This window comes from Ruegeria sp. HKCCD6604, assembly GCF_013110635.1.
Taxonomy (GTDB): domain Bacteria; phylum Pseudomonadota; class Alphaproteobacteria; order Rhodobacterales; family Rhodobacteraceae; genus Ruegeria.
On record NZ_WVQW01000016.1, the window covers coordinates 1 to 43668 of the forward strand.

At 56.2% G+C, this 43668-nt stretch carries 42 protein-coding genes, 1 tRNA gene and 1 pseudogene; 30 read left to right on the forward strand and 14 right to left on the reverse strand.

What is annotated here, in order from left to right; translation table 11 throughout:
* Window positions 1–144 precede the first annotated feature (144 nt).
* Window positions 145–348 carry a hypothetical protein gene (locus GS614_RS21130; protein ID WP_171120730.1) on the forward strand — a complete coding sequence of 68 codons (204 nt, stop codon included), beginning with the start codon at window positions 145–147 and terminating at the stop codon, window positions 346–348.
* Window positions 349–1240: 892 nt separating this feature from the next.
* Here the strand turns inward: GS614_RS21130 and GS614_RS21135 are convergent.
* The 3 genes from GS614_RS21135 to GS614_RS21145 form a co-directional block, all read right to left on the reverse strand.
* Window positions 1241–2302, reverse strand: coding sequence for a YeeE/YedE family protein (locus GS614_RS21135; RefSeq protein ID WP_171727257.1), 1062 nt, complete (start codon window positions 2300–2302; stop codon window positions 1241–1243).
* A 41-nt stretch (window positions 2303–2343) separates the two neighbouring features.
* Complete coding sequence (locus tag GS614_RS21140) at window positions 2344–2652, reverse strand: metalloregulator ArsR/SmtB family transcription factor (protein ID WP_152459831.1); 309 nt, start codon at window positions 2650–2652, stop codon at window positions 2344–2346.
* 100 nt (window positions 2653–2752) lie between these two features.
* Window positions 2753–3127 (reverse strand): hypothetical protein, encoded by a 375-nt coding sequence (locus tag GS614_RS21145; protein ID WP_171172629.1) that lies wholly within the window; start codon window positions 3125–3127, stop codon window positions 2753–2755.
* 80 nt (window positions 3128–3207) lie between these two features.
* On the opposite strand from GS614_RS21145, the gene GS614_RS21150 reads away from it, so the two are divergent.
* The 14 genes from GS614_RS21150 (at window position 3208) to GS614_RS21215 (ending at window position 16131) form a co-directional block, all read left to right on the forward strand.
* Window positions 3208–3948, forward strand: coding sequence for a cytochrome c biogenesis CcdA family protein (locus GS614_RS21150; protein ID WP_171207063.1), 741 nt, complete (start codon window positions 3208–3210; stop codon window positions 3946–3948).
* A 14-nt stretch (window positions 3949–3962) separates the two neighbouring features.
* On the forward strand, window positions 3963–4541 hold the full coding sequence (locus tag GS614_RS21155) for a thioredoxin family protein (protein WP_171207064.1): 579 nt from the start codon (window positions 3963–3965) through the stop codon (window positions 4539–4541).
* A 131-nt stretch (window positions 4542–4672) separates the two neighbouring features.
* The gene (gene soxX, locus GS614_RS21160; RefSeq protein ID WP_171172632.1) at window positions 4673–5149 is read left to right on the forward strand and encodes a sulfur oxidation c-type cytochrome SoxX; all 477 of its coding nucleotides are present in this window, start codon (window positions 4673–4675) and stop codon (window positions 5147–5149) included.
* Between the two features lie 47 nt (window positions 5150–5196).
* Window positions 5197–5613 carry a thiosulfate oxidation carrier protein SoxY gene (soxY, locus tag GS614_RS21165; RefSeq protein ID WP_152457370.1) on the forward strand — a complete coding sequence of 139 codons (417 nt, stop codon included), beginning with the start codon at window positions 5197–5199 and terminating at the stop codon, window positions 5611–5613.
* Window positions 5614–5649: 36 nt separating this feature from the next.
* Window positions 5650–5979, forward strand: coding sequence for a thiosulfate oxidation carrier complex protein SoxZ (gene soxZ / locus GS614_RS21170; protein WP_171727258.1), 330 nt, complete (start codon window positions 5650–5652; stop codon window positions 5977–5979).
* Between the two features lie 70 nt (window positions 5980–6049).
* Entirely contained in the window at window positions 6050–6895 is an 846-nt protein-coding gene (gene soxA, locus GS614_RS21175) for a sulfur oxidation c-type cytochrome SoxA (protein WP_171172635.1), read from the forward strand.
* An 87-nt stretch (window positions 6896–6982) separates the two neighbouring features.
* The gene (gene soxB, locus GS614_RS21180; RefSeq protein WP_171727259.1) at window positions 6983–8680 is read left to right on the forward strand and encodes a thiosulfohydrolase SoxB; all 1698 of its coding nucleotides are present in this window, start codon (window positions 6983–6985) and stop codon (window positions 8678–8680) included.
* A gap of 24 nt (window positions 8681–8704) precedes the next feature.
* Entirely contained in the window at window positions 8705–9967 is a 1263-nt protein-coding gene (gene soxC, locus GS614_RS21185) for a sulfite dehydrogenase (protein ID WP_152457374.1), read from the forward strand.
* Window positions 9951–11276 (forward strand): c-type cytochrome, encoded by a 1326-nt coding sequence (locus GS614_RS21190; protein ID WP_171727260.1) that lies wholly within the window; start codon window positions 9951–9953, stop codon window positions 11274–11276. The genes soxC and GS614_RS21190 overlap by 17 nt, the downstream gene beginning before the upstream one ends.
* A gap of 2 nt (window positions 11277–11278) precedes the next feature.
* A complete protein-coding gene (locus GS614_RS21195; protein WP_371809427.1) occupies window positions 11279–11986 on the forward strand; it encodes a c-type cytochrome in 708 nt (235 codons plus the stop codon).
* A gap of 24 nt (window positions 11987–12010) precedes the next feature.
* Window positions 12011–13273, forward strand: a complete 1263-nt coding sequence (locus tag GS614_RS21200; RefSeq protein ID WP_171172640.1) for an NAD(P)/FAD-dependent oxidoreductase — start codon at window positions 12011–12013, stop codon at window positions 13271–13273.
* A gap of 81 nt (window positions 13274–13354) precedes the next feature.
* Window positions 13355–13789, forward strand: a complete 435-nt coding sequence (locus GS614_RS21205; RefSeq protein WP_152457377.1) for a DUF302 domain-containing protein — start codon at window positions 13355–13357, stop codon at window positions 13787–13789.
* Between the two features lies 1 nt (window position 13790).
* On the forward strand, window positions 13791–15014 hold the full coding sequence (hemA, locus tag GS614_RS21210) for a 5-aminolevulinate synthase (RefSeq protein ID WP_171727261.1): 1224 nt from the start codon (window positions 13791–13793) through the stop codon (window positions 15012–15014).
* A gap of 58 nt (window positions 15015–15072) precedes the next feature.
* Entirely contained in the window at window positions 15073–16131 is a 1059-nt protein-coding gene (locus tag GS614_RS21215; RefSeq protein WP_171727262.1) for a YeeE/YedE family protein, read from the forward strand.
* A gap of 1 nt (window position 16132) precedes the next feature.
* Here the strand turns inward: GS614_RS21215 and GS614_RS21220 are convergent, their stop codons facing one another.
* Window positions 16133–17077, reverse strand: a complete 945-nt coding sequence (locus GS614_RS21220) for an MBL fold metallo-hydrolase (RefSeq protein WP_171727263.1) — start codon at window positions 17075–17077, stop codon at window positions 16133–16135.
* Window positions 17074–18000, reverse strand: a complete 927-nt coding sequence (locus tag GS614_RS21225; protein ID WP_171727264.1) for an MBL fold metallo-hydrolase — start codon at window positions 17998–18000, stop codon at window positions 17074–17076. Before GS614_RS21225 ends, GS614_RS21220 begins: the two co-directional genes overlap by 4 nt.
* Before the next feature lie 386 nt (window positions 18001–18386).
* Here GS614_RS21225 and GS614_RS21230 point away from each other — a divergent pair.
* A tRNA-Leu gene (locus GS614_RS21230) sits at window positions 18387–18472 on the forward strand.
* A 350-nt stretch (window positions 18473–18822) separates the two neighbouring features.
* Window positions 18823–19641: an inositol monophosphatase family protein gene (locus GS614_RS21235; RefSeq protein WP_171727265.1), complete on the forward strand. Its 819-nt coding sequence runs from the start codon at window positions 18823–18825 to the stop codon at window positions 19639–19641.
* Here the strand turns inward: GS614_RS21235 and GS614_RS21240 are convergent.
* Genes GS614_RS21240 through GS614_RS21260 form a run of 5 tightly spaced genes read right to left on the reverse strand, consistent with a single transcriptional unit; the run spans window position 19618 to window position 25017 of the window.
* Window positions 19618–20184: a histidine phosphatase family protein gene (locus GS614_RS21240; protein WP_171727266.1), complete on the reverse strand. Its 567-nt coding sequence runs from the start codon at window positions 20182–20184 to the stop codon at window positions 19618–19620. The two genes, GS614_RS21235 and GS614_RS21240, sit on opposite strands and share 24 nt — an antisense overlap.
* Window positions 20185–21255: an ABC transporter ATP-binding protein gene (locus tag GS614_RS21245; RefSeq protein ID WP_171616178.1), complete on the reverse strand. Its 1071-nt coding sequence runs from the start codon at window positions 21253–21255 to the stop codon at window positions 20185–20187.
* On the reverse strand, window positions 21252–23468 hold the full coding sequence (locus GS614_RS21250) for an iron ABC transporter permease (protein WP_171727267.1): 2217 nt from the start codon (window positions 23466–23468) through the stop codon (window positions 21252–21254). The genes GS614_RS21245 and GS614_RS21250 overlap by 4 nt, the downstream gene beginning before the upstream one ends.
* Window positions 23469–24494, reverse strand: a complete 1026-nt coding sequence (locus GS614_RS21255) for an ABC transporter substrate-binding protein (RefSeq protein WP_171727268.1) — start codon at window positions 24492–24494, stop codon at window positions 23469–23471. It lies immediately after the preceding gene.
* Window positions 24495–24552: 58 nt separating this feature from the next.
* Window positions 24553–25017 (reverse strand): NUDIX hydrolase, encoded by a 465-nt coding sequence (locus GS614_RS21260; RefSeq protein ID WP_171120775.1) that lies wholly within the window; start codon window positions 25015–25017, stop codon window positions 24553–24555.
* A 244-nt stretch (window positions 25018–25261) separates the two neighbouring features.
* Between GS614_RS21260 and GS614_RS21265 the strand changes: the two genes are divergently transcribed.
* From GS614_RS21265 to GS614_RS21290, 6 genes are read left to right on the forward strand one after another with little or no spacing between them, the layout of a single operon-like run.
* Window positions 25262–26071 carry a DeoR/GlpR family DNA-binding transcription regulator gene (locus tag GS614_RS21265; protein WP_171727269.1) on the forward strand — a complete coding sequence of 270 codons (810 nt, stop codon included), beginning with the start codon at window positions 25262–25264 and terminating at the stop codon, window positions 26069–26071.
* Window positions 26072–26129: 58 nt separating this feature from the next.
* Window positions 26130–27104, forward strand: a complete 975-nt coding sequence (gene phnD, locus GS614_RS21270) for a phosphate/phosphite/phosphonate ABC transporter substrate-binding protein (protein ID WP_171172652.1) — start codon at window positions 26130–26132, stop codon at window positions 27102–27104.
* A 60-nt stretch (window positions 27105–27164) separates the two neighbouring features.
* Complete coding sequence (gene phnC, locus GS614_RS21275; RefSeq protein WP_171172653.1) at window positions 27165–27959, forward strand: phosphonate ABC transporter ATP-binding protein; 795 nt, start codon at window positions 27165–27167, stop codon at window positions 27957–27959.
* Window positions 27956–28771, forward strand: coding sequence for a phosphonate ABC transporter, permease protein PhnE (gene phnE / locus GS614_RS21280; protein ID WP_171120782.1), 816 nt, complete (start codon window positions 27956–27958; stop codon window positions 28769–28771). The genes phnC and phnE (GS614_RS21280) overlap by 4 nt, the downstream gene beginning before the upstream one ends.
* On the forward strand, window positions 28771–29586 hold the full coding sequence (gene phnE / locus GS614_RS21285) for a phosphonate ABC transporter, permease protein PhnE (protein WP_171120783.1): 816 nt from the start codon (window positions 28771–28773) through the stop codon (window positions 29584–29586). Before phnE (GS614_RS21280) ends, phnE (GS614_RS21285) begins: the two co-directional genes overlap by 1 nt.
* Window positions 29550–30488, forward strand: a complete 939-nt coding sequence (locus GS614_RS21290; protein ID WP_171172654.1) for an HAD family hydrolase — start codon at window positions 29550–29552, stop codon at window positions 30486–30488. Before phnE (GS614_RS21285) ends, GS614_RS21290 begins: the two co-directional genes overlap by 37 nt.
* 973 nt (window positions 30489–31461) lie before the next feature.
* On the opposite strand, the gene GS614_RS21295 is transcribed toward GS614_RS21290, so the two are convergent.
* Together GS614_RS21295 and GS614_RS21300 are read right to left on the reverse strand one after the other, a co-directional pair.
* Entirely contained in the window at window positions 31462–31959 is a 498-nt protein-coding gene (locus tag GS614_RS21295; protein WP_152457395.1) for a hypothetical protein, read from the reverse strand.
* Window positions 31952–32704 (reverse strand): response regulator transcription factor, encoded by a 753-nt coding sequence (locus GS614_RS21300; RefSeq protein WP_171727270.1) that lies wholly within the window; start codon window positions 32702–32704, stop codon window positions 31952–31954. The genes GS614_RS21295 and GS614_RS21300 overlap by 8 nt, the downstream gene beginning before the upstream one ends.
* A gap of 601 nt (window positions 32705–33305) precedes the next feature.
* On the opposite strand from GS614_RS21300, the gene GS614_RS21305 reads away from it, so the two are divergent.
* The 6 genes from GS614_RS21305 (at window position 33306) to GS614_RS21330 (ending at window position 42006) form a co-directional block, all read left to right on the forward strand.
* A complete protein-coding gene (locus GS614_RS21305) occupies window positions 33306–35588 on the forward strand; it encodes a hypothetical protein (RefSeq protein WP_171120791.1) in 2283 nt (760 codons plus the stop codon).
* A 131-nt stretch (window positions 35589–35719) separates the two neighbouring features.
* On the forward strand, window positions 35720–37660 hold the full coding sequence (locus GS614_RS21310) for a type I secretion protein (RefSeq protein WP_171727271.1): 1941 nt from the start codon (window positions 35720–35722) through the stop codon (window positions 37658–37660).
* Between the two features lie 191 nt (window positions 37661–37851).
* The gene (locus GS614_RS21315; RefSeq protein ID WP_371807933.1) at window positions 37852–39915 is read left to right on the forward strand and encodes a type I secretion system permease/ATPase; all 2064 of its coding nucleotides are present in this window, start codon (window positions 37852–37854) and stop codon (window positions 39913–39915) included.
* A 2-nt stretch (window positions 39916–39917) separates the two neighbouring features.
* Complete coding sequence (locus GS614_RS21320) at window positions 39918–41270, forward strand: HlyD family type I secretion periplasmic adaptor subunit (RefSeq protein WP_171232495.1); 1353 nt, start codon at window positions 39918–39920, stop codon at window positions 41268–41270.
* A 79-nt stretch (window positions 41271–41349) separates the two neighbouring features.
* On the forward strand, window positions 41350–41727 hold the full coding sequence (locus GS614_RS21325; protein WP_171363817.1) for a rhodanese-like domain-containing protein: 378 nt from the start codon (window positions 41350–41352) through the stop codon (window positions 41725–41727).
* A 93-nt stretch (window positions 41728–41820) separates the two neighbouring features.
* Window positions 41821–42006: a hypothetical protein gene (locus GS614_RS21330; RefSeq protein ID WP_152457401.1), complete on the forward strand. Its 186-nt coding sequence runs from the start codon at window positions 41821–41823 to the stop codon at window positions 42004–42006.
* Here GS614_RS21330 and GS614_RS21335 read toward each other — a convergent pair whose 3' ends face one another.
* Window positions 42007–42765, reverse strand: coding sequence for an alpha/beta fold hydrolase (locus GS614_RS21335; protein WP_171727272.1), 759 nt, complete (start codon window positions 42763–42765; stop codon window positions 42007–42009).
* 91 nt (window positions 42766–42856) lie between these two features.
* Between GS614_RS21335 and GS614_RS21340 the strand changes: the two genes are divergently transcribed.
* Window positions 42857–43231: a hypothetical protein gene (locus GS614_RS21340; RefSeq protein ID WP_171172661.1), complete on the forward strand. Its 375-nt coding sequence runs from the start codon at window positions 42857–42859 to the stop codon at window positions 43229–43231.
* Between the two features lie 273 nt (window positions 43232–43504).
* Here the strand turns inward: GS614_RS21340 and glyA are convergent.
* Window positions 43505–43668 (reverse strand): annotated as a pseudogene (gene glyA / locus GS614_RS22310) (serine hydroxymethyltransferase); the annotation flags it as partial.

Sequence of the window (43668 nt, forward strand, 5' to 3'; positions counted from 1 at the left end):
ATCAGTGGACGACTTTTGCTCCGCCCCATGGCAGGTTTTTACGCCGCCGTTGACACTCTGCATTGGGGAAAAGCCGCAATTTCTACACCTGAGATTAATTTTTGGCGTGCGATAGTTAACCGATATTCAACATGAGGATTTAGCATGAAAAAACTTGCAACCATCGACCTGCCAAGAACAAATACTAACGCCCTTGAAGTGCTAGCATGCTGCCAGGCCGCAGCCGAGAGAGCCGGAGCCGAGCAAGCCAAAATTCAGACCTTTTTGGAGGATGCCGTACAGGGTGACTTTGAGCACTTGTTGCGTGTGGTGAACACCCACTTTGAGATCTCTATCGCAGGGTCTTGATTGGAGAGGACCTGGCATGCCGCCACGAGACCATGAACCAGCAATTGAACGGCGCATTTAGTCGTCTTTTATTTCGGATGCGCAGGTAAATAATACGAGGCCTCAGACAACAGCGATGCCAGATCACTCAGTTTTACCAGTACACCAGGTGTCCTGGCGTCATCTTACCTTCCATTTGCGCACCATGTGTCTCAAGTCTGCAAGTCAGCTATGATGCGGTCGCGAACCGATTCAAAGCTGGCGCAAGTAATGGAAATAGCTACGACTCGGATTGTTAGCCAACATAATAAGGAAGCCTTGGGCATGAACTAAGGCAGGTTCTTGGCCAAGCGCCAATTCAGTCAAGCTGACGAGAGCTTTGCGAAGAAAAGCGTGTCACTGGCCAAGGCTGCAACATGTACAGCCAGACAGGGCGGAGATTTCAAAAATCGCAGACTTGGCTGGCTGTCCGGTGATTGCTTTTTTGCCTCGGTGGCCTTGTGGGATTGCAGGGTCCTTGCTGACGACCAAATCTCGTTTTCGCTGGCAGGTCTTCAATGTGTCAGAAAGCCGAAACTGCGGTTGCTGAAGTCCTTGTTGCCTTTTTTGATAGTTTATCCGAGGCAAGACCTGCCTTGTGATTGCCTGAAGGCTTGCGGCTCAAAGGCTGGGTTCTTTTGGCATTGAAGATCGTTGAAGATTCCTGTTCCGCCTTTTGCGGAGTGACGCATGCGATTGGGCTGTGCAGAATTCTCGACCGACCCTGGGACATTGCGGGTGCGAGCGCCGCAAACCATTCTTTAGATCAACCAAAAGACCGGTCATGTACCAACCAACAAAGCCTGACCACTCAAGTGGGGCTACTCGGCGCGACCGACACCTTTTTGGCATAAGGCATGGTGGTGTTAAGAACTCAGCGCTCGGTAATGAAGGACAGCCCGGACACTAGTTGTCTCAGTCCAAGCGCCGCGCCTGCAAAGATCGCGGCGAATGTCACAGGCGCGCTGTAGGCCAGAAGTGAGAAGGCAGATATGCCTTGTCCGACGCTGCAACCGACTGCGATGATCGCTCCGGGGCCCATGATCGCCGCGCCCAGCATCTGCCGTTTCAATTCGCGCGGATCTTCGCAGGCTTCCCAGCGAAAATGACCCTTTGACCAAGACCCCAAAAACGCGCCGATCAGAACGCCCGAGACTGATCCGACGGCAAAAGACAAAGTGTTTCCGGACGCTGTCATCAAGTAGAATATCGTGTCACCCAAGGGTGCCGCGAAGGTATGCGTTTGCACCGGCTCACCGTCAAAGCCGTGGGTTGCTACCCAATTCGTGCCAAGCCAGCCCGAAACGATCGCCAGTCCAACCACAGATCCCCAGAACACCTGCGCTGGCGTGCGGCGGAACTGCTGGTTCGCCAAAGCGAAGACCACCAAAACGACACCGACGGCAGAACCGACGAACCACGCCGGAACAGAGGTCAACCGTTCAGCTAGAAAGCTGACGCTTTGGGGCGCGCTGATATCCATTTCTACTGGAAACAGCCAAACCCGCAGATATGCCAGGGGGCCGGACATTACCACATACGCCGAAAGGCCCATGATCAGGACGATGACGAAGGATCGAAGGTCGCCACCTCCCAGCCTTGCCAGCGCCCCATAGCCGCAGTTCCCGCTGATGGCCATTCCATAACCGAACATGAGGCCGCCCACGATCGAACCGATCGGGTTCCAGGTCTGGGCAAGGTAGCGTGTTCCTACAGGGTCAAGCCACCCGAACGCCATGGCGGCATGGCTTCCAACAATCGCGACGCCAATCGCAACCGCCCACATGCGAAGTCGCCGATCATCGCCTGCGTAAAGGAAGTCTTCGATTGCACCCAACGTGCAAAAGCGACCGATGCGCGCAGCCAGCCCCAAAGCGATGCCCCCAATCAAACCGATCAGAGCAACGGCATTTGCGTCTCCCAATGCTTCGAACATTGCCAGTCTCCTCCCAAAGCTGGCGGCGTCTTGACCGGCTTCTACGTCTCCCGGCAGAAAAGATCGTAAACGACTTCCAGTATTTGCGTCGAACGATCATCAGCCAATCTGTAATAAATTGTCTTACCCTCGCGCCGTGTTTTGACCAAGCCTTCAAAGCGCAGTCGGGATAATTGTTGGGATACGGCGGCCTGTCTCGCCGACAGCATCTCTTCCATTTGGGTGACGGACTTTTCACCCGATGACAGATAGCACAAGATCATCAGACGCCCCTCGTGGCTGATGGCCTTCAGGAAGTTTGATGCCGTCTGGGCATTCTCCATCATTCGGTCCAGATCTTCCGCACACATGTCCTTTGTGAACACCGGCAGTTTCGATGGTTTGTCCAAAAGGATCGCCTCGCTTTCTCAGCTTCACGCATTCAAAACAGTTTATGTAATTTGCCGCCGATTAGCCAGAGGTCTCAACCTGTACCCCTGCGTCACGCAGCATCACGCCCAACAACCCCCAGAAAAAGTCTTCGCCGGGGTAGCCTTCGATCCGGCCGACTTCGTGGCCGTTGTCCAGCAAAACAAAGGTCGGAGTGTAGTAGAGAGGTCGTTTTAGGGTGATCCCATCCGGCAGGGTTTCATGGATGTCGACACGCCGAAGCGGGGCGGCATTTCCTTCCTGTGTTTTCGGGTAGATTCCCGAGATTTCGGAATCCCATCGGGCACACCACATGCACCCATCTTCTTCGGCCATCAGAAGCGCCATTTCCGCCCGTAAAGCCAGAGGCGAAATAAGCAACGTGACCGCAAGCACAAGCAGGAAAAGGTGGCGCATCTCAAGCTCCGATTGACCGCAGCGTCATATCTTTATTACTTTGAATGTATGAATGATAGCGTGCCAGGACGGGTTTGACCATGCTCGACATTACATTTGCAGGGGCTTTGGTCGCAGGGCTGTTGTCATTTCTGTCCCCGTGCATCCTGCCGATTGTCCCGTTTTACCTCAGTTACCTGGCGGGTGTCGGGATGGAGCAGATTTCTGCCAGTTCAGTCATTTCCGGCAACGTTCGCCGCAGGGCAACGCTTTCTGCAATCGCTTTTGCAGCAGGGATCATAACGATATTTATGGCCCTTGGGGCCACGGCTTCGATATTCGGTCAAATGATCCGCGAATACTTCGATATTCTTCGTTGGATTGCCGCGGCCATCATCATGGCGATGGGCTTGCATTTCCTGGGGCTGATTCGCATCGGATTCCTGTATCGCCAGTTTCGGGCAGATGTCGGTGAAACATCAAACCCGAGCCTGATTGGTGCGTATGTTCTGGGACTGGCATTTGCTTTTGGCTGGACGCCCTGTGTCGGGCCCGTGCTTGCTGCAATCCTGTTTACGGCGGCCGGAACCGAGACGGCTTGGCGCGGTGCGATGCTTCTATTCGTTTACGGGGTGGGAATGACCGCCCCCTTTGTTCTGGCGGCCTTTTTGGTGCGCCCCTTCATGCAGTGGATGGCGCGGTTCAGAAAGCATTTGCCTCTGATCGAGAAGGCCATGGGCTGTCTGTTGATTCTGTTCGGCGCTCTGATCGCAACCAACTCGATCAATCGCGTGGCTCAATGGATGCTGGACCATATGCCCTGGCTTGCGGCCATCGGATAATACGGGAGGAAAACATGAAGCGAACATTGTCAGTTTTGATGGCGTGCTTAGTGGGCGTGGCGGTTTCAGCCGCCGAGCTTGGCGACGACGGGTTGCACAAAACACTATGGATGCGCGACACGTTCAAAGACCTTCGCGAGGATCTTGAAGAAGCGTCAGATGAAGGCAAACGCCTGGTTTTGTTTATCGAGCAACAGGGCTGCATCTATTGCAAGAAAATGCACGAAGAGGTTTTCCCCCAGCCCGACCTGGCGGCGTACATCGAAGAGAACTTCTTTGTCGTCCAACTGGATCTGCACGGAAGCACCACGGCCACCGACTTTGACGGGGAAGAGAGCGAGCAAAGAGCGCTGATGCGCAAATGGGGGATTCTGTTTACGCCGACCCTTGTATTTCTGCCGGAAGAGGTTCCCGAGGACGCCACCGCCATTGATGCAGCGGTTGCAGTCATGCCGGGGGCGTTTTCGAAAGGAACAACCTTGGATCTGTTCACCTGGGTCTTTGAAAAGCGCTACGAACTTGAAAATGGTGAAGATTTTCAGCGCTACCACGCACGGCGCATTCAGGAGCGAAACAATATTTCGCAAGACTGAGGTCGGGGGATATAAATAAAAAAATTCATTGTAATGAATTTAATGTTGCGACAGGCCACCCTCGTCGACTACGGTACACAAATGCTTTGGGTCGCAAAGCGCCGTCGGCGTGTTAGCAAATGGGAGGGATCATGAAGCTGAGACTCTTAACATTGGTCTGCGCAATGACAGGGGGTGCCGCGTTTGCCGCGGATACCGACCCGAAAAACGTAACCTATGGTGAATATGGTGCCGTAGAGGTCTCGTTGACCGGCGCGGCTGGTGACGCGGCAAATGGCGCGCTGATCGTTGGCGACAAGTCAAAAGGCAATTGCGTGGCGTGCCATGCGGTCTCGGCTTTGGCCGATATTCCGTTCCATGGCGAGGTTGGCCCGGCGCTGGATGGTGCCGGTGATCGTTGGTCCGAGGCCGAGCTTCGCGGATTGGTTGCAAACGCGAAAATGACGTTCGAAGGCACGGTGATGCCGGCATTCTACAAGGATGACGGCTATATCCGCCCGGGCGACGCCTATACCGGCAAAGCCCCGACCGAGCCTCTGACTTCGATCCTGACAGCGCAGGAAATCGAAGACGTGGTCGCGTTTCTTGCAACCCTGAAAGAGGAATAGTCACGCTTGTCCAGCGTGATTTTTCGAAGATTCAAAGGAGATTGAAAATGGAACTTTCTCGCCGCGAAACTCTGGCCCTTGGGCTGGGCGCCGCGTTCCTGACAATGATGCCGTTTCGTGCAAATGCGGCCGCTGAGGATGCGATTGCCGCGTTTACCGGTGGGGCGGATGTGGCTGACGGCGGTGTTACACTGACGGCACCTGAAATCGCCGAAAACGGAAACACCGTACCGATCGAAGTAAGCGCCCCGGGTGCGGCGTCGATTCTGATCGTTGCAGCAGGCAACCCCGAACCGGGCGTCGCAACGTTCAACTTCGGCCCACTGGCTGCTGAACAGGCTGCTTCAACCCGTATCCGCCTTGCCGGAACGCAGGATGTCATTGCCGTGGCGAAGATGGCAGATGGCAGCTTTGCCAAGGCATCCGCGACCGTAAAAGTGACAATCGGCGGCTGCGGCGGCTGATAGCCACGCGCGCCTCGAAGAACAGGAGACTAACCAATGGCAACCGGTGTGAAACCCCGCGTCAAGGTTCCCAAGAAAGCCGCAGCTGGCGAAACCGTCACGATCAAGACATTGATCAGCCACAAGATGGAAAGCGGACAGCGCAAGGACAAAGAAGGCAACGTCATACCTCGGTCGATCATCAACCGTTTCACCTGTGAATTTAACGGTGAAATGGTGGTCGATGTGACGATGGAGCCGGCAATCTCAACCAACCCGTATTTCCAGTTTGAGGCAACCGTGCCCGAGGCAGGTGAGTTCGTGTTCACCTGGTACGATGACGACGGCTCTGTCTACGACGAGAAGAAATCGATCGAGATCGCCTGACGGCTCGACCACTAAGGCAGATCAGCGCCGGACATGACGTTTGGCGCTGGTCCACCAAGGGAGGAACGTAATGAATACAAAGGCATTAACGGCGATCGCGGCAGTTCTGGTTTTCCCAGTGTCAGCAATGGCCGGACCTGACGAAGACAATCTTGTGATCAATGACGAGCTGGACATGACCTCGGTCACCGAAGCGCCGGCGCATCTGGAAAACCTGGACACGATCTATTCCGGTTGGCATTTCCGTACGGATGAAACCCAGGCCCTTCAGATTGATGATTTCGACAATCCGGCGATGATCTTCGTCGATCAGGCTGCCGACCTTTTTGAGACAGTCGATGGGGCTGCCGGCAAAAGCTGTGCCTCGTGCCACGACGGGGTGGAAAGCTTCAAGGGATTGCAGGCTTCCATGCCGAAGGTTGATGCCGAAACCGGCAAGCTGGTGGTCATGGAAGATCTGATCAACGCGTGCCGGACCGAGCACATGGAGGCCGATGCCTGGAAATGGTCCGGCGGCGATATGCAGGGCATGGTCGCTTTGATCGGACTACAGTCACGCGGGATGCCCATGAACGTTGCCATCGACGGTGATGCCGCCCCGTATTGGGAACAGGGCAAGGAAATGTACTATACTCGCTATGGCCAGTTGGAGCTGAGCTGTGCCAACTGTCATGAAGACAATTGGGGCAACATGATCCGGGCAGATCACCTGAGCCAGGGAATGATCAACGGGTTCCCGACGTATCGCTTGAAACAGGCCAAGCTGATTTCGCGACACAATCGTTTCCGCGGTTGTATTCGTGATACGCGGGCGGAAACCTTTGCCGAAGGTTCAGACGAATTCCGTGCGCTGGAGCTTTACGTTGCCTCGCGTGGCAACGGGCTTTCAGTCGAAACCCCGGCTGTGCGCCAATAACGAACGACCCGCGTGGGCGATGTCCGGCGCGGGTTTTTCAAGAATGCAACATTCACACATTTATATGTGTAACAGGAAAGCCGAAAGATGATTTCTCGACGTGACTTCTTGCAGGTTTCAATGGCGGTATCGGCTCTGTACGGAGCATCCGGGTTTGGCAATTGGGCCAGGCTTTCCGCGCAGCAAAGTCTGACGCAGGATCAACTGCTGGAGTTTGAGACCTTTGGCAATATCAGCCTGATCCATGTCACTGACATCCACGCGCAACTCAAACCGATTTACTTCCGTGAACCCGAGATAAACCTGGGTATCGGCGAGGCGAAAGGGCAGATGCCGCACGTCACGGGGGCCGCATTCCGCAAGGCCTACGGGATCGAGGATGGCAGCCCGTCCGCCTATGCGCTGACATACGACGACTTTGCGGCCCTGGCAAAGACCTACGGTCGGGTCGGTGGTTTGGACCGGGTCTCGACGGTGATCAATGCCATCCGTGCGGACCGGCCCGATGCCCTGCTTTTGGATGGCGGCGATACCTGGCACGGGTCTTACACCTGTTTTCAGACGGCCGGTCAGGACATGGTCAATGTCATGAACGCGCTGAAACCTGATGCAATGACCTTTCATTGGGAGTTCACGCTGGGCAGCGACAGAGTCAACGAAATCGTCGAAGGGCTGCCCTTTGCCGCCTTGGGTCAGAACATTTTTGATGCCGAGTGGGATGAACCAGCGGAATTGTTCAAGCCCTACAAGTTCTTTGACCGGGGCGGTGCAAAGGTTGCCGTGATCGGGCAGGCGTTCCCTTACATGCCAATTGCGAACCCGGGTTGGATGTTCCCTGAATACTCTTTCGGCATTCGGGATGAGAACATGCAGGCAATGATCGACGAGGTTCGCGATGCCGGTGCCGATGTCGTCGTCGTCCTCAGCCATAACGGCTTTGACGTGGACAAGAAAATGGCCGGTCGGGTGCAGGGGATCGACGTGATCCTCAGTGGCCACACCCATGATGCGCTGCCCGAGCCGATTCTGGTGGGCAAAACGCATATCATCGCGTCAGGCTCGAACGGCAAGTTCGTCAGCCGCGTGGATCTGGATGTGCGGGATGGGCAGTTGATGGGGTTGAAGCACAAGCTGATCCCGATCTTCTCTGATGTTATCGCTCCGGATCCTGCGATCACCGCCCTGATAGATGAGCAGCGCGCGCCCTATGAGGCGACGCTTAGCGAAGTGATCGGCAGAACGGACTCGTTGCTCTATCGTCGCGGCAATTTCAACGGAACCTGGGATGACCTGATCTGTGATGCCCTGCTCAAAGAGCGGGAGGCAGACATTGCCATGTCCCCCGGTGTTCGTTGGGGGCCGTCGATCCTGCCGGGGCAGGAGATCACGCGCGAGGACATCTGGAACGTCACTTCGATGTCATATCCGAATGCCTATCGCACGGAAATGACGGGTGAGTTCATCCATGTGATCCTCGAGGATGTTGGCGACAACCTGTTCAACCCTGATCCCTACTACCAGCAGGGCGGCGACATGGTCCGTGTCGGTGGGCTGGGCTACCGCATCGACGTGACCAAGCCGCAAGGGCAGCGGATCAGCGAGATGACCCTGCTCAAGACAGGTGAAGCGATTGATCCGTCGAAAACCTATGTCGTGGCCGGCTGGGCCAGCGTCAACGAAGGCACCGAAGGTCCGCCGATCTGGGATGTCGTCGAAAACCACATTCGCAACCTTGGAACCGTAACGGTGCAAGAGAACACCAGCGTCGATGTCGTCGGCGCCTAAGAAACAGATGGAGACCTAAGAGATATGGATGACGCGTTCAAACCGTCCCGCCGGGCCTTCCTGAAAGGCAGTGCCGCGGTCGCCGCGGGGTCAGTTGCAGGTGCGGCAGTGGCAGAAACGCCCGACCCCCTGATAACAGAGCTTCAGGATTGGGCATCGTACACGGGCGCAGGCGTTGACGAGACACCTTATGGCATGCCCATCAGCTATGAATCCCATGTCGTGCGCCGCAATGTGGAATGGCTGACCGCCTCTCCGATTTCGTCGATCAACTTCACGCCGATCCACGCGCTTGATGGTACCATCACACCCCAGGGCTGCGCCTTTGAACGGCACCACTCGGGCGCGATTGAACTGCGCAAGGAAGACTATCGGCTGATGATCAACGGGCTGGTCGATCGCCCGCTTGTCTTTACGTATGACGACATCGAACGTTTCCCGCGCGAAAACCACGTGTACTTCTGCGAATGCGCGGCGAACACCGGGATGGAGTGGGCGGGTGCGCAGCTCAACGGCGTGCAATTCACCCATGGTATGATCCACAACATGGAATACACCGGTGTTCCGCTGCGCACGCTGTTGCAAGAGGCCGGCGCCGATATCTCGCCCGACAAATGGGTCTATGTCGAGGGCGCGGACGCGTCGTCCAATGGCCGCTCCATTCCGATGGAAAAAGCGCTGGATGATGTGTTGGTGGCCTTCAAGGCAAATGGCGAGGCCCTGCGGATGGAACATGGCTATCCTGTGCGCCTGGTCGTGCCAGGCTGGGAAGGCAACATGTGGGTCAAATGGCTGCGCCGGATCGAGGTTGTCGACAGGGCGGTCGAAAGCCGTGAAGAAACTTCGAAATACACCGATGTCTATGCCGATGGCACGGCCCAGAAATGGACTTGGGTGATGGATGCGAAATCCGTCATAACCTCGCCCAGCCCGCAAATGCCGATCAAACATGGGCCCGGGCCGCTGGTGATTTCAGGGCTTGCATGGTCAGGCCACGGACAGATTACCCGTGTCGATGTGTCCAAGGACGGCGGCATCACGTGGGAGACGGCACGCCTTGGCAAGCAGGGCGACACCAAGGCTTTGACACGTTTCTATCTCGACACGAATTGGGACGGGGCGCCCATGCTCCTACAGGCCCGAGCAATGGATGAGACCGGCTATGTACAGCCAACCAAAGACCAGCTGCGCGAAAAGCGCGGCGAGAACTCGGTCTATCACAATAACTGTATCCAGACGTGGTACGTAAGCGCAGAGGGGATCGCCGAGAATGTCGAAGTCTCTTAGTCATGTTTTCCTGCCCGTATTTGGCGGCACGGCGTTGGTGCTTGCGGGGGCGTTGGTGTTCGCCAACCGAAACTTCGGCCAATCGAAGATCGAAATTTTGGAAACCCGGATTGGTCAGGTTGAGGCCCACGCAGCAGCCGCACAGGAAAAAGCGAAGACAGAAGCCGAACGAGCAGCCCAGCTTGAGCTCAAAGTCCAGGAAATTCAGGCCGCCGCAGCGGAACGGGTTGCGAATGGCGCGAACCTGACCGCACCTGCGCCCCGCCACGAGGGCACCTATGGGCTTGGACGGCCTGCGCTGGAGGAAGAGATCGCGGCCTGGGACGTTGACGTTTTGCCGGACGGGCGGGGCTTGCCTGTCGGATCGGGCGACGTTTGGACCGGGGAAGAAGTGTTTGCCGACCGCTGCGCCTCATGTCACGGAGAGTTTGCCGAAGGTGTGGACAACTGGCCCGTTCTTGCCGGTGGGTTCGATACGCTTGCAAACGAAGATCCCGTGAAGACCGTGGGGTCATACTGGCCGCATTTGTCTACTGCCTGGGATTACATTTCCCGATCCATGCCATTTGGCGAGGCGGGCACTTTGACCGCAGATGAGACCTATGCGATTGTTGCCTACATCCTGTATTCAAATGATTTGGTGGATGACGATTTCGAACTGAGCAACGAAAACTTCGCCGAATTCGAGATGTACAACAAGGACGGTTTTGTCGTCGATACGCGACCCGAGACCGAGTATGCTGAATGGCGCAAGGAGCCTTGCATGGAAAACTGCAAAGCAGAGTCCGCTGTCACGATGCGTTCCGTTTTTCTGGTCGAGACGCCGCCCGAAGGTGGGTCGAACTCGGTGATGAATGATGCCACCGTTGAGGGGTTGCCGACATTCACTGCGGACGGCCCGTCGTTCATTCCGGCAGCGGCACCCAAGCCCGAGGAAGAAGCCGCTGCGGAGCCAGCCGTTCAAGCGGCCGAAGAGACCGACGAAGCAACGGAACTGGTTGCCGCCGGAGCGAAAGTCTTCACGAAGTGCAAAGCCTGCCATCAGGTAGGTGAAGGTGCAAAGCACGGCACCGGGCCGGCGTTGAACGGAATAGTCGGGGCCAATGCAGGATCGGTCGAGGGGTTCAAATACTCCAAGGCGATGAAAGCCGCATCCGAAGCCGGCCTTGTTTGGACGGATGAGGAAATGGCGGCCTTCCTGACGAAACCCAAGGATTACATGAAGGGCACGCGAATGTCTTTTGCAGGGCTCCGGAAGCCAGACGACGTTGAGGCCGTGATTGTCTACCTCAAATCGTTCGGAAGCTGATCGTGCGGTGGTCGGACATAGTGGCGTGTGCGGCGGTTGTGGCGGCTTTCGCCACATCGACCTACGCAACCGAAGACCTTGGTGATGTCGAGGCCGGGAAAACAGTGTTCGCCAAATGCAAAGGCTGCCATCAGGTTGGCGAAGGCGCGGAAAACAAAATCGGTCCGCATCTGAATGGTGTTTTTGGGCGCAAGGCCGCAGGTCTCGATGATTTCAATTATTCCAAAAGCCTTATGCGCGCGGGAAATTCGGGTTTGGAATGGCACGCTGACACCTTGTCAGCCTATATCGAAAATCCCCGTGCATTCGCCTCGGGCACAAGGATGAGCTTTCGCGGTCTGAAAGACCCGGAAGACCGGGCCAATGTGATTGCCTATTTGCGAGGGTTTTCAGACAACCCTCGGGATATTCCCGAAGCGGACCCAACCGCGAAAGGCACGGACCATTCCGTCGATCCAGCGATCCTGGCGATTCAGGGAGATCCCGAATACGGCGCATATCTCAGCAGCGAATGCACGACGTGCCATCAGATCGAGGGAAGTGACGAGGGTATCCCGTCGATCGTGTATTGGCCCGACGAGGATTTTGTCGTCGCCATGCACGCATACAAGGACAAAAAGCGGCCACACCCGGTTATGCAAATGATCGCCGGAAGGCTGAGCAATGACGAGATTGCGGCGTTGGCCGCATATTTCAATAACCCAGAGTGATTGTGCCTAAGGGGAGGAAACGCGATGACACTCAATAGACGTACATTTCTAGGAGCCGCCGGGGTGGCGGCAGCCGGATTATCTGCACCGATGGTTCTGGCTCAGGGCAGGCCCCGGGTCGTTGTTGTCGGCGGCGGTGCAGGCGGCGCTACGGCTGCCCGTTATATTGCGAAGGACAGCAAAGGTGAAATCGACGTGACGCTGATCGAGCCGTCGCGGACCTACTACACCTGCTTCTTCTCGAACCTGTATCTTGGAGGGTTCCAGGAACTTTCGGATATCGCGCACAGCTATGGAACGCTTGCTGCCGACTATGGGATAAACGTGGTCCACGATTGGGCCATCGGTGTCGACCGCGATGCCAAGACTGTATCCTTGGCCGGGGGTGGCTCGGTCCCGTATGACAAGCTGATCCTCAGCCCGGGTATCGATTTTGTTGACGGGGCTGTTGAAGGCTGGGACGTCTCGGCGCAAAACAAGATGCCGCATGCGTACAAGGCTGGCTCGCAGACAGAGCTTCTGAAAGCTCAGATCATGGCGATGCCCGAAGGCGGTACCTTTGCGATGGTTGCACCACCAAACCCGTACCGCTGCCCGCCCGGACCCTATGAGCGGGTCTCGATGGTTGCGCATGTTCTGAAAGCAAACAATCCCACCGCGAAAATCATCGTGGCGGATCCGAAGCCGAAGTTTTCGAAGATGGCATTGTTCCAGGAAGGCTGGGCAAACCATTACGAAGGCATGGTCGACTGGATTGGTGAAGACTTCGGTGGGGGAAATGTCTCGGTAAATCCGGACGCGATGACGGTGACCATCGACGGAGAAGAGACCAAAGTCGACGTCTGCAACGTGATCCCGGCGATGAAAGCCGGACGCATTGCCGAAATGGCCGGAGTGACCGAAGGCAACTGGGCGCCGGTCAACGCCGCGGACATGTCCTCCAAGGCGGATCCGGACATCTATGTCCTGGGCGATGCCAGCCAGCAGGGTGACATGCCGAAATCGGGTTTCTCGGCCAACAGTCAGGCGAAAGTGTGCGCGAATGCCGTGCGAGGCGCGTTGACCGGATCCAAGGTGTTCCCGGCCAAGTTCTCCAACACATGCTGGTCGCTGATCGACACGGATGATGGCGTGAAGGTTGGCGCAACCTACGAGGCGACGCCGGAAAAAATCGCCAAGGTGGACGGCTTCATCAGCCAGACGGGCGAAGATGCCGATCTGAGAAAAGCAACGTATGAAGAGTCGCTGGGTTGGTATGCCGGTATCACCTCGGACATGTTTGGATAGAAGTTCTCGGGGGTTTTGACACGGGTCAAAGCCCCCGAAGCTCAATCTGAGAAACTGCGGCTCAGGAGGAGGATCAAGATCATGAAACACTTAATCATCACGGCCGCGTTTTTTGCGGTCTCTGCCAGTCAAGGGCTTGCCGAGGATATCATCACGACCCCCTTTGACGGAAGTTTTGATGATGCCACCTTTGCGGTCGAATCCGCAATTGTCGGGCAGGGGCTGGTCATCGACTATGTGAGCCACGTTGGCGAAATGTTGAACCGAACGGGCGCTGATGTCGGCAGCGACAAACAGATATTCGCGGCGGCGGACATCTTTATTTTTTGCTCGGCAAAGATTTCGCGAGAGGTGATGGAAGCTGATCCGATGAATATCGGCTATTGCCCATACGGGATTTTCGTGGCCGAGGACGATGACGGGGTGAAGGTCGGATACCGAAGCTATCCGGATGGCCCAATGCAAAAGGTCCAGACCCTGTTGTCTGGAATCGTTGAAGAGGCCGTTGGGGATTGAAATGAACTACCGGCAGTATTTTCGAGATCAACTAGATCAACTGAAACAGGAAGGAAACTACCGGATTTTTGCTGACCTCGAACGTCAGTGCGGCGCGTTTCCTAAGGCGCGCAGTTACGCAGGGGGTGGTCCCGAAAAAGTCACTGTCTGGTGCTCGAACGACTATCTTGGAATGGGACAGCATCCCAAGGTTCTTGCGGCCATGCACGAGGCGATCGACAAATGCGGTGCAGGTGCCGGTGGGACGCGGAATATCTCGGGGACCACGCACGAACATGTGCTGTTGGAGCAGGAACTTGCGGACCTTCACGGCAAGGACGCAGCATTGCTGTTCACGTCCGGCTATGTATCCAATTGGGCGGCCTTGGGAACCTTGGCGTCCCGCATCCCCGGCATCACGGTACTGTCCGACGAATTGAACCACGCCTCGATGATCGAGGGGATTCGTCACAGCCGTTGTCAAAAGCGGATCTGGAAGCACAACGATCTTGAAGACCTTGAAAAGCAACTTGCGGACTTGCCTGCAAATGCGCCCAAGCTGATCGCGTTTGAAAGCGTCTATTCCATGGATGGCGATATTGCACCGATTGCCGAGATCTGTGATCTGGCGGACCGATATGGCGCGATGACCTATCTGGATGAGGTTCACGCGGTCGGGCTGTACGGTCCGCGCGGCGGTGGCATCGCCGAGCGCGAGGGCCTGATGGACCGCCTGACCGTGATCGAAGGGACTTTGGGCAAGGCGTTCGGCGTGGTCGGTGGGTACATCGCGGCGTCGAAAGAGCTTGTCGACTTTGTCCGATCCTTTGCCAGCGGATTTATTTTCACCACTGCTTTGCCTCCGGCCGTGGCGGCAGGAGCTGCGGCTTCGGTGAAGCACCTGAAGCAAAGCAATGCAGAGCGGCAACAGCACAATAAGCGCGTGCGCGAAGTCCGGGACAGGCTGGACGATCTGGGTATTCCCCATACACCGAACCCAAGCCACATCATTCCGGTCATGGTCGGCGATCCGGTCAAGTGTCGCTTCATTTCGGATGTGCTGATGCGTGACTATGGGATCTACATTCAGCCCATCAACTATCCAACTGTCCCCAAAGGAACGGAACGTCTGCGGATTACGCCGTCGCCGGTGCACACCTGTGAAGATGTCGACCGGCTGGTATCCGCATTGGGTGAGTTATGGACGCAATGCCAATTGGCGCGCAGGCCGATGGCCGCGCAATGACGATGACGAATTGATCAAAGGCAAGGACACATACGCAACGAAGTGAGAGTTTCTGCCCATGGAGAGGCTCATCGATCTGCTGGGAGACCCGGGCGCCTTGGCATTTGCCGGAGTGCTGGTCGGTATCTTGTTCGGCGTTACGGCTCAGAAGTCCCATTTTTGTTTGCGCGCATCGACGGTGGAAGTCGCCGAAGGTAAGTTTGGCCCCCGCTTGGCGGTTTGGCTGATCGCCTTTACCGCGGCACTGACGCTGGTACAGGCGCTTGTCTCGCTTGAATTGCTGGACCTTTCCGAGGCACGCGCGATCGCGTCAACCGGCAGCCTTAGCGGTGCGATTATTGGTGGGGCGATGTTTGGCATAGGCATGGTTCTTGCGCGCGGATGCGCATCTCGCCTGCTGGTCTTGGCCTCGTGCGGCAACCTGCGTGCACTTGTGACAGGATTGATTTTGACCTTGGTGGCCCAGGCAGCCTACACAGGAGTACTCAGCCCGGCCCGTGAAGCGATTTCCGGTCTGTGGACCATCTCAGGAGGCGCACAGCGCGATCTTTCAGCAATAATCGGGCTTTCACCACCGGCCTATACAGCCGTTGCCGCAATTGGATTTGTTCTGGCAATTGTGTTTGCTTTTCATAGAAATGTCGCACCTGCAAAGATCGTGACAGCCGCAGGCGTGGGCGGGGCAGTGGCGCTTGGGTGGTTCATGACATATTCCATCGCGCAAGCTTCTTTCGAAGTCGTGCCTGTGTCTTCAGTGACGTTTACCGGCCCGGCCACAGACACGCTGATGGCGTTGGTTGCAGAGCGAAATGTGGTGCTGTCTTTCGGCATCGGCCTTGTTCCCGGCGTGGCCATTGGCGCAGCAGGATCTGCCATCATTTCCGGCGAGTGGAAGATCGAACGTTTTGGCTCGGATACCCCGATGGAACGTTACCTGGTCGGAGCTGTCCTCATGGGGTTCGGAGCGATGCTTGCCGGAGGTTGCGCCGTGGGCGCCGGGCTTTCAGGCGGGTCCGCCCTGTCATTGACAGCCTGGCTTGCCGTTTTCTTCATGTGGGTTGGGGCGATAGGCACGCACAGGTTTTTGATGCGTCTACCGGTACTACAGCATTCCTGACTTACTCGAACTCCATCTGTTCGAAAACGCGCCCGGCATTCTTGGTTGCCAGTTCCTCGTACGTGTCCAGATGGGCATAGGGGGACTGATCGACATAGTAGGCTTCGGTCAGATCGCCGCCTGCATCCATATGCTCTTGAATCCTGGTTCGCAGGTACACCAGGTAATCGCGTGTATAGCGGCGCACCTGATCCATATTCGTGGGATGACCGTGCCCGGGAATGACATATGTGGCATTCAAAGCCTCGAACTCGTTGTCCCAGGTTTCCAGCCATTCCGCGGTATAGGTATCCTGAAAGATCGGCAGCATGCGCTCGTGGAATGCCATGTCACCCGCGATGACAAGGCTTTGGTTCGGCAGCCAGATCGAGATATCGCCGGGGCTGTGGGCCGGTCCGAGGTATTTTGCTTCGATCCGGAAGTCGCCCATCTCAACCACGTATTCATCATCGAATGTCTCGGTTGGGCCTGCCAGAAACGTCCCCTCTGCCTTGTCCTGATTGTATCGTTTCATTCCTTCCAGAATCTGAGGGCCATACTCCTCGAACTCAGCTGCTGCATCCGAATGGGCGACGATTGGAACACCGATTTCTGACCAGTAGGCATTGCCAAGCATCGCGTGCCCCTGACCGTTTTCGTTGAAGACAAGCGTGACCGGCTGATCCGTAACCGCCTGAATTTCCTTGTGCAGCGCCTCGGCAAGGACATAGGCCGCACCGCCGTTGACAACGACCACGCCTTCACCGGTCACGATGAAGCTCAGGTTGTTGTTGTGACCAGAGTTTTCGTAGGTCGGCGGAGCGGTTGCGCCAATTGCGGAATAGACGCCAGGAATGAACTCGACCGGCTTGGAATACAGAACGCTTTGCGGATGCTGGTCAGCAATATCCTCGCTTGCCCAAGTTGGCGTGGCGAAAGCAACCGCAATCATGAGTGATCGTATCATGACGCCTCTCCAATGAACCTGTAGGCCGAACCGGTCTTTTCGACGCGGCCAATTCCTCCGTTCGGCAGGTGGAAGCCAATCATTCTCATTTTCTCTTCGGAAATCTGATCCAGCAGAGAGTAACGCGCAGCTGCGGCTACCTGGGGATCCTGATCCGTTCCACTGTGCCAATCGGGGTGCTCAAAGGCCACGTGCGGATTTCCCAGCGCGTCGCCGACGACCATCACGGACTCATTCCCATTTCGAAGCACAAAAGCCATGTGACCGGGCGTGTGCCCAAAGCTTGCCCGTGCCGCAATGCCCGGAAGTATCTCTTGCCCATCCTCGAAGAACGCGACCTGATCTTCAATTGCTTCCAATCGCCGTTTTGCACCGGCCGCGAACGCGGTGCGATCTTCACCTATCGTGTCCACCGTTGAGGGGTTCCACCAATAATCCCATTCTTTGCGTCCAATGAGGTGCGTCGCATTTGGGAAAAGCAGGTCGTCGAAATCATCCAGAACACCCCAGATATGATCCGGGTGCGCGTGGGTGAAAACCACATGCGTGACACTTTCGGGCGACAGGCCGATTGCTTCAAAAGTTTCCATCAGTTTGCCCGATGTGGGCATGAAGTCCGGCCCCGCTCCAGCATCGAACAGCACGGTGTTTTCATCATCTCGATAAAGCGTGACGTTGCACTCTGGCTCGTACTTGGTCGCGTCCGCTTGATTGCGGGTCAGAAATTGCTCGACCTCCTCTTTGGGCATGGCTCCGAAAACAACATCAGGTGGCAATGACAGGTATCCGTCTGACACGGTCGTAATTCGGGCTGAAGGACCGAGCCGCAGCTCTGCTTGCACGATCCTGGCTTGAGCTCCAAGTGCCGCAAGACACGTGGCATTGAACAGGAAGCTGCGTCGGGACAAAGAAATTCCATTCATACGAAATCATTAAAATGAATATTTTTATTTGTAAACGATGGAAGTACCAACAATGGATCATTCCACGACGCTGAAAAACCGGTCGGGTCTTCTTTGTAATTGGGCGAAGATCGGTTTTCAGTGGTGGCAAATGAACACGACACCAAGGTCATGCGCAAAGTGAACGCGCAGCGCAATCCGCGCGAAGATGGATTGCCGAGGAAGGGATGACGTCGGAAAGGTGATTGTTACGTGACCTCGAAACAGGGGAGGGGCCCAGCCGCAGAACGACTGCGATGGCAGAACCAGCTTTCCACCGAAAAATCACGGTTCATCTGCGTCAAAGCGCATTGTTCTCATCCCGCTGTGCTTGTAAGGAAATTGCACGGCCCCAGGGGCTGCGCCGTGCGGGCGTGATGGAATGGTAGACATATCAGACTTAAAATCTGAAGGGCGTATGCCCGTGTGGGTTCGAGTCCCACCGCCCGCACCAAAAAACCGTATAAGCGTTCTTGAGAAAACAAATAAAATATGGCAACTTTCGTGCCCCACATTCTGCGCCACACTTGTTGAGGTATGCTTGCCAATCAGGCGGCCTTTTCTTCCATTAGACTTTCCAGTTCAGCAACCTTCGCCAGATTGACGCCTGTGCCCTGGTGAAACATCAATTTGCGGTCTTTCTCGGTGCACAAGAACGATTGATCCGATTGAAATGGCGTGTAGACCATTCACTAATGATCCAGGGAGGAACGCATAGGCTCTGAAACTCGATCAGTCTGGAGCCTGGTCTTCGCTTGGCCTACAGTGTTGCTGGGCAACTCTCCAACCGAAAAAGGAGCACTTATGTCCCGACTTTCAGAACGCAGAGACTTTGCCACCGAAATCTGCAGGCAGGCTGGGGTAGTGGCCAAAAAGTTCTTTGCAGATCGGGTCAATCTTGTCGTTGATCAAAAAGGCGCTCAGGACTGGGTCAGCGAGGCGGACGGGAGCGTCGAGACTTTCATTCGTCAAAAGATCGCGGAAGCTTGGCCCAAAGATGGCGTTTACGGTGAAGAACATGGCGCGGTAGCGGGAGAGAGTGGCTTTGACTGGGTTATTGATCCAATTGATGGAACCACGAATTTCGTGAACGGTATTCCAGCATGGACTATTGTTCTGGCTGGTGTCACCAACGGCCAAACGGAGATTGGCGTGATCCATGATCCAAACGTGGATGAAACATTTGTCGCAACGCGCGGAGAAACAGCGACACTTAACGGATCACCGATACGCGTCGCTTCAGGAGTGCCGTTGCGCGACGGAACTGTGGCCGTAGGATACTCGAACCGGATTGAAAGCCGTCATGTTTTACCCGTGATCGAGGATCTGATCGAGCACGGGGCGATGTTTCACAGAAATGCCAGCGGAGCGCTTTCGTTGGCCTACGTCGCTGCCGGACGCCTTTTGGGTTACGTCGAGGAACACATGAATGCTTGGGATTGTCTGGCTGGGCAATTGCTGGTCGCGGAAGCGGGCGGTGTTGTCGAGGATCAGAACGCCGATGCGATGATCCGAGACGGCGGGCGCGTGATCGCAGGCACACCAGATGTGTTCGAGACGTTGCGTGAGATCGCAGAAAACGCTTGGAGCGCTCAACGTCTAAGTAAAAGAGACCCAACCTGAATCAGGTTTGAGTGTCGCTAGATCAGCCTGCCAGAAATGGCCTTGCGAGGGCTGGTCATACTTGCGGTCTATCGAACAATCCGAGAGTGCGCACCAAAGCAATGTGCCTACTGCCCCGTGTGTCGCGATTGCAAGATCCCCGGCATCATGCGTCTGGATTACCTCTGTTACTGCGCGATGAATGCGTCTCTGCGCCTCGACAGCTGTTTCCCAACCGCAATAGCTTGCATCCGGCTGCGCAAAGAAAGCATCGGCCGCGGCCTCGAAATCGTCCCGAGGCAAGTAACCGGTTGCGCTGCGGTCGTTCTCACCAAGACTCAAGTTGCAATTCACGGGTAGCGCTCGTGGTGCAGCAAGAATCTCACCTGTTTCGCGGGCCTTCCGCTCGCCACTGGTCCAGATCTGCGTCACGTTGGACAAGACTTCACTGGATGCAAATTCAGTAGCGCGTTTGCGGCCCACAGCGTTCAAGCCCCATTCGGTTATCGGGACGGCCGGATCGATTGCGACCTCGGGGTGCGTAATGATAATGAGTTTCGGCATTTAATCCGGCAAAAGAACGGGGCCTTTGTCAGAAAAGCCCATTTTGATTTCGGTGCCGGGATCCAGCGGCGCATCGACGTCATCGTGAACGGCAAAAACCTGACCGAATTCACCGGTCAGCGTGTATTCCATCCGAACGCCAACATAGGTCGCCTTGGCCACCGTGGCTGGGATGCCTTGGTCTGAGCCGATGACCAGACGAGAGGGTCGCACGGCAATGGTCGCGGGTCCTTCGGACAATCCGCGACGTGGTAGCGTGTGACGGTAGCCTTCTATTTCTATCGTTGCCGCGTCGCCATTGATATCGACGATTTGGCATTCCAAAAGGTTTGCCTCGCCTATGAAATCCGCAACAAATCGGTCGTTCGGGGCATCATAAAGCTGGCGTGGTGTGCCCATTTGGGCGATTGCTGCATTGCGCATGACAACAATTTCATCCGAGACCGCCAGTGCCTCCTCCTGATCGTGGGTCACGTAGACAACTGTCAAACCGAGATCTTGCTGGATTGCCCGAATATCCTCTCGTACCTGACGGCGAAGCTTGGCATCGAGGTTGGACAGCGGCTCGTCGAACAGCAGAACCTGCGGCTCAAGAACCAGCGCGCGGGCGACTGCAACACGCTGTTGTTGACCCCCTGACAGTTCAGAGGGAAGACGACTGTCGAACCCCTGAAGGCCAACCAGTTCCAATCCATTCAGAGCGCGGCTGCGGGCTTCTTCCTTTGCAAAGCCCGAGAATGTGAGGCCATACATCACGTTTTCCAGCACGCTCATGTGAGGGAAAAGCGCGTATGACTGGAACACCATGGATACGTCGCGGTCGGTGGCAGGCAACTTGGTCACGTCCCGATCTCCGATCAGGATCTTGCCCGAGCTTGCCATTTCCAACCCGGCAATCATGCGCAGAGTCGTTGTTTTCCCACAGCCTGACGGGCCAAGCAGTGTGACGAGCTTTCCCGCCTCGACGTTCAGGTTGATGTTGTCGACGGCAACGACATCCTTGCCGAACACTTTCGACACGTTCTCAAAGCGTACCGGGGCGGCCTTGGAACCGATTTTGGTGTCGGTCATGGCGATGTCTCCGTAGCGTGCTGCGTGCGTCGGCCAATCTGGACCCGACCGACGAGAAGTTGCAATAAGCCGACCGCCGCGAGCATCACGAAGATCAGCGTCGTCGAATAGGCGATCGCAAGGCCATAGTCGTTGTTCTCGACTCGACCGATGATGTAGCTGGTCGCCATGTCATATTCTGCGCTGACCAGAAAGATGACGGCCGAGATCGCCGTCATGGCGCGCACAAAGCTGTATACAAGCGCGGCAAGTATCGCAGGGCGCAACAGCGGCAGAATGATATTTCGGAACGTCTGCCACGAATTTGCACCAAGGGTCAGCGAGGATTCATCAAGGCTGCGGTCAAGCTGCGACATGCTCGCGATCCCCGCACGAACGCCGACCGGCATATTGCGGAAGATGAAGCTGACAACGAGAATGACACCCGTACCCGTGATTTCAATTGGCGGAACGTTGAAGGCCAGGATGTAGCTGACGCCGATCACTGTCCCGGGGATAGCGAAGGACAGCATTGTTCCAAATTCGAAAGCGTTCTTGCCTGCAAAACTTTGTCTTGTCAGCAGATAGGCGGTCACCAGGCCAACGGCGGCAGTCAATGGCGCAGCAATGGCCGCGATGGTTATGGTGGTCCAGAAACTGTCCCAAGCTGCCCCGGTCCAGCGAATACCCTCTTCTTCGAAGCGGACCGAGAATGCAGTGATATAGTGTTTGATCGTCAGCGAGTTATCGACGCCCCACAGCTCGACAACACTGCCGTAAATGATCATCGCGTAGACAACAATTGTGAACAGCGCCCAGCCCAGAGCGATGAGCAGCACCGGAACAGAAAGGCCAGTGGGCATCAGTGGATGAACGCCGGCATCCCCTTTGCCAGTGACGGTTGTATAGCTTTTCTTCCCCAGCCAGACACGCTGCGCGTAGAAGGCGGAAAGAGTAAAGAACAGCAGCACCATGGCCAGAACCGCGGCCCTGCCCTGATCGTACTGAGCGCCGACGATGGCAAAGAATATCTCGGTCGAAAGCACGTCGAAATTCCCGCCCAATACAAGCGGATTTCCGAAATCGGCCATGCTTTCGATGAAGCCCAGAAGAAATGCGTTCGCAAGACCAGGCCGCATCAGGGGCAAGGAAACCGTCTTGAATGTCTGCCATCTGCTGGCGCGGAGCGTTTGCGCCGCTTCTTCCATCGACGGAGAGACACCTTCAACCACACCGATCAGAACAAGAAACGCAATTGGCGTAAACGCGAGTGTCTGCGCGATCAGGATGCCCGGCATTCCGTAAAGCCAGCGTGTCGGTTGCGTGCCGAACAGTTCGGCAACGAACCGGGTGACAGAGCCGGACAGGCCAAAAAGCAGGATCAGCGCCAGGCCGATCACGAATGGCGGGGTGATTATTGGCAGAACGGTCAGAGCCCGCAGCACGCGCTTGAAGCGAAAGCCTGAGCGCGTCACGACAAGTGCAAAGCAAAGACCCAGGACCGTGGTGATGACGCCAACGAGGATGGCGAGGAACAGTGAATTCCAGGCTGCGCCACAACGCGCGCCCTGAAAACACCCCAGACCCCACAATCGATCATCGAAAAACTTCGAGAAGAAGACCGCGATGGAATACGCGCCGTCTTCGGTGATGAAGGCAGCGAAAAGCATCTTCGCGATGGGAAAAAAGACAAACGCGGTGACAATTGTAATAACGCCCCCGATGGCGCTTACGACAAAGACGTCACCGTTAATGGCACCCCTTGCCGCAATCCCCTGAGTAAGCAGGAACAGAAAGCTCGAGGCGCATATCATCGCGCCATAGCCCATGCCGAACTGACGGTCGCCAAGTTCGCCAAACATCGCCTCCAGCCAATTGTAGTTGAAACCTCTGATGCCAATGCTGAACCCCTGAGCGATCAGCCAGCCAAAGCCAAGCGCCCCTGACAGGATCAGTATGCGGGCGTAAACTGGATCAGATTTGGTGCGCTTCAACACCAGAAGCGGCAGGGCGAGTGCGATCAAAAGCGGAGCGAGCCAAAGTTTTTCACCTTGCCCAATCAGAAACGCAGCGGGGGCGTAATCCTCATCGAATGGATAGCCGTCCAAAAGCCACTCGAACGACCAAAGGCCGCCGTCGACCATGTACCAAGGTAACAGGCAGAATCCGACCCACCCGGCCGTGATCCAGAAGATCAGGACCGGATGGGTCGTTTTTGAAGTCTGGTCAGTCATTTACTGCGGCAGGGTCGAAACCTCTTCGTCCCATTTCTGCAACAGACGCTTCCGTTCGTCTGAGGACCCATACTTTTTGAAGTCATAATCAATCAGCTTGATCTGACTCATGTCTGGCGCGCTCTCCGAAGTTATTGCGTTCTTGTTCGACGGTACCTGAAACGCGTTGACCTGAAGAGCAAGATTCTGAGCTTCTGGAGACAGCGCCCAGTCATAGAACTTTTTCGCCTCTTCTTCGTTGCGCGCCCCTTCAATAATCGACATCGAGCCGATTTCGTATCCCGTGCCCTCGCATGGCGCGACGACCTTAATCGGGAATCCTGAAACGGCCTGCTTCACGGCGTCATGCATGAAGACGATACCAATGGTGTTCTCACCACGACCGGCGGCCTTGATGGGCGCGGACCCGGACTTGGTATATTGGTTGATGTTCGAATGCAGACCCTTCATGAACTCAAAGCCTTCGTCCTCGCCAAAGATCTGAACCATCGACGCCAGCGTGGTATAGGCCGTACCTGATGAGTTCGGATTCGCCATCTGAACGTGGCCTTTGTATTCGGGCTTCAGCAGGTCTTTCCAACAGGCCGGTTCGGGCAGGTTGTTTGCAGCGATAAGATCGGAATTGTAGCCGTAGCCAAGTGCGCCTGAATAGATGCCGATCGTCTTGTTGCCCGCGCTTTCTGCCTGGGATATCGCCCAATCATGAAGCTGGTCGCGCATCGGCGAAATGTATTCCATCGTCAGGCCCTCTTCGGCGGCCTGCAAATGCGGATCACCCGTACCGCCCCACCAAACGTCCCCTTTCGGATTCGAGCTTTCGGCGCGTATTTGTGCAAAGGTTTCCCCTGACGACTTCCGGGTCATGTTGACGTCGATGCCTGTTGCATCTTCAAAGCTGCGCGCCATCAGTTGGCACCAGTCTTCTTGCGCCGAACAATAAAGTGTCAGCTTGTCGGCCTGTGCCGCCGACAGTGACGCAGCCAGGGCGATCACCGATCCAACCGTTGTGGATATCAATTTCCTCATTTTCTTCCTCCCTTTGAGCTTGATGCGTCCGGGTTTCCCGGTTCTTTCATGCCCTTCCTCATGCAGCCTGTCGAAGTTTCTTTATGACAATTTTGACTTCTGGATTGTCTGTCAGATTGTTCAGCAAATCTGACAGGTCGCTTTCTTGAACCAACTTTGCGGCCTTTGCCGGTGAAAACCAGTGACGCGTACGTTCACCTTTTTCCTTCCAGCGTCGCTTCAGCTTTTCGACGACCATCGGATAAAGGGTGACGCGGCAGCGAACGCTGCTTTGCCCCTCGTATCGTTTATCATAGAAAAAATGACCGATTGGCCGTTTCGATATGGTGCCGACGGCGCCTGCTTCTTCTTGCGCTTCGATTTCAGCAGCTTGCCATGGTTTTTTGCCGTCCATTAGCCAGCCCTTCGGGATAACCCACCGGCCGGTGTCCCGCGAAGTGACCATAAGAACGCGCAACTTGCCAGTCTTGTCCCAGCGCATCGGAAGCGCCGCAATCTGATCTGCCGTTTCGCTGTCGCTCATGCCGCCTCTCAATGCCACACGATCAAGAACCAAAAGGAAGCTGTCTTGTTGGCAAGTTGGCCGGTCAACGCTTTGCCTTGGCTCGTATTCTGAATTTGATCAGCCTGTGCATCTTTGCTTTGCGCTTCGAAATACTTGTGTTCGCTCGAATTCTCACAACCTTCCGAGGGTTATGCAACAAAAAATATTGCATTATGACCGAAAGCCCACAAAAGTGGATTTCGAAACCTAGTCGGGTCGTCGGATGTCCAAAACTAAAACGCGCGGCAAAATGTCTGAAAAGAACCACAGCCGGGTAAAGAAATCCGACCGGCGCCAGCAGATATTGCTGGAACTGAAGCTGCGCCCGCACGTTCGCATCAACGAACTGGCGCAGCGGTTCAACGTCTCCACCGAGACGGTTCGCAGAGACTTCGATGCTCTGTCGAATGATGGCTTGATAGCGCGGGCACACGGGGGAGCATCGGCCGCCGCGCAAGGGCACTATCCGGGTTTGGATGAGCGAACAAACGCACAGGTTGAGGAACGCGAACGGATAGGTGCCACAGCGGCAGAACTGATCCAGAGCGGTGAAACGGTCATGATCGATTCCGGCTCGACCACAATCGAAATGGCACGTGCACTGGCTTATATTGGCACATCCTGCACCGTAATCACCAATTCCATTCCCGTAGCCATGACCCTTGGCCATGGGGCTGCACAAGTGCTGTTATGCCCGGGGGAATACTTGGCAACTGAGTCTGCAACGATCGGAACCGAGACGCTGGAGTTTCTGTCCCGTTTCAACGTCGACAGGTGCATGATCGGTTCCTCGGGGTTATCGACCGATGGCCCTTCAGAAACAGTGCGCGGCTTCGCGGCAATAAAGAGGGCAATGCTGTCGCGAGCCGACAAACGGCACCTTCTTGTTGATTCCGGGAAATTCGGCCGGAAAGGCCTGTCTCAAGTAGGGGACCTTGACGACCTGCATTCAATAATCACCGACAAAAAACCAACAGGAGAATTGCATAACGCCATTGAAGGCGCCCGGGTCGACGTTCTCGTCGCCGGGTAGATATGAAATGACTGATTAACGGCGGATAAAAAGCACCGCACTTGACTGGGAGGAAAACATGAAGATCGATATCAAACTATTGCTTGGGGCATCTGCAATCGCGCTCATGTCGATAAGTGGAACGGCGTCGGCGCAGGATTGTCCACGCGGTGACTTGGACGAGCGTTTTTGTGATGCCGACGGGGATTTGATCGCGGATATCCCCACAGATCCTTCCGAGCAGATAGATCCTGACACTTTGATTTTTGCCTATACGCCGGTTGAAGATCCCGCCGTATACAAAACCGCGTGGTCAGATTTTCTTGACCATTTGAAAGCGGAAACTGGCAAGGACGTCGTCTTTTTCCCTGTTCAAAACAACGCGGCCCAGATCGAGGCGATGCGTTCGGGGCGTTTGCACATTGCAGGCTTCAATACCGGTTCCAACCCACTGGCGGTAAACTGCGCCGGGTTCCGCCCCTTCACGATCATGGCTTCGAAGGACGGAAATTTTGGTTACGAGATGGAGATCATCACCTATCCAGGTTCGGGCATCGAAAAGGTCGAAGACATCAAGGGGAAGCAACTGGCTTTCACATCGCCTACATCCAACTCGGGATTCAAAGCGCCCTCGGCGATCCTGAAAAGCGATTTTGATCTTCTGCCAGAACGCGATTTCGAACCTGTCTACTCGGGCAAGCACGACAACTCGATCCTGGGTGTCGCCAACAAGGATTACCTGGCGGCTTCGATCGCGAATTCGGTAAAATCCCGGATGATCTCGCGCGATGTGATCAAGGAAGATGATGTCGTTACGATCTACAAGTCGCAGACTTTCCCGACCACTGGGTTTGGCACCGTCTACAACCTGACACCCGAGCTGCAGGAAAAGATCCGCAATGCCTTCTTCAATTTCGATTGGGAGGGGACGACACTTGAAGCTGAGTTCTCAAAATCAAACGAAGGCCAATTCCTCGAGATGACTTATCAGGAATTCTGGGACGTCATTCGTAAAATTGACGCAGCAAATGGCGTTTCCTACGCCTGCCAATAACCTTTCACTAATCCGGCGGGCCTGAAAGGGCCCGCTGTTCACCCTAATCTGGGGCATTTCATGCTGCGTCTTCAAAAGCTGACGAAAACATACAAGACCGGAGATCAGGCGCTGAAGGCGATTGATCTTGACGTTCCAAAAGGACAGGTTCTTGCATTGATCGGGCCTTCGGGCGCGGGCAAATCGACCATGATCCGCTGTGTCAACCGGTTGGTTGAACCGACAAGCGGCGGTGTCCTTCTGGATGACGTTGACGTGACCAAACTCGGCTCGGGAGCGTTGCGGAAAGCACGCCGCGAAATGGGTATGATCTTTCAGGAATATGCTTTGGTCGAACGCCTCACTGTGATGGAAAACGTATTGTCCGGCAGGCTGGGATACGTGGGATTCTGGCGCAGCTTCCTAAGACGGTATCCGCAATCGGATGTGGACGAAGCCTTCCGCTTGCTCGATCGGGTGGGGCTGTTGCACATGGCGGATAAACGGGCGGATGAACTGTCGGGTGGTCAACGCCAAAGGGTGGGCATCTGCCGCGCCTTGATTCAAAACCCGAAACTGTTGCTGGTTGATGAGCCAACTGCGTCGCTGGACCCCAAAACCAGCCGTCAGATAATGCGGCTAATCACCGAGTTATGTCAGGAACGCGGATTGGCAGCCATTATCAATATCCATGATGTGGCGCTCGCTCAGATGTTTGTTCCGCGCGTTGTGGGACTCCGATTTGGCGAAATTGTGTATGATGGGCTTCCCACCGGCCTTACCCCTGAGAAGCTGACCGAGATCTATGGGGAAGAAGACTGGGAAGCAACCATCGAAAAAGTGGACGAAGATGAAGATGTCGAGGCCGCAGAATGAGCCATCGAGAACTGGACGACATGCTGGGAAAAGGCTGGCGCAAACCTGCCTTTGTCAAGAACCCAGTGCTCCGCTGGGCATTGCTCCTTGGATTTTTCGCCTACCTGATCGCAGCCTTTATGACCATCGAAGTCGATTGGGGTCGTGTCTATGAAGGGCTGGATCGCGGCTGGGCGTTTGTGCTTGCATTCACCAGCCCAGACTTCATTTCACGGTGGTCAGATATTTGGAGCGGCCTTCTGGAGAGTATCGTGATGACCGTGGCCGCGTCGGTCGTGGGTATCCTGATATCGATCCCGATTGGGCTGGGGGCTGCACGCAACATCGCGCCATTGCCAGTCTATATGATTTGCCGAGGCATTGTTGCGATAAGCCGGGCATTGCAAGAGATCATCGTTGCCATATTGCTTGTGGCGATCTTCGGCTTTGGCCCGTTGGCCGGATTTCTGACGCTTTCCTTCGCCACCATAGGGTTTCTTTCGAAACTTCTGGCCGAAGATATCGAAGCCATGGACAAGGTTCAGGCCGAGGCGATCAAGGCCTCTGGAGCGCGTTGGCCACAATGGATCAACTATGGAGTTCAGCCGCAAGTGATGCCGCGACTTGTGGGCCTTTCCATGTATCGGATCGACATCAACTTCCGGGAAAGCGCGATCCTCGGGCTCGTGGGGGCTGGCGGAATTGGTGCGACTTTGAACACCGCATTCGACCGCTATGAATACGACACCGCGGCGGCCATTCTCATTCTGATCATCGGCATCGTGATGGCTCTGGAATACCTTTCGGGGATTATTCGAGCGAGGGTTCAGTAATGCCGATACTTGAACGCGACGATGCGCAAATCTGGCGTCGCCGGACAACAGGTCAGAGCTTGGTTCGTTGGTTCGGCTGGCTGTTGGGCGTGGCGATCTTTGTTTACTGCTGGCAGCTGATTTCGGAATCGACCACTTGGTTTTTCGTCTGGGACGCGCCCCGCATCGCCAATGATATCTGGACCCGGGCAACGCCTCCCAAATGGGAGTACATCACCCAACTGGGCCGCCCGATTTGGGACACTCTGAACATTGCCACCCTGGGAACAATCATCGCCCTATGCATGGCAGTGCCCGTTGCCTTTTTGGCGGCCCGCAACACCACGCCGTCGGCTTTGTTCATACGGCCGATTGCCCTGTTGGTCATTGTCTCGACTCGCTCTATCAACTCGTTGATCTGGGCGCTTCTTCTGATCGCGATTATTGGTCCCGGAGTGTTCGCCGGTGTCATAGCAATCGCCATTCGTTCAATCGGGTTTTGCGCAAAGCTTCTTTACGAAGCGATTGAGGAGATTGATCACACGCAGGTCGAAGCAATAACGGCAACCGGTGCTTCACGCTGGCAGGTAATGGCCTATGGGATCGTACCGCAAATCCTGCCCGCGTTTGCAGGCATTGCTGTTTTCCGTTGGGATATCAACATCCGCGAATCCACGGTGCTCGGGCTAGTTGGAGCCGGAGGTATCGGGTTGCAATTGTCGGCTTCGCTCAACGTTCTGGCTTGGCCACAAGTCAGCCTGATCCTGATTGTCATTCTCGTCGCGGTTATGATCAGCGAATGGGTTTCGGCGAAGGTACGAGGAGCCATCATTTGACCGGTTTCTCTGTGCAAGATGCTTTTGACGCCTACGAGGCTGTACGACATCGCCTGCCGCAAACCAGATCTACTGAATTGAACTATCGCCAGGCGGACACGCTGGAGGACATAGCTCATGAGTTTGACGTGTTCCTCCTCGATGCTTTCGGGGTTCTCAATATTGGCGATACGGCAATCCCGGATACGCCAGAACGGGTCAGGTCGCTGACAGCCGCTGGCAAACGTGTTCTGATCGTGTCGAATGCCGCCGGGTTTCCCCACGCAACTCTTATGGAGAAGTACAATAGGCTTGGTTACGATTTCGCACCACAAGACGTGATCACCAGCCGGGCCACGTTGTTGTCTGAACTGAACGGCCAAAGTGATTTGCAGTGGGGGTTGATGGCGGCTCCCAGTGCCGGCCTTCGCGATCTGGAGGGGCTGAAACTGTCCTATCTGGAGGATGACCCGAAGCCCTACGAAACCGTCGACGGGTTCTTGTTGATCGGGTCAGCGGTTTGGACTGAAGCACGACAAGCCATGTTGGAGGCCACTTTGCAAGAGCGTCCCCGCCCGGTATTGGTCGGCAACCCTGACATTGTCGCTCCGCGCGAGTACGGTTTTTCCAAGGAACCCGGTCTTTACGCGCACCGGCTGGCAGACCGGACAGGCGTCGCCCCTCAGTTCTTTGGAAAGCCTTTTGCCAATATCTATGATCTTGCTTTCCAATGTCTCGGGCACATCGACAAGTCTCGGGTTCTGATGGTGGGCGACAGCCTGCACACCGACATACTGGGCGCACGAGAAGCAGGCATAGCTTCCGCCCTCATCTCGGGATACGGTTTCTTCGCAGGGCATGATGTTAAAGCAGCGATCATAAAGGCAGGGATAGTCCCAAACTTTGTCGTAAGCCGGCCTTGATTCTAAGGCGTCACCCTTAGATGCGTTTTCCTGTTAACGCTTACTCGTATGTCGGCTGACACCGCGTGGCAAACATGCCGACCATATAAATGCAGTGCCACGTGTGAGCGGCGGCTTTGGAAAACTCCTCCGCAACCACAGAACTCTGAACTCATGTCTGGATTGGACTGTTATCACACATCCCAACAAACTGACGTATCGGCCGCTTTGACCGCAATTCGCAGCATATCTCAATCAGGTTCACGGCCTCAGTCCACAGCGGGTTTCAGAAACCGTGTACTTTTTCCATTAGCTTTTTATGGGTTCTTTCGGGACCGTTCACAAGTCGCCGTCTATCTCATCGAATCAAGTCCCCGAACCAGCGACCGCGCGCACCGTCGCCGCGCAGCCGTTTCTTGAACCGATCAAACGCGATGAGCGCCATGTCCTCAAATGTCGGGTCGTTCGGGTTGTTTTCTGCATCAAGACGCCGGAGCTCAAGTTCCGCAATCGGATCGTCGTCGCGTTCCGTATTAGAGGACCATTTTTTCGTTCTGTGCGCGCATCAAACAGGGACATGTCAGGGAAAGATCCAATCCCCCATCCTGGCGCTTGCCGTTGTCTTAGAACCGATAGAACCAGCGACTGCCGTTCTGCGACTTCTTGAGAAAGAGCCCGCCACCGTATTGAACAACGATACAAAGCGCGGCACTTATTACCTGCGCTGCTGATAGTCGGTTTACGTCTCTTGCTTTAACCGCCCCACACTTGCGGAGCGGTGCTTTCCCAAATTCTGTTGCAGTGTCCTGCAGGTGACGGACTAGTTTAATAGTAATATTAATGTTTTAGGGTCTATACGCAGCATGTTGTACAAGCCGCATCGTGCTCACCGCCCGTACCAAAAAGAATAAGAAAAATGCCGTGTCTTATGTGTGCGTGGCAGAACGCACGGGAGCTGCAAAGCCCCCCATAATACTCTGCTGTGCAACTATGCTTAAACCGGAAACCCCAATTGTCGGATCAGTTTCCAAATGTCCCTGTTCGCGGCTGATAGCTGATCAACGACTGCTTCGATCTGGAGCAGCGCGTTGTCGTCCACGGTATCTTCGCGGCCCAGTTTTATGTCGGTTTTGCGGTCAGCGATCCGCATAAGGATCGTTTTCGGGTTTCCGCTTTCAGGGTCGAAGGAATAGATGCAATGGTTGTACTTGTTGCGGATGCCAGAAAGCTTGGCCAGCCTTTGCGTATGTTCAAGGATCGGATCTCGGAGCTGGGCAGGGCGCCCTTCCATTTTTGCAAGTCTTTCAACCAGATCTATTCGCGCGCGGGTGGTGTTCAAAGTCAGAAATATGATTACGGCCACGTCCTTGGACGTTCCAGTCAGGCCGGCGATCAGATGGATCAGCAGGCTCTCGGTGTTTGTCCACATGTAGTTCAGCCTGCCGACCAAAAGGATCAGGCGGTCGAACCGGGCTTCAAAGGGATCAGTCAAGGGCGGTCTGCTGCGCCTCATGAGGCGCAACCTCGAAATAGAAATGAGCAGCCGCCGTCCGGTTGCTGACGCCAATCTTTCCGACAACGTTATGCATGTGCAGCTTGACCGTGTGTTCCGTGATGCCCAGCTTGGCCGCAATCAATTTGTTGCTTTTGCCTTCTGAGACCAGTTGCAAAACCTGTTTTTCGCGGCGTGTCAGCTTGGAGTACTGTGCGTGCCGATCCGCGCCGTTGGATGTAAATGTCTCCCGTTGCCGTGGTCTCTCGGGCGCGCGCTGACAGGGGGCTGAAACACAGTCAGCCAGAAAGCTGGGAAGATAAAGTTCCTCGTGCATCAGCAGTCTGAGGATGGCGCGCCACGCATCCGGTGCCACGTTCATCGGTAGAAAGCCGACATCTCCAAACTGCGCGCGGTTCCAGCCTTCGAACAGGTGCCGGGCCGATTCCTCTTTGCGATAGGCGAAGGCAAGACAGCCGGAACCTGCACTTTTGGTGTATGCATCTGGGCGCGCCAACAGGTCTTCGATCAACATCTGATCCACGACGACGATCTTGCCGGTGTCCGGAACACTTGCACGCATCGCCTCGAGTGTTTCGAAGCGAAAAGCGCGGACACCAAACTCGGTTTGAACGCTTCTTAGGGTTTGATTTGAATAGAATAGTTCTTTCCCGAGGAAGACAATTGAAAAATCTTCTGAATAAAAGCTCTGATTGCCATATTCATTGTTCAAAGACTCACTCATTATATTCCCTCACAAAACGGGGTTAACCGGAAATGGCTTTATCGAAATGGAATTACCGGTGTAAAAGTAGTTAACTAATCAAAGAATTACGTGAGGTTTATTGTAGCTGAAAACGTGATTTTCTACAACCAGACGGTATAGTTCAAGTGCCTTAGATATAGAACTATTGTTTAGGTTTTTCGGTGTGGCATTGTGTAACCAGCGGAAACAATTGCATAATTTTTTATTGCTTTCTTAATTTAGAACTTTTTGTTCCAGCCCGACGAAAGTTCCGCAATGCTCTCAAAATAAACATAAAAAACAATAGTTTATCCTCATAAGAACTTTCAGTTAGCTAGTCGCAAGCGTGCGTCGCTGCGAACATGGTCAGGCTTTAATTGTGAAAGCGTCTGTCCCTGCCGCGCCCGTTCCTTGCGCATTTCAGCATCGATTGTGAACGGCCGCGTATTCGGCTTAGCCGGGAAAGGAGGTGGCCTCAGAAAAACTACCGTGAACCGCATTCAGCGTGCTTGAACGCTGTGCGGGTATTTCAGTTTCAATCACGCCCGTTGCCGCTTTGTAGATGAATGGCGGTCAGGCGTTCCATAAATGGGAATTTGTTATGAGACGTAACGTAAACAATACAAACGTAACGACCGTTGATGAAATCGTTGTCGAAAACCTGGATGCTCCGGTGGATGTTGAAATTCAGGTTGATGAGGCTCTTGTCGAAGCCGATGTGACTGCGCAGCAACAGCAGCAAGACCAGAATGTAGAGAACGCCAACGAACAGGGTCAGGATCAGGGTCAGGACCAAGGCCAGGATCAAGACCAGGGTCAGGATCAGGACCAAGGTCAGGATCAGGACCAGGGTCAGGATCAAGACCAGACGCTTAATGCCGGCGACAACACCAACGACAACTCCAACAGCAACTCAATCAATATCGATTTCGGCGGCGGTGAGTGGATTCCGCGCGACGATGATCAGGTTGATCTGGACCTCGGCGATTCGGCGACAGTGGGTGACGTGATCACTGCTGGTCGCGATCTGACCTATGATCCAGGCGATGACATGAATCTGGATATCTCGATGGACGGCGCCGGAACGGCAATGTCATCCGTGAACAGCCAGGTCGCCAGCCTGAGCGACGACGACACGCTTGATTCACCGACCGTATCCAACAACGCCGACTTCACCCAGAACGGCGATGCCAATGGTGGCACGGCAACTGCGGCTGAAGGTATCAGCTCGGATGCCGGCGGTGGAAAATCGGGCGACGGTGGAACCAGCTACGGTGGCGCGGCCGATTCATCAACCTTGGGCAGCCACGCGTGGGCTGACGGTGGCGATACCGGCAGTGCGGATGCCGATTCCAGCGCTGGTCGGGGCGGATCGACCGGTGACGCAAGCAATGCCAGCAATGGTGTTGGTATGGCGGGCGCGGGATCCGACGGTGACAGTGCCGGTGGAGATGGCGGTGCCGCAGATGGCTCAGCCTCGTCCGACAATGACGGCAGCACAAGTGCCGATGGCAGCGGAACCGGTGGAGCCGGCGGCAGCGCGGATTCGTTTGGTTTGGGTCTGGGCCTTGGTCTGTCCGGTTCGAACGCAGCCGGTAACGCAAACGGCGGCGACAGCGATTCCGACTCGACCGGAACCGGGACCGGAACGGCGGACAACGCTGCGGATGCGTCTGGTGCGGACGGTGGCGACGGTAATGCTGCGGCAGATGGTTCGGCTTCGAACACAAGCGACAGCAACACTGATGCAAATGATGCCACTGCGGGTGACAACACTGCGGACGGCTCTGCTGACAGCGGCGCAGACAGCTCGGCTGACGGCTCTGGCGGAACCGGAACCGGTGGTGACGGATCCGGCGGTGACGGCACTGGTGGTGACGGCACCGGTGGCGACGGCACCGGCGGTGACGGCGAAGGTGGATTCGGCGCGATGGTCGAAGCTGCAATCATGGCTCTGCAGGAAGAGCTGGGCATGATTGACGCCGAAGCGGGCGAAGGCGGCGACGGAACCGGCGGTGACGGCACCGGTGGCGACGGCACGGCCGGCGACGGTTCAGGTGGCGACGGCTCAGGCGGCGACGGCTCCGGTGGGACCGCTGACGCGGATTCCGATGCTCAGGGTGTTGGCGATCAGTCGGCAAGCGGGCCGGATATCGACCAGAGCCCGGGCGACGTGAACGGCGCGGCCAGCAACTCGCAAGACACCGACGGAAGCGGCGGTGACGGCGGGTCGAACGCAGCAGATGGCGCAGCGGATGCGGCCGGTACCGGAACATCGGCTGCCGACGGCGACGGCGGCGCGGGCGGTAGCACAACGCCAACATCATCGTCTACCGGCAACGGAGCCGGGTCTGCCGACGCGGCCAATACCGCAGGCAACGGCGGAGCTGCCGACATCTTCGGAGACGCCGACACAAACGGTGCGGCTGACAGCTTGGCCGAAGCAATTGCCGGATACGGCGGCGAAGGCAGTTCCGACAATGATGCCACATCGACTGGGTCGGGCGACGCAGCTGGTGCGGCTGACTCGGGCAACGGTGGTGCCGGTGGCGCATCCGCCGCGAACGGTGGAACCAGCGGAGCTTCGATGGGCACTGCAACGTCAGGCGATACCATGGGTGGCATGATCACCGGTGGTAACGGTGGCGGCGCCTATTCAGGTGACGGTGGTGCCGGCGGCAATGGTGGTGCCTGGGGCGCGAACAATGGTGGCGATGGCATCGTGACCGGTGAGTCCTATGCATCGGCGGCAGCTGTTGTTGATACGTCTGCGTTCAACCAGTCGATCATCATGGGCGCCAACGTCCTGGGCAACACGGTCGATACGACCATGGTGGGTGGTTCGATGAACATGTCCCACGCCAGCGACGACACGGACGTTTAAGTCAAAAGGCGGGGCTCGCATTTTCGGGCCTTGCTACCTTTCGAAAATGCCGGGGCCGCAAAACGCGGCCCCGGCCCAACTGAACCCAAAGCGGAAATTACGAGCCGCCGCGGGCAAAAAGGATAACCGACATGGCACTTGACGGTATTACGGAAACGATAGCGCATTTTGTTGGAACTTTTGAGCTTACGATAGAACAAGCCCGCCTGAGGGATCAGTACGAAGAATTCAGCGCCCTGAGGCGTAAAGCCGAAATAGACGGGCTTGACGAGCCTACCTCGATCAACATCAAAGCTGATCTGGATGTCCCGGCGGGCGAATACAAAGCCCTGCCATTCAATTTTCTTCCCTCTCAACCGGAACTTACGTTGCCAAAAGCTCCTGTCGGGCCGGTGCATGAGTCGGTCATCATCCTCAATGGTGACAGCGCGGAATCCACGCGATTTGTTCCAGACAGCGTATCCGGCCCGTCTTCTGCACCGGAACTGATTATTCTGCGACCGGATACGGTGCCGCTGGGTTCGGCAATGACGTTCACCGTGCAAAAGGTGGTCATGCGCGACAACGACACGGTGGGGGAAGGGGACTTTCGCGATACCGAGGCGCTGATCGCCCAGGGCGAAGAGATGATGGACATGGCGCTGTCGCTTCATGCCATGGCAGCCCCTTCGCTTTCGCTCGCGGATTACAAGTCGACCGAAATGCTCGAGGCGCTGGCCGAACAGATGTTGGCCCCGGCAAACGCGAATATCGACGGGGTCACGGTACATCAGTTTCATGGCAATGATGCGTTGGGGGTGATCGTAAACGGTAAGTACGTTGAAGAAGCTCCGATATGGACAGACATCCTGCCTGCGTTCCATCAGCCGGATGAAGCCGGAGAGGATGAGGCAGAGGCCATGCTCCCGGCCGAGTGGGATCAGTCGAAAGATCCTGACTTTGACGACGGACACCTGGTCGTGACCGGAGGGAACCTTGCTATCAATGCTGTCTCGGCATCTGTAGGTTGGGTTGATGCCCCCTATATCGCCGTCGGAGGGCAGGCGATCAGCCTGACCGCCATCAGCCAGGTTGCGCTTGTGTCAGATTGGGATGTGGGGGCACCGGGAACGGGCAGCGGCACCAATGTGATTCAGTCCTCGAAGATCGAAGTCGAAGGCCGAGATGCCCCCTGGCTGGACAATGGCGCCGGAACAACCGGACAGCCTGACTTCATCGTTGTGGATTGGGTCCACGGTGATCTGGTTGTGGCCAACTTCGTCAAGCAAGTTATCGACGCCACGGATATCGACAACATACAGACCGAGATTTCGGCCGCATCGACCTTGTACGCGCTGGGCGACAACGAAATGTTCAATGTCACCGACATCGTGCAGCTGGGCAGTTTTTACGACCTGATCATGATCGACGGGAATATGATTTCCGTGGACATGTTGTACCAGACCAACACCCTGATAGATGACGATATCATCAGCGGCGGTATGCCCGGCGCAATGGCCGGAGATGATGAAAACGTGATCATGAATGACGCGTCGGTCAAAACCGTAGGCGCAGATACACATCAGGATTTGCAGCAGAACCTGTCCGACGCCATGGCGCTTGATCAAACGGATGTGGATGCGTTGGAGAATGCGCTGCTCAACGATCCCTTGTTTGCAGGGATGGAGCAGTTGCGCGTGCTCAAGATCGACGGAGACTTGTTGCAGGTGAACATCGTTGAACAGGTCACCATGATGCTGGATCAGGATCAAATTGACCTGTCCGGTCCCAGTGCCGCCGATACCGATGTCGTCGCAGGCAGCAACGCTCTTTTGAACTCCGTCAATCTGACCAAAATGGGTGTGGATTCGACGGTTATGGCCGCTGACGGATCTTATTCTGACCTGCTGCTTCATCAGGCCAGCCTGATTGACGTGCCGGACAACCAGGAAATCACAGATATGACCAACGAGGCGATCGCCGCAATCATGGCGGACATGTCTGTGCCGCAACCGGATGCGGCCCTGGCACTGGACGCACAATCCACTGACACAACGACACCAGATGACGGCCTGCAATCCATGCTGGCCTGACCCCCCAAGTTTTTATCGAGTGACCAGAAGGTTTGTATATGTCGATTGTTTTTTCGTCGCGCCGTCCACTCTTATCCAGTCCACTGGACAGGCAGGGCGGTTTGGGCCCGAAGCGCCAGCGCGCAGACGGTGGGGCAGATCCAGCGACACAACGGGTCAAAGCCCGGTTGCACCTGACGCAGGAGATGCGCGTGTCTGAGTCAGATCCAGATTCGACGGTTGAAACCGAAGCGCCACAGCAATCCAAAGACCAAAAACACTCACGCGAACAACGGCGCGCTGATCCTCCCCATCAGCGTGCGCAGCCGCAACCCGCGCAAGATGAAGAGCCGGCGGGTGGCGGCAATGGGGTGGCCGACGCCGACGGCCCGGATCCGGCATCCGCCGGGGACTCGACTGCGCGCAAGACCCCCTCTGCACGCGCATCCGGTGAGAACGGCATAGGCACCACGATCGAGGCCAAGGCAAACCAGCCACTGTTGCAAACGAATTCCGGCGGCGGTGATGGGAACGGGCCACCCCAAACCTTCCACAAACGCACCCCGCCCGAAGATTTCCAGCGCACGTTGCGCGTTTCGATGCGGGCGATCCGGCGCAATCTTGCGTTTGTTCTGGTCCTGACCTGCGCCACGAACATCCTGATCCTGGCGATTCCGATCTATCTGTTCCAGATCAGTGACCGTGTTCTGACCAGCCGGTCGCTGGATACGCTGATCATGCTGACGGCCATCGTGGCAGGGGCGGTGATCTTCCAGTCTGCTTTTGATGCGGTGCGGCGGTTCATGCTCATGCGGACAGGGGTTGAAGTGGCGGCCCGGCTGGGCGCACCGGTTCTGAGCGCGGCGGCCCATGCGTCGCTGCACGGAAACGGGCGCGAGTATCAGACATTGGGCGATCTGCAACAGCTTCGTGGTTTTCTGGTCTCGGGCACGCTGCTTTCATTTCTGGACGTGCCGTTTGCACCGCTGTTCATTCTGATGATTTTCCTCGTGCATCCGCAACTGGGCATGATCGTGGTGGTTACTGCGTTGATTCTTATGACGATTGCACTGATCAACCAGAAAACGACTGCCAAGCCGTTTGCCGAGGCCAACAAGGCACAGTCCATGGCGAACCTGCATCTGGATTCGATGTCTCGCAACAGTCAGATTATTAATGCTCTGGCAATGATCCCCGAGGCCGTGCGGATCTGGGGGCGGGATACTGCCCAATCCCTGACCTGGCAGGTGCGGGCGCAGGACCGCAACGTGATCTTCGCTGCAATCTCGCGCGCCGTTCGCCTTTTGACGCAGATCGGAATTCTGGGTTGGGGCGCGTTTCTGGCGCTGCAAGGAGAGATCACAGGCGGTATGGTGATTGCGGCCTCGATCATCGCCGGGCGTGCCTTTGCGCCAATTGAAGGTTCGATTGAAGGATGGAACAGCTATCTGCTGACGCGCGGAGCTTACGGCCGGATCAAGGCACTGCTGTCGACCTCGGCCCTGCAATACGAAAAACTGCGCTTGCCACGCCCCGAAGGTCGTCTGGATGTCGAACGCCTGCTCTATGTACCGGGCGGAACCAAGCGCGTGGTTCTGAACGGCATCACGTTCTCACTGGTTCCCGGCGAAACATTGGCCATCATCGGCAATTCCGGTGCGGGGAAAACCACGCTTGGAAAAACTCTGGTGGGATCCATCCTGCCCACATCGGGCAGCGTCAGGCTTGACCTGATGGACATCCGAAACTGGGACCCGCGCCAGTTTGGCGAAAGCATCGGCTACCTGCCGCAGGATGTTCAGTTGTTCCCGGGCACGATCAAGGACAATATCGGCCGGATGCGGGCGGATGCCACTGACGAACAGATCCATGATGCCGCCGTTCTGGCCGATGTTCATAACATGATTGCAACGCTGCCGCAGGGATATGAGACCGTGGTGGCGGCTGATGGCTCGCCTTTGTCCGGTGGTCAGAAGCAGCGTATCGCTCTGGCACGGGCGTTCTTCGGCAACCCCAGAATGGTTGTGCTGGATGAACCGAATTCAAATCTCGACGTCGCGGGCGACAAGGCGCTGGCATGTGCAATCGAACAGGCACGTCAAAGCAAGATCACCGTTGTCGTCATTACGCAGAAGCCAACGTTGTTGAATGTTGTCGACAAGATCATGCTGCTGACGGATGGGCGTGTGGCCCTGTTCGGTCAGCGTGATCAGGTTCTTCAGCAGATCAACGGGCCGCGCAAGCAGACTGGAATTGAAGGCCAGCAGGGGGGCTGACCATGAATGACCTCGTACCTGTGAACAACTCATCCAATGAACCAGAAGTCTGGTATGCTGAGGTTCCGCGCTCGATCAACAGGTTGATAGTGATCGGGGTGGTCTTGCTTGTCGTTTGCTTCGGCGGTTTCGGGGTCTGGTCGTTCAGTGCCCCGCTGGCCGCAGCGGTCATCGCGCAAGGCAGCTTTGTTGCCACGGGCCGAAACAAGATTGTGCAACATCTTGAAGGTGGTATCATCGAAGACATCAAGGTTGTGGAAGGTCAGGCGGTTCAGGCAGGTCAAGTGTTGATGACCCTGGACCAGACCTCGGCCCAGGCCAATGAGCGTGAATTGCATATTCGCAAGCTGCGCCTTCAGGCCATGACCGAGCGGTTGCTGGCCGAGTACGGGGAACGCGACCGCCTCGTGTTTTCGCAGGCGCTTGTCGAAGCATCAGAAGATCCTGAAGTAATGGCCATTCTGGATGGTCAAAAGCTCAGCTTTGATGTGTCGCGCAAGACGCTGCTGAATGACTTGGCTTTGCTGGAGCGCAATATGGAAGCGCTGAAAATCCGATCCAGCGGATTTGAGGCGCAACTGGATAGCATGGCCCGGCGTGCCGAGATATTGCAGGAGGAATTTGAGGCCAAAAGCCAACTGTTCGAAAAGGGCCTTGTCCGCAAAGGGGAGTTGAACACGATCCGTCGTGTTCAGGCCGAAGCCGAAGGTCAGCAGGCCCGGTTGCAGGCGGAAGCCGCTGAAATCAACCAGATGCTGCTGAAATATGACGAACAGATCGCGCGTACGCGGTCCGCCTATCGTGAGGCCGCACTGGATGAACTGGGCGTGATCGAAGCCGATCTGGAAAGCGTGCGTGAAAAATCCCGACAGGCGCGCAGCGTTCTTGACCGGGCCGTGGTGCGCGCGCCGGTAACCGGAACGGTGGTGCGATTGCATTATCACACGCCGGGCGGTGTGATTGAGACCGGGGAACCGATAGCCGAAATCCTGCCCGCAGATGCGCCCCTGATCATCGAGGCACAGATTCCGCGTACCGAGATTGACAGTGTCGTCACGGGGCAGACCGCCACAGTCCGCCTGATCGCGTTGAACCAACGCACGACGCCTGTTTTGTATGGCGAGGTTTTCTATATCTCGGCCGATGCGCTGCTTGAGGATTCGACCGGTGTTCCGCAGGAAGTCTATCTGGCACGAGTCTCACTGACCCCGGATGAGTTGCAGCGCGTGCGCGGCTTTGTTCCGACACCGGGGATGCCCGCAGAAATCATGATCCAGACCGAGGAGCGCACCTTTGCGGCCTATATCGCCAAACCGGTATCAGACAGCATGTCGCGCGCGTTTCGCGAGCAGTAACACGCGCGTTTCCTTCCATGTCTACACCTTCCAAAATTCGCATGTTAACCTCTGCGCGGTGACGTAAAGGAGAACTCACATGCCGGTGACGGTGAAAGAGATGATGGAGGCGGCCAACGCGGTGGTCGAGCGTATCGATGCGGCCAAGGCAAAGGCGATGACCGAACAGGGGGCGCTGCTGTTGGACATTCGCGATGCAAATGAGCTGGAACAGACGGGCCGCGCCGTCAGGGCGCATCATATACCCCGCGGCATGCTGGAGTTTCGGGCAGATGATGCATTGCAATCACACGACCCTGAACTGCGCAAGGATCGCCCCATCGTGTTGTACTGCGCATCTGGCGGGCGCGCGGCTTTGGCCGGAAAACTCCTGAAGGATATGGGATACCAGAGGGTTTACAATCTTGGTGGATTGACGGACTGGGTGAATGGGGGCGGTGAAATCGCCAAATCCTAGCTTCGAAACCGTCTGAAACTGACACAAATCAAAGTACAACACATTCGAATCGTGAAATATTTGGCCGGAAGCCATCAAAAGGAAAGCCCGGCCATGTTTCGCCTTGCCGCTATGCTTTATTCACTGATTGCAACTGCTCTGTCTGGTTCGGCCGTAATCGCCGTGCTGTCGGCCGGAATGGTGTCCGTCAGCGCAATTGTGGGCGCCGCGGCCGCGGGAGCCGTAATCGCAGCTCCGGCATCCTGGATGGTGGCCAGGCGGTTGTATCAAGGCGCTTGATCAGGCGTTCAGGAAGGTCCTGACGGCAGCTTCGAACTCGCGCGGTTTTTCGGCGTGCAGCCAGTGCCCGGCGCCGGGGATCTTGGCAAATCGCGCGCCGGGGAACAGTGCGCGGATTTTGGCCCGATGTTCCGGCAAGACGTAATCTGACTCGGCCCCCGACAGGAACAGCGCGGGGCCTTGCCACTGGGCGTCCAACTCGGGAAAGCCCATGATATTTGGCATCTGGTCCGCCAACACATCCAGGTTCAGCAGCCAACGCTTTCCCTTGATGTCCAGCGATTGGGTAAAGAAGCTCTGCAATGCTTTTTCAACGCCTTGCTCGGTCAATTGCTGCTCGGCATCCGAGCGGCGTGCAATGCGCGAGAAATCCACGGCACGCATGGCCTCGATAAATTGAATTTGGCTGTGCGTGTATTTCACCGGCGCAATATCTGCGACCACCAGTTTGTTCACCAGCGCGCCGTGTTGCAGCGCAAGTGTCATCGCGGCCTTGCCGCCCATTGAATGCCCAAGTACGTCTGCCGTCCCGCCGATCCGTTCGATGACCTCGGCGATATCCTGCGCCAGATGGGGATAGTCATGACAAGCATCCCACGCGCTGTAGGCGTGGTTACGCATATCGACGGCCACAACCTGTCGCTGGTCTGATAGCCGTCTGGCAATCACGCCCCAGTTCCGGGCCGATCCATACAGGCCGTGGGCAATGACAAGGGGCGGTCGGGCGGTCGGTTCGCCATGTATGATGGTGTTCAGCATGTACCGCGTGATACAAGTCACCGCCGGAAACGACCAGCCCCATTGTAGGTCATAGACGCTGCCGCTAGATTGCCTCCGCAGGAGGCCACCAATGGCGCAGGACCCAGACATTCAGACTCGGATCGCCGAAACGGTTGTGTTGCTGCGCGCAAAGCTCGGGTTGCGCGACAAGACGCTCGAGGCATCGATCCGCAAGGCCAAGCGCCGACTGCCGCGGCGCGTCTACAAGCAGGCCTTGATTCTGGCCCGGGCCGAGGCGATGGCGTCTCATCCCAAACTGAGGCTGGTTCTGGACAACCCCAAGCTGATCAAGGCGTCCGACGTGGTGCAGGAACATCTGGGGTCCATCAATCTTGCGGATCGCAGATGGGGTTGGTTCCTTGGCCTGCTGGGGGGGCTGGCCTTCAACATGCTGGCACTGACGACGCTTCTGTTGGTTTTTCTGTGGTGGCGCGGCTTGATCTGAGCTTGGATTCTGGACAACGCGCCAAGGTCTGAACATGGCGCAAACCCCTGTGTGCGGTGACATCGAATGCACGGATTCGGTGTGACCAGCTGCGCGAAAGGCTGGTCGGGGCGGAAAAAGCGCGTATTGACCAGAATGGCTTGGGCGACCGTGGGGCCCGGGACCTTGCCCAAAACACCGGATATGCGCTGGGCGAGATCCAGAACGTTTTCAGGGATCTGACGCAAGGAAACGGCGCCTCATGGCGCCGTTCCGTGTTGGAGGATGGACCAGTTACAGGTTCGGATAGATCGGGAAGCGTGCACAGAGGTCTGCGACTTCGGCCTTGACCTTGGCTTCGACGGCGCCGTTGCCGTCTTCGCCATTGGCGGCCAGGCCGTCTACCACTTCGATGATCCAGTCGGCGATCTGGCGGAATTCGACCTCGCCGAAGCCGC

Coding starts and splice junctions, on each gene's coding strand:
- GS614_RS21235 (WP_171727265.1), top strand. CDS start 18,823: ATGTCCCGACTTTCAGAACGCAGAGACTTTGCCACCGAAATCTGCAGG.
- phnE (WP_171120783.1), top strand. CDS start 28,771: ATGCCGATACTTGAACGCGACGATGCGCAAATCTGGCGTCGCCGGACA.
- soxZ (WP_171727258.1), top strand. CDS start 5,650: ATGGCAACCGGTGTGAAACCCCGCGTCAAGGTTCCCAAGAAAGCCGCA.
- GS614_RS21225 (WP_171727264.1), bottom strand. CDS start 18,000: ATGAATGGAATTTCTTTGTCCCGACGCAGCTTCCTGTTCAATGCCACG.
- GS614_RS21190 (WP_171727260.1), top strand. CDS start 9,951: ATGTCGAAGTCTCTTAGTCATGTTTTCCTGCCCGTATTTGGCGGCACG.
- GS614_RS21340 (WP_171172661.1), top strand. CDS start 42,857: ATGGCGCAGGACCCAGACATTCAGACTCGGATCGCCGAAACGGTTGTG.
- GS614_RS21205 (WP_152457377.1), top strand. CDS start 13,355: ATGAAACACTTAATCATCACGGCCGCGTTTTTTGCGGTCTCTGCCAGT.
- soxX (WP_171172632.1), top strand. CDS start 4,673: ATGAAGCTGAGACTCTTAACATTGGTCTGCGCAATGACAGGGGGTGCC.
- GS614_RS21150 (WP_171207063.1), top strand. CDS start 3,208: ATGCTCGACATTACATTTGCAGGGGCTTTGGTCGCAGGGCTGTTGTCA.
- soxB (WP_171727259.1), top strand. CDS start 6,983: ATGATTTCTCGACGTGACTTCTTGCAGGTTTCAATGGCGGTATCGGCT.
- GS614_RS21305 (WP_171120791.1), top strand. CDS start 33,306: ATGAGACGTAACGTAAACAATACAAACGTAACGACCGTTGATGAAATC.
- GS614_RS21290 (WP_171172654.1), top strand. CDS start 29,550: ATGGGTTTCGGCGAAGGTACGAGGAGCCATCATTTGACCGGTTTCTCT.
- phnD (WP_171172652.1), top strand. CDS start 26,130: ATGAAGATCGATATCAAACTATTGCTTGGGGCATCTGCAATCGCGCTC.
- GS614_RS21265 (WP_171727269.1), top strand. CDS start 25,262: ATGTCCAAAACTAAAACGCGCGGCAAAATGTCTGAAAAGAACCACAGC.
- GS614_RS21200 (WP_171172640.1), top strand. CDS start 12,011: ATGACACTCAATAGACGTACATTTCTAGGAGCCGCCGGGGTGGCGGCA.
- GS614_RS21135 (WP_171727257.1), bottom strand. CDS start 2,302: ATGTTCGAAGCATTGGGAGACGCAAATGCCGTTGCTCTGATCGGTTTG.
- GS614_RS21320 (WP_171232495.1), top strand. CDS start 39,918: ATGAATGACCTCGTACCTGTGAACAACTCATCCAATGAACCAGAAGTC.
- GS614_RS21240 (WP_171727266.1), bottom strand. CDS start 20,184: ATGCCGAAACTCATTATCATTACGCACCCCGAGGTCGCAATCGATCCG.
- soxA (WP_171172635.1), top strand. CDS start 6,050: ATGAATACAAAGGCATTAACGGCGATCGCGGCAGTTCTGGTTTTCCCA.
- GS614_RS21260 (WP_171120775.1), bottom strand. CDS start 25,017: ATGAGCGACAGCGAAACGGCAGATCAGATTGCGGCGCTTCCGATGCGC.
- GS614_RS21325 (WP_171363817.1), top strand. CDS start 41,350: ATGCCGGTGACGGTGAAAGAGATGATGGAGGCGGCCAACGCGGTGGTC.
- GS614_RS21155 (WP_171207064.1), top strand. CDS start 3,963: ATGAAGCGAACATTGTCAGTTTTGATGGCGTGCTTAGTGGGCGTGGCG.
- GS614_RS21255 (WP_171727268.1), bottom strand. CDS start 24,494: ATGAGGAAATTGATATCCACAACGGTTGGATCGGTGATCGCCCTGGCT.
- phnC (WP_171172653.1), top strand. CDS start 27,165: ATGCTGCGTCTTCAAAAGCTGACGAAAACATACAAGACCGGAGATCAG.
- GS614_RS21215 (WP_171727262.1), top strand. CDS start 15,073: ATGGAGAGGCTCATCGATCTGCTGGGAGACCCGGGCGCCTTGGCATTT.
- GS614_RS21140 (WP_152459831.1), bottom strand. CDS start 2,652: ATGTGTGCGGAAGATCTGGACCGAATGATGGAGAATGCCCAGACGGCA.
- GS614_RS21300 (WP_171727270.1), bottom strand. CDS start 32,704: ATGAGTGAGTCTTTGAACAATGAATATGGCAATCAGAGCTTTTATTCA.
- GS614_RS21330 (WP_152457401.1), top strand. CDS start 41,821: ATGTTTCGCCTTGCCGCTATGCTTTATTCACTGATTGCAACTGCTCTG.
- GS614_RS21310 (WP_171727271.1), top strand. CDS start 35,720: ATGGCACTTGACGGTATTACGGAAACGATAGCGCATTTTGTTGGAACT.
- GS614_RS21245 (WP_171616178.1), bottom strand. CDS start 21,255: ATGACCGACACCAAAATCGGTTCCAAGGCCGCCCCGGTACGCTTTGAG.
- GS614_RS21220 (WP_171727263.1), bottom strand. CDS start 17,077: ATGATACGATCACTCATGATTGCGGTTGCTTTCGCCACGCCAACTTGG.
- soxY (WP_152457370.1), top strand. CDS start 5,197: ATGGAACTTTCTCGCCGCGAAACTCTGGCCCTTGGGCTGGGCGCCGCG.
- GS614_RS21335 (WP_171727272.1), bottom strand. CDS start 42,765: ATGCTGAACACCATCATACATGGCGAACCGACCGCCCGACCGCCCCTT.
- GS614_RS21145 (WP_171172629.1), bottom strand. CDS start 3,127: ATGCGCCACCTTTTCCTGCTTGTGCTTGCGGTCACGTTGCTTATTTCG.
- soxC (WP_152457374.1), top strand. CDS start 8,705: ATGGATGACGCGTTCAAACCGTCCCGCCGGGCCTTCCTGAAAGGCAGT.
- hemA (WP_171727261.1), top strand. CDS start 13,791: ATGAACTACCGGCAGTATTTTCGAGATCAACTAGATCAACTGAAACAG.
- phnE (WP_171120782.1), top strand. CDS start 27,956: ATGAGCCATCGAGAACTGGACGACATGCTGGGAAAAGGCTGGCGCAAA.
- GS614_RS21250 (WP_171727267.1), bottom strand. CDS start 23,468: ATGACTGACCAGACTTCAAAAACGACCCATCCGGTCCTGATCTTCTGG.
- GS614_RS21130 (WP_171120730.1), top strand. CDS start 145: ATGAAAAAACTTGCAACCATCGACCTGCCAAGAACAAATACTAACGCC.